This is a genomic window from Acinetobacter sp. SwsAc4 (assembly GCF_013391535.1).
Taxonomy (GTDB): Bacteria; Pseudomonadota; Gammaproteobacteria; order Pseudomonadales; family Moraxellaceae; genus Acinetobacter.
Genome location: NZ_JACAXC010000003.1, coordinates 115344 through 168430 on the forward strand (window position 1 = coordinate 115344; position 53087 = coordinate 168430).

46 protein-coding genes, 3 tRNA genes and 4 pseudogenes (1 of these 53 only partly in view) are annotated in these 53087 nt (G+C 38.7%); 28 read left to right on the forward strand and 25 right to left on the reverse strand.

Annotation, left to right across the window (positions count from 1 at the left end; translation table 11 throughout):
- The 6 genes from HYG88_RS03135 to HYG88_RS03160 all read left to right on the forward strand — a co-directional run.
- Positions 1–2817, forward strand: partial view of a LysM peptidoglycan-binding domain-containing protein gene (locus tag HYG88_RS03135; RefSeq protein ID WP_178882582.1) — the 3' portion only. The gene continues 474 nt to the left of window position 1, outside the view; the window shows 2817 of its 3291 coding nt (coding positions 475–3291); the start codon falls outside the window, past its left edge; it ends in the stop codon at positions 2815–2817.
- 6 nt (positions 2818–2823) lie between these two features.
- A complete protein-coding gene (locus HYG88_RS03140; RefSeq protein WP_178882583.1) occupies positions 2824–4674 on the forward strand; it encodes an extracellular solute-binding protein in 1851 nt (616 codons plus the stop codon).
- A 16-nt stretch (positions 4675–4690) separates the two neighbouring features.
- Entirely contained in the window at positions 4691–5761 is a 1071-nt protein-coding gene (gene yejB / locus HYG88_RS03145; protein ID WP_178882584.1) for a microcin C ABC transporter permease YejB, read from the forward strand.
- Positions 5761–6771 (forward strand): ABC transporter permease, encoded by a 1011-nt coding sequence (locus HYG88_RS03150; RefSeq protein ID WP_178882602.1) that lies wholly within the window; start codon positions 5761–5763, stop codon positions 6769–6771. The genes yejB and HYG88_RS03150 overlap by 1 nt, the downstream gene beginning before the upstream one ends.
- Positions 6749–8344: an ABC transporter ATP-binding protein gene (locus HYG88_RS03155; protein ID WP_178882601.1), complete on the forward strand. Its 1596-nt coding sequence runs from the start codon at positions 6749–6751 to the stop codon at positions 8342–8344. The genes HYG88_RS03150 and HYG88_RS03155 overlap by 23 nt, the downstream gene beginning before the upstream one ends.
- A 111-nt stretch (positions 8345–8455) precedes the next feature.
- On the forward strand, positions 8456–9700 hold the full coding sequence (locus HYG88_RS03160) for an NADH:flavin oxidoreductase/NADH oxidase family protein (RefSeq protein WP_005157766.1): 1245 nt from the start codon (positions 8456–8458) through the stop codon (positions 9698–9700).
- Between the two features lie 5 nt (positions 9701–9705).
- Here HYG88_RS03160 and HYG88_RS03165 read toward each other — a convergent pair whose 3' ends face one another.
- The 4 genes from HYG88_RS03165 to pyrC all read right to left on the reverse strand — a co-directional run bounded on the left by HYG88_RS03165 (position 9706) and on the right by pyrC (position 12332).
- Positions 9706–10389 carry a glutathione S-transferase gene (locus HYG88_RS03165; protein ID WP_178882585.1) on the reverse strand — a complete coding sequence of 228 codons (684 nt, stop codon included), beginning with the start codon at positions 10387–10389 and terminating at the stop codon, positions 9706–9708.
- 163 nt (positions 10390–10552) lie between these two features.
- Positions 10553–10628 (reverse strand) — tRNA-Glu (locus tag HYG88_RS03170).
- 19 nt (positions 10629–10647) lie between these two features.
- Complete coding sequence (gene rnt, locus HYG88_RS03175; protein ID WP_005157739.1) at positions 10648–11313, reverse strand: ribonuclease T; 666 nt, start codon at positions 11311–11313, stop codon at positions 10648–10650.
- Positions 11298–12332, reverse strand: coding sequence for a dihydroorotase (gene pyrC / locus HYG88_RS03180; RefSeq protein ID WP_034602647.1), 1035 nt, complete (start codon positions 12330–12332; stop codon positions 11298–11300). The genes rnt and pyrC overlap by 16 nt, the downstream gene beginning before the upstream one ends.
- Before the next feature lie 163 nt (positions 12333–12495).
- Between pyrC and HYG88_RS03185 the strand changes: the two genes are divergently transcribed.
- Complete coding sequence (locus HYG88_RS03185) at positions 12496–13758, forward strand: GGDEF domain-containing protein (RefSeq protein ID WP_178882586.1); 1263 nt, start codon at positions 12496–12498, stop codon at positions 13756–13758.
- A 54-nt stretch (positions 13759–13812) separates the two neighbouring features.
- On the opposite strand, the gene HYG88_RS03190 is transcribed toward HYG88_RS03185, so the two are convergent.
- Entirely contained in the window at positions 13813–15015 is a 1203-nt protein-coding gene (locus HYG88_RS03190; RefSeq protein WP_178882587.1) for a L,D-transpeptidase, read from the reverse strand.
- Between the two features lie 199 nt (positions 15016–15214).
- Here HYG88_RS03190 and hemE point away from each other — a divergent pair, with 199 nt between their 5' ends.
- The 4 genes from hemE (at position 15215) to HYG88_RS03210 (ending at position 19741) form a co-directional block, all read left to right on the forward strand.
- Positions 15215–16288 (forward strand): uroporphyrinogen decarboxylase, encoded by a 1074-nt coding sequence (gene hemE, locus HYG88_RS03195; RefSeq protein WP_005157715.1) that lies wholly within the window; start codon positions 15215–15217, stop codon positions 16286–16288.
- Between the two features lie 42 nt (positions 16289–16330).
- Positions 16331–17125, forward strand: coding sequence for a DUF817 domain-containing protein (locus tag HYG88_RS03200; RefSeq protein ID WP_178882588.1), 795 nt, complete (start codon positions 16331–16333; stop codon positions 17123–17125).
- A 186-nt stretch (positions 17126–17311) separates the two neighbouring features.
- Positions 17312–17782 (forward strand): DUF3015 family protein, encoded by a 471-nt coding sequence (locus HYG88_RS03205; protein ID WP_004663119.1) that lies wholly within the window; start codon positions 17312–17314, stop codon positions 17780–17782.
- Positions 17783–17860: 78 nt separating this feature from the next.
- A complete protein-coding gene (locus HYG88_RS03210) occupies positions 17861–19741 on the forward strand; it encodes a DUF4105 domain-containing protein (RefSeq protein ID WP_178882589.1) in 1881 nt (626 codons plus the stop codon).
- Between the two features lie 36 nt (positions 19742–19777).
- On the opposite strand, the gene HYG88_RS03215 is transcribed toward HYG88_RS03210, so the two are convergent.
- The 7 genes from HYG88_RS03215 to HYG88_RS03245 form a co-directional block, all read right to left on the reverse strand.
- Positions 19778–20140, reverse strand: a complete 363-nt coding sequence (locus tag HYG88_RS03215) for a cupin domain-containing protein (RefSeq protein WP_178882590.1) — start codon at positions 20138–20140, stop codon at positions 19778–19780.
- A gap of 15 nt (positions 20141–20155) precedes the next feature.
- Positions 20156–20704 carry a GTP cyclohydrolase I FolE gene (gene folE, locus HYG88_RS03220; protein WP_017397502.1) on the reverse strand — a complete coding sequence of 183 codons (549 nt, stop codon included), beginning with the start codon at positions 20702–20704 and terminating at the stop codon, positions 20156–20158.
- A 90-nt stretch (positions 20705–20794) separates the two neighbouring features.
- Positions 20795–21484 (reverse strand): Smr/MutS family protein, encoded by a 690-nt coding sequence (locus HYG88_RS03225; protein WP_178882591.1) that lies wholly within the window; start codon positions 21482–21484, stop codon positions 20795–20797.
- A gap of 194 nt (positions 21485–21678) precedes the next feature.
- The gene (locus HYG88_RS03230) at positions 21679–22098 is read right to left on the reverse strand and encodes a hypothetical protein (protein WP_005157701.1); all 420 of its coding nucleotides are present in this window, start codon (positions 22096–22098) and stop codon (positions 21679–21681) included.
- A 140-nt stretch (positions 22099–22238) separates the two neighbouring features.
- On the reverse strand, positions 22239–23045 hold the full coding sequence (gene trpC / locus HYG88_RS03235) for an indole-3-glycerol phosphate synthase TrpC (RefSeq protein ID WP_005157699.1): 807 nt from the start codon (positions 23043–23045) through the stop codon (positions 22239–22241).
- A 9-nt stretch (positions 23046–23054) separates the two neighbouring features.
- Positions 23055–24104, reverse strand: a complete 1050-nt coding sequence (gene trpD / locus HYG88_RS03240) for an anthranilate phosphoribosyltransferase (protein WP_005157688.1) — start codon at positions 24102–24104, stop codon at positions 23055–23057.
- Complete coding sequence (locus HYG88_RS03245) at positions 24105–24689, reverse strand: aminodeoxychorismate/anthranilate synthase component II (protein ID WP_087543859.1); 585 nt, start codon at positions 24687–24689, stop codon at positions 24105–24107.
- 623 nt (positions 24690–25312) lie between these two features.
- Here HYG88_RS03245 and glnA point away from each other — a divergent pair.
- The 5 genes and pseudogenes from glnA to HYG88_RS03270 all read left to right on the forward strand — a co-directional run bounded on the left by glnA (position 25313) and on the right by HYG88_RS03270 (position 29315).
- Complete coding sequence (glnA, locus tag HYG88_RS03250) at positions 25313–26728, forward strand: type I glutamate--ammonia ligase (protein ID WP_171294983.1); 1416 nt, start codon at positions 25313–25315, stop codon at positions 26726–26728.
- A gap of 125 nt (positions 26729–26853) precedes the next feature.
- The gene (locus tag HYG88_RS03255; protein ID WP_004663105.1) at positions 26854–27345 is read left to right on the forward strand and encodes a chorismate lyase; all 492 of its coding nucleotides are present in this window, start codon (positions 26854–26856) and stop codon (positions 27343–27345) included.
- Positions 27346–27360: 15 nt separating this feature from the next.
- Positions 27361–28242: a 4-hydroxybenzoate octaprenyltransferase gene (ubiA, locus tag HYG88_RS03260; RefSeq protein WP_005157678.1), complete on the forward strand. Its 882-nt coding sequence runs from the start codon at positions 27361–27363 to the stop codon at positions 28240–28242.
- A 184-nt stretch (positions 28243–28426) separates the two neighbouring features.
- Positions 28427–29002 (forward strand): annotated as a pseudogene (locus HYG88_RS03265) (alpha/beta hydrolase); the annotation flags it as partial.
- 106 nt (positions 29003–29108) lie between these two features.
- A complete protein-coding gene (locus HYG88_RS03270; RefSeq protein WP_178882592.1) occupies positions 29109–29315 on the forward strand; it encodes a hypothetical protein in 207 nt (68 codons plus the stop codon).
- A gap of 21 nt (positions 29316–29336) precedes the next feature.
- Here HYG88_RS03270 and HYG88_RS03275 read toward each other — a convergent pair whose 3' ends face one another.
- The 3 genes from HYG88_RS03275 to HYG88_RS03285 form a co-directional block, all read right to left on the reverse strand.
- Positions 29337–29777 carry a DUF2726 domain-containing protein gene (locus HYG88_RS03275; protein WP_005157671.1) on the reverse strand — a complete coding sequence of 147 codons (441 nt, stop codon included), beginning with the start codon at positions 29775–29777 and terminating at the stop codon, positions 29337–29339.
- 58 nt (positions 29778–29835) lie between these two features.
- Positions 29836–29911 (reverse strand) — tRNA-Asn (locus HYG88_RS03280).
- A 200-nt stretch (positions 29912–30111) separates the two neighbouring features.
- Positions 30112–30187 (reverse strand) — tRNA-Asn (locus HYG88_RS03285).
- Positions 30188–30422: 235 nt separating this feature from the next.
- Between HYG88_RS03285 and HYG88_RS03290 the strand changes: the two genes are divergently transcribed.
- The gene (locus HYG88_RS03290; RefSeq protein ID WP_005157669.1) at positions 30423–30854 is read left to right on the forward strand and encodes a hypothetical protein; all 432 of its coding nucleotides are present in this window, start codon (positions 30423–30425) and stop codon (positions 30852–30854) included.
- A 255-nt stretch (positions 30855–31109) separates the two neighbouring features.
- Positions 31110–31374, forward strand: a pseudogene (locus tag HYG88_RS03295) (GFA family protein); the annotation flags it as partial.
- 91 nt (positions 31375–31465) lie between these two features.
- On the opposite strand, the gene HYG88_RS03300 reads toward HYG88_RS03295, so the two are convergent.
- Positions 31466–32701 (reverse strand): pyridoxal phosphate-dependent aminotransferase, encoded by a 1236-nt coding sequence (locus HYG88_RS03300; RefSeq protein ID WP_005157664.1) that lies wholly within the window; start codon positions 32699–32701, stop codon positions 31466–31468.
- A 213-nt stretch (positions 32702–32914) separates the two neighbouring features.
- On the opposite strand from HYG88_RS03300, the gene HYG88_RS03305 reads away from it, so the two are divergent.
- Positions 32915–33094 (forward strand): hypothetical protein, encoded by a 180-nt coding sequence (locus tag HYG88_RS03305; protein WP_005157661.1) that lies wholly within the window; start codon positions 32915–32917, stop codon positions 33092–33094.
- Between the two features lie 109 nt (positions 33095–33203).
- Here HYG88_RS03305 and HYG88_RS03310 read toward each other — a convergent pair whose 3' ends face one another.
- The gene (locus tag HYG88_RS03310; protein WP_005157658.1) at positions 33204–34577 is read right to left on the reverse strand and encodes a CmpA/NrtA family ABC transporter substrate-binding protein; all 1374 of its coding nucleotides are present in this window, start codon (positions 34575–34577) and stop codon (positions 33204–33206) included.
- A 276-nt stretch (positions 34578–34853) separates the two neighbouring features.
- On the reverse strand, positions 34854–35660 hold the full coding sequence (locus HYG88_RS03315; protein WP_034602628.1) for a hypothetical protein: 807 nt from the start codon (positions 35658–35660) through the stop codon (positions 34854–34856).
- 123 nt (positions 35661–35783) lie between these two features.
- Between HYG88_RS03315 and HYG88_RS03320 the strand changes: the two genes are divergently transcribed.
- The 5 genes from HYG88_RS03320 to HYG88_RS03340 all read left to right on the forward strand — a co-directional run bounded on the left by HYG88_RS03320 (position 35784) and on the right by HYG88_RS03340 (position 42752).
- Entirely contained in the window at positions 35784–36785 is a 1002-nt protein-coding gene (locus HYG88_RS03320; RefSeq protein ID WP_228127619.1) for a tetratricopeptide repeat protein, read from the forward strand.
- Between the two features lie 56 nt (positions 36786–36841).
- On the forward strand, positions 36842–38866 hold the full coding sequence (gene uvrB, locus HYG88_RS03325; protein WP_005157651.1) for an excinuclease ABC subunit UvrB: 2025 nt from the start codon (positions 36842–36844) through the stop codon (positions 38864–38866).
- Positions 38867–38986: 120 nt separating this feature from the next.
- The gene (locus HYG88_RS03330; protein WP_005157649.1) at positions 38987–39571 is read left to right on the forward strand and encodes a lipocalin family protein; all 585 of its coding nucleotides are present in this window, start codon (positions 38987–38989) and stop codon (positions 39569–39571) included.
- Positions 39572–39674: 103 nt separating this feature from the next.
- Positions 39675–40613, forward strand: coding sequence for an EamA family transporter RarD (rarD, locus tag HYG88_RS03335; RefSeq protein ID WP_178882593.1), 939 nt, complete (start codon positions 39675–39677; stop codon positions 40611–40613).
- Positions 40614–41294: 681 nt separating this feature from the next.
- The gene (locus HYG88_RS03340; RefSeq protein ID WP_005157636.1) at positions 41295–42752 is read left to right on the forward strand and encodes a glyceraldehyde-3-phosphate dehydrogenase; all 1458 of its coding nucleotides are present in this window, start codon (positions 41295–41297) and stop codon (positions 42750–42752) included.
- 87 nt (positions 42753–42839) lie between these two features.
- Here the strand turns inward: HYG88_RS03340 and HYG88_RS03345 are convergent.
- A pseudogene (locus HYG88_RS03345) lies at positions 42840–43157 on the reverse strand (transposase); the annotation flags it as partial.
- 255 nt (positions 43158–43412) lie between these two features.
- Between HYG88_RS03345 and cgtA the strand changes: the two are divergent.
- Positions 43413–44636 carry an Obg family GTPase CgtA gene (gene cgtA, locus HYG88_RS03350; protein WP_178882594.1) on the forward strand — a complete coding sequence of 408 codons (1224 nt, stop codon included), beginning with the start codon at positions 43413–43415 and terminating at the stop codon, positions 44634–44636.
- Positions 44637–44648: 12 nt separating this feature from the next.
- Positions 44649–45782: a glutamate 5-kinase gene (gene proB, locus HYG88_RS03355; protein WP_178882595.1), complete on the forward strand. Its 1134-nt coding sequence runs from the start codon at positions 44649–44651 to the stop codon at positions 45780–45782.
- A gap of 37 nt (positions 45783–45819) precedes the next feature.
- On the opposite strand, the gene HYG88_RS03360 is transcribed toward proB, so the two are convergent.
- Both HYG88_RS03360 and HYG88_RS03365 read right to left on the reverse strand, forming a co-directional pair.
- On the reverse strand, positions 45820–46494 hold the full coding sequence (locus HYG88_RS03360) for an HAD-IB family hydrolase (protein WP_178882596.1): 675 nt from the start codon (positions 46492–46494) through the stop codon (positions 45820–45822).
- The gene (locus HYG88_RS03365) at positions 46461–47669 is read right to left on the reverse strand and encodes a DUF1615 domain-containing protein (protein ID WP_178882597.1); all 1209 of its coding nucleotides are present in this window, start codon (positions 47667–47669) and stop codon (positions 46461–46463) included. The genes HYG88_RS03360 and HYG88_RS03365 overlap by 34 nt, the downstream gene beginning before the upstream one ends.
- A gap of 82 nt (positions 47670–47751) precedes the next feature.
- Between HYG88_RS03365 and dusB the strand changes: the two genes are divergently transcribed.
- Positions 47752–48777, forward strand: coding sequence for a tRNA dihydrouridine synthase DusB (dusB, locus tag HYG88_RS03370; RefSeq protein WP_005157599.1), 1026 nt, complete (start codon positions 47752–47754; stop codon positions 48775–48777).
- 63 nt (positions 48778–48840) lie between these two features.
- Here the strand turns inward: dusB and oxyR are convergent, their stop codons facing one another.
- The 4 genes from oxyR to rubA all read right to left on the reverse strand — a co-directional run bounded on the left by oxyR (position 48841) and on the right by rubA (position 52208).
- Entirely contained in the window at positions 48841–49746 is a 906-nt protein-coding gene (gene oxyR / locus HYG88_RS03375) for a LysR family transcriptional regulator OxyR (protein ID WP_005157596.1), read from the reverse strand.
- A gap of 6 nt (positions 49747–49752) precedes the next feature.
- Positions 49753–50697 carry an esterase EstB gene (gene estB, locus HYG88_RS03380; RefSeq protein ID WP_005157595.1) on the reverse strand — a complete coding sequence of 315 codons (945 nt, stop codon included), beginning with the start codon at positions 50695–50697 and terminating at the stop codon, positions 49753–49755.
- An 81-nt stretch (positions 50698–50778) separates the two neighbouring features.
- The gene (rubB, locus tag HYG88_RS03385) at positions 50779–51960 is read right to left on the reverse strand and encodes a rubredoxin reductase RubB (RefSeq protein ID WP_005157594.1); all 1182 of its coding nucleotides are present in this window, start codon (positions 51958–51960) and stop codon (positions 50779–50781) included.
- An 83-nt stretch (positions 51961–52043) separates the two neighbouring features.
- Entirely contained in the window at positions 52044–52208 is a 165-nt protein-coding gene (gene rubA / locus HYG88_RS03390; protein WP_004663059.1) for a rubredoxin RubA, read from the reverse strand.
- A gap of 349 nt (positions 52209–52557) precedes the next feature.
- On the opposite strand from rubA, the pseudogene HYG88_RS03395 reads away from it, so the two are divergent.
- Positions 52558–52984 (forward strand): annotated as a pseudogene (locus tag HYG88_RS03395) (SRPBCC domain-containing protein).
- Positions 52985–53087: the final 103 nt, after the last annotated feature.

The window sequence follows — 53087 nt, forward strand, 5'->3', positions numbered from 1 at the left end:
GATCCAGCTGCAACCAGTAGTGCGGCAGCAGCGGGTTTATGGCAATTTATCCCAAGCACGGGGCGTATTTATGGTTTGCAGCAAACCAGTCTATATGATGGTCGCCGTGATGTGGTTGAGTCGACACGCGCTGCTTATGAGTTTTTAGGTAGTTTATATAATCAATTCGGTTCATGGGAATTGGCTTTGGCTGCTTATAACGCAGGACCGGGTCGTATTCAACAGGCGATTAACCGTAACCGTGCAGCAGGATTACCAACAGATTACTGGTCATTAAAACTTCCGCAAGAAACCATGAACTATGTTCCACGCTTCTTGGCGGTTGCTCAAATTATTAAAAATCCAAGTGCCTATGGCGTAAGTTTGCCGCCTATCGCAAACCGTCCACACTTCCGTGAAGTTGGTTTAGCTGCACCTTTAGATATGAATCAAATTGCTTCAATTACAGGCTTAAGCCGTGCGGAATTGTATGCTTTGAACCCTGCTCATCGCGGTGAAACCGTTGATCCAATGAGCCCAATGCGTATTTTAATTCCTGCAGATTTAAGTCCGTCAGTCGATGCGAAATTACGTTCTGGAAAAGTAAGTTCAGGTGGTTTCTGGGCAAGCAATAGCCAGCCACCTGCAATGAATAACAATACATCTAATGTCGCTACTACCACAGTTCGAACCAATATCAACTCAGGTCAGACGATTACACCGTCAACTAAGACACCACCGCCTTTAACGGCAAGTCATACAGTAGTAACGCGCCCAACAACATCAACGCTGACTAAAACCAATACACCACGAGGTTCTGATGCATTAGCTTCATTTGCTGCTGCTGCCGATGTACCTAGTGCCCCGCGTATTCCCGTTGCGATTACACCAGCGGAAAATGTAAAGCCAGTTAAGATTGAGCCACCGATTTCGGTTAAAGAGCGTGAACAAATTATTGCCGCTGTAAAAGAAACGGGCGAGAAGAAAACAGTTACTCAAGTATTAGAACCACAAGCGACACAAGCAGAAAAAGACCAAGTCGTTGCTGAAATTAAAGCAATTGCACCTCAAGGTACAGAAATTGTCGATCCATTTGATGGCAAGATTAAATTAACAGCAATTCAAACTAGCCAATCTGTTGCTGATCAGAAAGGCGTTGAGGTCAGCAAGGGCTTTGCTTATCCAAAGAACTTAGTTGAAGATGCAGCGACAGCAAATAGTGAAGATGCCAAACGCAATCAAGGAAAGCCGTATATTAAAACGGATACTGATGTTGTGGTGGTTGCACCGAAAGGAAAACGTAGCACTTATGTCGTGTTACCAGGCGATACCTTGGCTTTGATTGCACAAAAAAATGGTGTCAATTGGCGTGATATCGCAACGTGGAACCAGATTGATCCGACTGGAACCTTATTTGTAGGTGCAAGCCTGTATTTATATGACGCAAAACCACAGGTTGTTGAGGCTGCAAAAGTCGTTGAACGTAAACCTGAGAGTTATGTCGTACAATCAGGGGATAATCTTACCAATTTAGCAACCCGTTTTGATTTAACTTTAAAACAGTTAGCAGACTATAATAATTTATCAGTGACAGATAATTTATTTGTTGGCCAAAAACTAACGCTCAAAGAACCAAAAAACAATCCACGGAACACTCAATTAAACGCACCACAACAGTCAGCTCGCACTGTCGAAAATAAAGCAACGACGATGCAAAAGGTAGCCACGAAATCTTATACAGTGAAGCGTGGGGAATATTTAAAACTGATTGCTGATCGTTATGCTTTATCTAATCAAGAATTGGCTGATTTAACTTCTGGTTTGACTGCAAGCAGCAATTTATTTGTTGGGCAAAAAATTAACGTACCGCTGCATGAGGTTTCAAAAACAGAAGAAACTGTCGAACCTAAAAGTGCGGTTAAATATGAAAATGTAACAGCATCAAGTAACTATAAGACAGAGTCCTATATTGTACAGCGTGGTGATACTTTATCGAGTATCGCAACAAAATCTAAAATTACATTGAGTGAATTGGCTGAACTGAATAACTTCAAAGCCAACAAAAGTGTTCGTTTAGGGCAAGTTTTAAAAGTGCCAGCAGGTTCAACGATTCCTGAGCAATATGTCGTGCAATCTGGTGATAGTCTTAATGCGATCGCAAATAAATATGAGCTGACAGTAAATTATATTGCTGATTTAAATGGTTTAGAACGTACCGCAGGTGTTCGTGTTGGTCAAAAGCTCAAGCTAACAGGTGATGTGCCGAGCAAAAATAATCTCAGTGCAAATAGCAAGTTAAAAGAGAAAGAGCGTGAAGAAACGGCACCAGATGTTTATACCGTAAAATCAGGTGATACTTTAAGCAACATCGCGAGTCGTTATTATTTACAACTAGATTATGTAACTGCTTTAAATGGTCTATCTCGTGGTAGTAGTGTTCGTGTTGGGCAAAAGCTAAAACTTACGGGTGATGTACCAAAAGCTGAATCAGCAAAATCTGAAAATAGTAAAAACAGTGCTAAGTCTACGCCAAGCAAGAATACTGAAAAATATACGGTGAAGGCGGGTGAGTCTCTAAATAGTATTGCGAACCGTTTTGGACTGTCTGGTCGTGAATTGGCTGAGTTAAATGATTTGAAAGCGAATGCAAGTTTGCAACGTGGTCAGAGTATTTTAGTACCTAAAACAGTGACTGAATACAAAGTAAAACGTGGTGATACTTTGATTGGTCTAGCAAGTAAATATGGTATGGATACTAGTGCACTTGCTGAAATGAATGATTTCACTCCAAGTACACAACTACGTATTGGTGATGTGATTAAAGTTCCAAATCTGTAATTAGGAATGAATCAATTTGTTTTAGTTAGAAGGCTTAGTCTATTCTATGGACTAAGCCTTTTTGCTCAGTTCGTATGCGCCACCATGCAGACGACACCTTATTTAGCCATGCATGTTCAACCTAAATATGCAAAGTTAAATGCGATGCCTTATGCCAATCCGAATGCACCTAAAGGGGGAATGCTCAGTCAATCTAGTTTAGGCACATTCGATAATTTAAATAGCATGAATGGCAAAGGGAGTTCTACGGAAGGTGTAAATTATCTTTTTGATAGTTTAATGGATCGTGCTTTAGATGAGCCTCGGGTCATGTACCCATTATTAGCTGAAAAAGTGAGTTACGATCCTGATCATCTTAAAGATGTGATCTTTCATTTAAACTCTCAAGCCCGTTTTAACAATGGTCAGCCCTTGACCGCAGAAGATGTTAAATTCACCTTTGACACTTACCAAACCAAAGCCAATTTAGGCTTTCAAATGTATTTGTCTGATTTAGCAAAAACAGAAGTGATTTCTAAGTATCAGGTCAAATTTATTTTTAAGTCTAAGAACAATGTGGAAATGCCACTGATTTTGGCGAGTCTACCGATCTACTCAAAATTGGATTGGAAAAATAAAGATTTTACGCGTGTGACATTGCAACCGATTGTAGGTTCAGGGCCTTATATTGTTGAGCGAATTGATGCAGGGCGGAGTATCACTTATAAACGCAGTCCAAACTATTGGGCCAAGGATTTGCCAGTCAATAAAGGGCGTTATAATTTTGATCGACTCAAATATGTGTATTATCGAAATTTAGATGTTAGTTTTGAGGGTTTTAAATCTCGCCAATTTAATTTATATGAAGAAAAAAATATTCGTAATTGGATGACAGCTTATCATTTTCCCGCCGTGCAAGCAGGTCAGATCAAAAAATACAAAGCACGTTTGGGGACACCGCTCGATATTCAAAGCTTGGTATTTAATATTCGTCGTTCACCACTGAATGATATTCATCTTCGTAAAGCACTTACGTATGCTTATGATTTTGAATGGCAAAATAAAGCTTTATTCTTTAATCAAAATCAGCGTTTACAAAGCTATTTCGATAATACTGATCTGGCTGCAACAGGTCGACCCAGCGCCGCAGAATTAAAAGTCTTGAAACCTTTCTTCGCTCAACTAAATCCAGTCATACGACAAGGTGTGTTAGCAGATTGGCATTATCCTGTTTCTGATGGTAGTGGTTTCAATCGGCAGAATTTATTGGTTGCACAACAGATTTTAAAAGATGCTGGCTATTTGATTCGTCGTAATCAATTATATGATCGGCAGGGTAAAGCGGTTCGTATTGAATTATTAATGCAGCAAGAAAATCCACAACGTGAGTTGATGCCTTTTGTGCGTAATTTGAATCGTTTGGGAATCCAAGTTAACCTCAGACAGGTGGATGTTCCGCAATATGTGGAGCGAATCCGTCATCAGGATTTCGATATGATGATGTTGAAATTGCCACAGACTTTGACACCCGGTAAAGAGCAAGCCCAGTTTTGGGGGAGTGCTGCTGCGGATGAAGCAGGAAATTATAACTATTCAGGGATAAAGAACCCTGCAATTGATCAAATGATTAACAAAATTGTCGCCGCAAAAACCCGAGAAGAAGTCGTCTTGTATACTCATGTCCTCGATCGTTTATTGCGTGCAGGGTATTATCAAATTCTGACCTATGGTAAACCTGAGCGATGGTTTGCTTATTGGGATATGTATCAGCAACCGAAAATAAAACCGAAACTTTCTGTAGGATGGGAATATTGGTGGGTGGATCGTGTAAAAGCTAATAAACTCGATCAACCAATACGAAAATCTGACTTAAAATAATGAAGGATCTTATGAGATGGTTCACTATATTCTGAAAAGAATGTTATTGATGATCCCGACATTATTTTTCATTGTGTGGATTAACTTTATTATTGTCCAAATTGCGCCAGGTGGACCTGTCGAACAAGCCATCCAACAGATACAAAATGCACAGGGTTTAGGTACAGGAGCAAGCGCTTCATCTAGCCTAAGTAACTTGGCGCAATATCAGGGCGCACGTGGGCTCAGTCCTGAAATGATTGATAAAATTAAAGCACAATATGGTTTTGATCGTCCTGCACATGAGCGTTTCTGGTTGATGATCAAAGGCTATTTAACATTTGATTTTGGTATAAGCTTTTTTAAAGATAAACCTGTTACGCAATTGCTTTATGAAAAACTGCCTGTCACTTTGTCTCTAGGCTTGTGGAGTACCTTTCTGATTTACCTGATTGCGATTCCATTGGGCATCAAGAAAGCCAAAAATAATGGTTTGCTGTTTGATCAATCGACTTCGTTGTTGCTGGCGGTGAGTTATGCCATTCCATCTTTTGTTTTTGCGATTCTGCTCATCGTTTTTTTTGCAGGTGGGAGTTACCTACAGTGGTTTCCATTACAAGGACTAGTTTCTGAAAACTTTAATCAGTTAAGTTTTTTCGCCAAAATAAAAGACTATCTATGGCACATGACTTTACCCATTTTAAGTATGGTATTGGGGAGTTTTGCTGCACGAACCTATTTGACCAAATATTCTTTTGTAGAAGAATTAAAGAAACCGTATGTTCTGACAGCACGATCAAAAGGTTTAAATGACAATCAGGTACTTTATGGGCATGTTTTTCGTAATGCCATTTTAGTGGTGGTTGCAGCTTTGCCCGAAGCATTGGTGGGTATTTTCTTCGTCGGTAACTTATTTATCGAGATCATTTTTAATCTCGATGGGATTGGTTTATTGGGCTTTGAAGCAATCACCCAACGTGATTATCCTGTAATTTTTGGAACTTTGTTCTTATTTACCTTATTTGGAATGATTTTACGTTTAATTGGTGATTTGCTTTACCAAATGATTGATCCTCGGATTGATTTTGAAGCGAGGGGTGGAAAATGATGTCACCTCTGATGCGCGCACGATTTCACCGTTTTGGACAAAATAAATTGGGCGTTCGTTGTCTCATTCTATTTTTAATCATTTTTATTTTGTCATTATTTGCTGAGATTATTGCTAACGACAAACCTTTGTTGGTTCGTTATCAGCAGTCTTTTTATTTTCCTATTTTTAAAGACTATCCAGAAACCACGTTTGGTGGTGTCTTTGAAACGGCGACAGATTATCAAGACCCTGCGGTAAAACAACTAATTCAAAATCAAGGCTGGATGATTTCTCCACCCGTTGCATTTTCTTATCAGTCACCAAATCTTTCGCTTACTGTACCAGTTCCCTCCAAACCGAGTTCACAAAACTGGCTTGGAACGGATGATCAGGGACGAGATGTATTTGCTCGTATTCTCTACGGTTTACGTGTTTCTCTCCTATTTGGCTTTGCTCTGACACTTTGTTCCGGCGTGATTGGTGTTATTGTCGGTGCAATTCAGGGCTTTTACGGTGGTTGGATCGATTTAATTGGGCAACGTGTCTTAGAAGTATGGGGTGGTTTACCTATGCTTTTTATCGTCATGATTTTGGTCAGTATGTTTAGCCCTAGTGTCTATTGGTTGTTTTTGATCATGTTGTTGTTTGGTTGGACAGAATTAGTGGGTTTAGTCAGAGCAGAGTTTTTGCGTGCCCGAAATTTTGATTATGTTCGTGCGGCTCAAGCCTTGGGTGTTCGTGATCATCAAATTATTTTTAAGCATATTTTACCCAATGCCATGAGTTCTAGCTTGTCGCAAATACCTTTTATGTTGACCGCCAATATTATCGCTTTAACTGCATTAGATTTTTTGGGTTATGGTTTACCACCAGATGCTGCTTCACTTGGGGAGCTATTATTACAGGGTAAAAATAACCTAGATTCACCTTGGTTGGTACTTTCAGGATTCTTTACTTTAGCAATTGTACTTTCTTTACTGATTTATATTGGGGAGGCTGCGCGTGATGCATTCGACCCAAGACGATAATACGGTTTCAAATCCAGCTTTATTAAGGGTTAAGCAACTCAGCATTCACAATGAAACAGGACATCGTCTTGTGAAAGATTTGAGTTTTGATGTTTACCCTGCACAGACTGTTGCGATTGTGGGAGAAAGTGGGTCTGGTAAATCAATCAGTGCTTTGGCTTTATTGGGGTTGTTACCTAATAATCTAACAGTACAAGGACAAGTTGAGTTTGCAGGTCAAGCGCTGTTGTCTTTAAGTCCAATTCAGTTACAGCAGATTCGAGGCAAGCGGATTGCCATTATTTTCCAAGAACCAATGACTGCATTAAATCCTTTGCATCGCGTAGAAAAAATGATGGCTGAAAGCTTGATTTTGCAAGGTATTTCTACAGCGGATATTCGACAACAGACGCTTTCTTTATTGCAGGATGTTGGGATTGCTGAAGCAGCGCAAATTCTTAAATGCTATCCACATGAGTTGTCGGGTGGGCAACGACAGCGTGTGATGTTGGCGATGGCTTTGGCTTTAGAGCCAGAGATTTTGATTGCGGATGAACCAACAACAGCATTGGATGTGGTTTTACAGACGCAAATTTTAGCTTTATTAAAAAAACTACAACAGCAACGAAACATGGCGATGATTTTGATTAGCCATGACTTAAATCTGGTTAAGCAATATACAGATCATGTGGTCGTGCTGAATCAAGGTCAGGTAGAAGAGCAGGGTAGTACGACTGAAATTTTTACACACTCCAAAACTGCATATACACGAAATTTACTCAATCACGATTTTGGACAAGCTCTATCGCTAACGCCGAGCGAGACATTACTTGAACTAAAAAATGTCACGGTCAAATATCCTATCAAACGTGGTTTATTGAACCAAATTAAAGCGTATAAGGTCGCAGCGGACTCAATACATTTCAATTTGTCCAAAGGCGAGTCTTTGGGTATTGTTGGTGAGAGTGGTTCGGGAAAATCATCATTGGCTTTAGCGATTGCACGTTTGATTTCAAGTGAAGGCGAAATTTGCTTGCAGTTTCAAAACTTAAATCAACTCAATCAAAAACAACTTCGCCTCCTACGCCGTGATTTTCAAATTGTATTTCAAGATCCATTTAGTAGCCTAAATCCTCGGATGTCTGTTGAACAAATTATTGCGGAAGGGCTTCACCTTCAAAATATTACTAAGCAACGATCTGATGAGGAAATTGATGACGTTTTAACGAAAGTTGAACTCTCTTTGGAGGATAAAAACAAATATCCGCATCAACTTTCAGGTGGTCAACGACAAAGGGTCGCACTGGCACGTGCTTTAGTTTTAAAACCGAAGCTGATTATTCTAGATGAACCAACTTCTGCCTTGGATCGAGTAACACAACGTTCAATCATTGCGTTGTTGCGTCGTTTACAGCAACAGGAGCAGATTAGTTATTTATTTATCAGTCATGACTTGCAAGTCATTAAAGCCTTGTGCCAAAAAGTCATGGTGATGCATCATGCGAAAGTATTGGAATATCAAGCAACAGCACTTTTATTTAGTCAGCCTCAAACAGCGTATACCCGTCAATTGATTGCCGCGAGCGAATATTAGCATTGAAATTAAATTGACATATGATATTGTCAGTTTGTCGGAAGAACGCTTGATAGTTACAACAATCAGATTAAATTAGAGTAAGTACTCTAATTGAGACAGAGGATGACCATGAGTCAGATTGCAGACAGTATTCAAATTCGTAATACCACATTTAAAAACCGTATTATAAAAGGGGCAATGAGTGAAGCACTTGCTAATCACGAAGGGCAGCCAAATGAATTGCACATAGGCTTGTATGAGGCATGGGCAAAAGGTGGTTTAGGTTGTGCGATTACAGGCAATGTGATGGTCAATATTGCTGCCAAAAATGAGCCTGGCGTGGTTGCGATTGAAACTGAACGTGACTTAGCAAAATTAAAGCAATGGGCTGATGTTGGTAAAAAATATGGCATGGTGCAATTGATTCAATTGTCTCACCCTGGTCGCCAATGTCCAAAAGGTTTGAATAAAGAAACTGTTGCGCCATCGGCAGTTCCTTTTAGTCCAATGCTTGCAGCAATGTTTGGAACTCCTCGAGAACTTAAACATGAAGAAATCTTAGATATTATTCAACGTTTTGCAACAGCCGCAGCAGTGTGTGAAAAAGCAGGATTTGAAGGTGTGCAGCTTCATGGGGCTCATGGTTATCTGATTAGCCAGTTCCTATCTCCATTAACCAATAAACGTACCGATCAATGGGGTGGTTCGATTGAGAATCGTATGCGTTTCTTGGTTGAAATTTATAAGGCTGTCCGTGCTGCAACATCAGAAAACTTTATTATTTCTGTGAAACTTAATTCAGCTGATTTCCAACGTGGTGGAATCACAGAAGAAGATGTCATTACTGTATTCAAAACCATTGATGAAGCTGGTATTGATATTATCGAAATCTCAGGTGGTACCTATGAAGCACCTGCAATGGCAGGTGCTAAAGCTGAATCACGTAAAGCCAGTACCATTGCACGAGAAGCGTATTTCTTAGAATTTGCTGAAAAAATTCGTCAGCATGTGGCGTGCAAATTGATGGTAACGGGTGGTTTCCGTACAGTAGCAGGAATGAATGCAGCACTTCAAAGTGGTGCATGTGATTTTATTGGTATTGCTCGACCACTTGCAGTGGAAACGGATCTTACTGATCGTTTAATTGCAGGCAATGATGTACGTTATGCCGTGAATAAAATTAAAACAGGGATTCCTTTTGTTGATAAAATGGCAATCATGGAAATTATTTGGTATGCGGCACAATTTAAAGCGATTGGGCAGGGTAAAAAACCAAATCCTAAATTGTCACCTTTAATTGTGTTTTTGAATTATGCAAAAGGCAATATCAAGGCTGTTGTTAAAGGTCGGGTGAATTCGCGTAAATCGGCATAACTGAATTACCACGCCATCGTACAATAAGATTGAAACGTAGAAGCAGACCATTGTCCTTTGATTAAAGATTTTTTAAAGGCTGGTCTGTTTTCTATTTGAGCTAAATAACGCTGTATATGTTTACATTCATGGTTGTTTTGTGCGCAAGCGAATAATGGAAACCACATCAAAATATCTGCAACCGCAAATTGATCCCCAACAAACCATAAATGATCTTTTAAATACTTATCAATCATGGTCATTTGTTGCCGTAACGATGGATTTAAATAGCCTTGATCAAATCCATATTTTAAAAATTTTGAAACGAAGCGAACAGGAAATGGTGTACGTTGTACAATTTGGTGAAAAATTTGTTTGAGTAGCAGATCGGGGATAAAGGTCGCCTCAGAATAATTCTTCCAATAATAAAAATCTGGAAGCTGATGAATGAATAAATGTTGTTGTCCCCATTGAGGGTATAAATGAGAGAAGTAATCAAGAATGGCTGAAGTTTCCGCTAGAATGGAAATTTTTCCTTGATCAATCATTTCAATAACGGGAAATTTGGATAATGGATGCGGTGAATTTTTCTTTTGATCTGTGTTTGAATGGTGGTTGATGACTAACTCGTAGGGAAGTCCTAATTCTTCTAAAAACCAAACGATGCGCTGAGAGCGTGAATTTTGTAAGTGGAATAAACGGATTTGCATATTAGGTTTAAATTTATGGTTTTGATCTATTTTTAGTATAGGGTAGAAAATATGCTAAGAATAATAAAATAGATTTTTCAAAATAATTATTTTGTAGCAGCTCTATTTATAAAGAGCCAATAAAAAAGCCACTGTCTTAAAGATGCAGTGGCTTTTTTGAATTTGGCGTCCCTACGGGGATTCGAACCCCGGTTACCGCCGTGAAAGGGCGATGTCCTAGGCCTCTAGACGATAGGGACTTCTTGAGGTGGGTGTATATTAGGGCTCTGTCACTAAACTGTCAAGAAGATGAGGAGACAGTTTGTTCAAAATATAGCAAAACAGTTCAGCCGTCTTTTGAGTATCGTACAATGCAGAATGAGCCTCTTTGCCATCAAACTCGATGCCAGCTTGAATACAAGCACGTGCTAGTACTGTTTGACCAAACATGACTGCACTCAAAGTTACGGTATCAAATACCGAAAAGCTGTGAAAAGGATTCTGATTTTTTGTACCAGATCGAGCAATTGCAGCTTGTAAAAAACCTAAGTCAAAGTGAGCATTATGTCCTACCAATACTGCATGGGTACAATGCTGTTCTTTTCGGACTTCCGTGAGTGATTTAAAAATACGACGTAAAGCTGTCCGCTCATCTTCGGCCATCGCAACACGCATCGGATTAAAAGGATCAATTCCAATGAAGTCTAATGAGCGACGATCTAAGTTTGCACCTTCAAAAGGATTGATGTGTGCATGGAATGATGGGCCAGGTATGAACTGACCTTGCTCATCATAGATAATCGGGATACAAGCAATTTCAAGTAATGCGTCAGTCTGGGAATTAAAACCTGCTGTTTCAACATCAACAACAACAGGTAAGAATCCACGAAAACGCTGACCAATCACAGGAGCTTTGTTTTCTTCTTGTGTCACACTTTTCTCCATTGCAGTGTTTTACCTGCATGAAGTGGAATGATTTTTTGATCTTCTAGATAATCAAAAGATTCAGCAACCGTATTTTCTTCTTTCACTAAAGTGATAGTTGAAGTATTACGCGGTAAGCCATAGAAGTCAGCACCGAACATACTTGCGAAACCTTCTAAACGTTCTAACTTACCCACTTGATCAAAGGCTTGTGCATAAAGTTCAATTGCATTTGGTGCACTATAGCAACCCGCACATCCACATGCATTCTCTTTAGCATTCTGAGCATGTGGTGCACTGTCAGTACCCAAGAAGAATTTTGGATTACCGCTAGTTGCAACTTCTAATAATGTGGTTTGATGCGTTTGACGCTTTAAAATTGGCAAACAATAGAAGTGAGGTTTCACACCACCGACCAACATGTCATTACGGTTAAAGAGCAAGTGTTGCGGTGTAATCGTTGCAGCAACATTACGATCTTGTTCAAGTACAAAATTTGCAGCATCACTTGTCGTAATATGTTCTAACACAACTTTTAATTTTGGGAATTGCTTTAATAATGGCGATAAAATTTCGTCAAGGAAGCGTTTTTCACGATCAAAAATATCGACATGATTGTGAGTAACTTCGCCATGTAACAACAACGGAACTTGGTGTTCTTCAAGTTGTTCAATCACGGCATAGACTTTACGAATATCGCTAACGCCATTATCCGAATTTGTCGTTGCGCCAGCGGGGTAGAGTTTGATCGCATTTACATATTCGGATTCTTTGATTTTAAGAACTTCTTGAGGTGAAGTGAAATCTGTAAAATAAAGAACCATACGCGGATCAAAATGTAGTCCTTCTGGAACATGAGCGAGAATACGATCTCGATATGCCAAAGCTTCTTCTACAGTTTTGACTGGTGGAACTAAGTTCGGCATACAGATCGCGCGTGCAAATTGTTTCGCAAGATCTGGAACAGTACGTTTTAAAGCTAATCCATCACGCAAGTGAGCGTGCCAATCATCTGGCTGTAAAAGTGTAATCGTATTCAAGGTGTACTTCAGGCTTAAAAAATAATATAAATAATAATGCATATAGTGCGAAAATGGTAACTACAATTATGGATAAGTAGTTACGCAAAGCGCATGAAAATATGAGAAATTGTGTTATTTTTATGCTGGATAAGAATACAGCATTATAAGAAGAGTGAGAAGGATGGAAAGTCAATATGATATTAAGCAGTTATGTAAAGAAAAAGAAGATCTAGAACAGTTAGTCATTGCACATTCTAGAACCAAGAAAACACAAAAAAATTTGCCTACCCAACTCGAAAATGAGTTTTGGCAATTTAATATTGATCGAACTAGAATCAATGCGATTCAGTTCTTTGGTCAAGGGGTAATTACATATGCGATTTTTGTACTTTTGATTTTACCGTCGAATTTGTTGGTCATTCGAGCAAGCACCCATTTCATTTTAGATTTTGTATATAGCATTTTAAGCTTGGTTGTTGTCGCGGCAGCACTATTTTTATTTTGGGCATTTTCTCGTTTTAGACGGCTTAACCCATTATTTTATCCTGCAACCTGTGTGATTGTATTTTGTACAATTGTCATTCCCTCATTGTTAATGATGAGTATTTCTAATCTGGTGCTACAAAACCAGTCGATGGTGTTGATTGCATTCTTATATATGCTGGGTTTTATTTTGAGTGGGCTTAAACCCAAACATATGTTATGGATTGGTTCTTCAGCAGCAATTGTGATCTTATTGTCTTTATACTTTCTCAAAGTACCCTGTGATTTTTTAATGCTAGGGCGTACGTTTATAGGAAGTCTATTGTTGGGTTTTTCGATTAGTGTAATGCTCACCTCTAAGGACAGAAAATTATTTCTAAAAACTAAAATATCTGAAATTGATGAGAGAATTCTACGCTTACAAGCATCTGAACTTTTACATTTAAGCCAACATGACGAGTTAACAAAAGTTTCGAATAGACGTACATTTGAAGAAATGTTTAGTTATTACTATGAACTCGCATGTAAAGAAAGTAAGGCCATGTCCGTATTATTTATAGATATTGATTATTTTAAAAATTATAACGATTTTTATGGTCATCAGATGGGGGATCAAGTTATTTCCGCGATTGCGAAAATGATTAAAAGCTCAATTCGGCACATGGATTTCATTGCACGTTATGGGGGCGAGGAATTTGTGGTGCTTTTACCAGAAACATCTGCTCAAGGTGCATATGCTGTAGCAACCAATATTTATCGAGCGATTGATCGGCAGATGATTCAACATGAAAAATCACTAGTTTCTAATCATGTGACCATTAGTTTGGGTATTACGGTGTTTAATGGAAACCCTAAAATTAGTCAAGATTCGGTGATTCATACTGCGGATAAAGCGCTATATAGAGCGAAACAACTTGGACGTAATCAGATTTACTATCAACCACTTCCCAGTGTTGAGTAAAGAATAAAAAACCGAATACCACAAGTATCCGGTTTTTTTATTGAACAATCTAAATTATTCGAGGAATTTAACGGTAACGCCAGAGCGTACTTTTCCACCGAGGTCATTCGCATCCCAGTTGGTTAAGCGAATACAACCATGTGATGCAGTCTTAGAGATCAAAGATGGATTAGGCGTTCCATGAATCCCAAAAGATCGTTTACTTAAACCGATCCAAATATTACCGACTGGTGCATTTGGACCTGGTGGTAGCATTAAAGGTTTTAAGTTATTGCCTTGAACGAAATTTGAAGGTGAATAACTGTATGGTGGATTTTTAGACACCCCTACAACCTTATACGTACCTGTTGGAGATGGTGTATCAGAACTGCCAATTGTCGCAGGAAATGACGCGATCATTTGATTGCGACTATTGAATAAATAAAGTTGACGGGCGCCTTTATGTGCCACAATTAAATGAATATCTTCTGGCAAATCATTGCGAACATTCGCAACAATGATTTTTTCACCTGCTTTTTTAAAGGTTGCAGTTGGATTTAATTTTTTGAGGAAACCTTCATCCATATGAAACTTTTCGCCCAACATCTCTGTTACACGCGTGTAGTACAAACCTTTCATTTTTGCTTGTAATGCATAGTCAGAAGGGATTGAATTTGCGTAAGGACCTTTTAAATCTGCATCCGTAATCGTGTATTCAACATAAGTTGGTTTAGTTTGTTGAGCGACTAAAGCATCCCAAGTTTCTTTAGTCAATTGACCTGTTGGTGTAAGGCCATTCATTTGTTGAAATGAAGCAATTGCTTTTAGTGTATTTTTACCATTTGAGCCATCAATTGCGCCTGGTGAGGCGTGAGCATTATTCAACATCACATGCGCACGTGCATATACAGGAAATTGACCTTTACCAATATTTTCATACCAGTCAGCTGTATTCAAACTGTCTAAAGTCCATGAAACTTTGACAGCTGGTGCTGTTGTAGTCGTGGTATCGGGTGCATTTTCTAGTTTTTGAGACACTGCCGAAGCAGCTCCCGTATTGACTTGTGGCTCAGAAGCAGCTTGAACAGCAACACTTGATGCGGATTGAGCCATTACACTCGATGCAGCAGAACGCTCGATAGATAATGGATCAATAGGATCTTGAACTGGAGCTGAAATTTTTTTTGGATTTAATGGTTGCTCAGTTGTTGGGGCAGCAAAAGCAACATTAGCAAGAATACAACTTAAACTCATAGCGAGTAATGAGCGAACAAACATGTAATTCAACCTTAAGAATTATTCATATTGAGATATAAGATATTGCAAGTATTACAGAAAATAGAACAGCTTGCAGTAGCAGTTTTGTGTCCAAGTAAAAAAATAGTTGAAGTCTGATTTGTTGTATGGGTTTTCAATTATAAATTCGAGGTTAACTTTGTTATGATGCACTCAACATGAAAAAATTTAGAGATTGGTAATGACAACGTTGAAAAATGATCGTTTTTTACGAGCTTTATTACGTGAACCTGTAGACACCACACCCGTTTGGATGATGCGTCAAGCAGGGCGTTATTTACCAGAATATCGTGAAACTCGTGCTCAGGCAGGCGATTTTTTATCTCTATGTAAAAATACTGAATTTGCCTGCGAGGTAACATTACAACCGTTACGCCGCTATGAGCTTGATGCTGCGATTTTATTTTCTGATATTTTGACTATACCTGATGCTTTAGGTTTAGGTTTGTATTTTGAAACAGGTGAAGGACCAAAGTTTCATAAAACAGTGCGCACTGAACAAGATGTGGCGAATTTACCTAAACTAAATTCTAAATCAGATCTCGCTTATGTCATGAATGCAGTTTCAACGATTCGATCTGCTTTAAATGGACAAGTGCCGCTGATTGGTTTTTCGGGCAGCCCTTGGACCTTAGCAACCTATATGGTTGAAGGTGGTTCAAGTAAAGAATTCCGCTTCATTAAGAATATGATGTATGCACAGCCAGAAATACTACATGCTTTACTTGATCATCTTGCTGATTCAGTGATTGATTATCTGAATGCTCAAATTGATGCAGGCGCTCAAGCGATTCAAATTTTTGATAGCTGGGGTGGTGCGCTAGCGCATAGAGAATATATTGAATTCTCACTGAACTATATGACCAAGATTATTGCAGGATTACAACGTGAAAAGGATGGTCAACGTATTCCGATTATTGTGTTCACCAAAGGTGGCGGTCAGTGGTTGGAGACAATGTTGACCACAGGCGCTGATGCGTTTGGCCTAGATTGGACTACACCGCTTTATACTGCACGTGATGTGGTCGCAGGGCGTGCTGCTTTACAAGGGAATTTAGATCCTGCTGTGCTTTATGGTTCAGCTGCTTCAATTGAAAAATCTGTGAAAGCGATGTTGGATGATGCGTATGCCAATGGTGAAAAAACAGGGTATATCGCAAACTTAGGTCATGGTATTACCCAATGGGTCGATCCAGCACAGCCTAAGATTTTTGTAGATACTGTTCATGAATACAGTACTAAATATTTAGGTTGATATTTTTAATCATTTCAAAGTAAACGCGCTAGGATCAGTTTTGTGCAGTTGATTGTATTACCGCTCAACTTTATCTTTAAGGCAGCTTCGGCTGCCTTATTTGGGTTGTTGCTTTTGATTGCATTTGCAGTCACCGCACCGATGGGAAGTCATGAACATTGGGGATTTTTTCGTTACGATTATTTGTTGTTTTATGCACTGATTATTCAAGCCTGTCTGATTTATTTAAAGCTCGAATCGTGCGCAGAAGCGAAAGTGATTGCTTTATTCCATCTCATGGCGATGGGAATGGAAATATTTTTGACCCATCCAGCGATTGCCTCATGGCAATATCCTCAACCAGCCATATTTAAATTACTGACTGTGCCATTGTTTGCAGGGTTTATGTATTCAGCAGTGGGTAGTTTTTTTGCTCGGTCTTTGCGACTCTATAATGTTTCATTCGAGAATTTGCCGAATTTTGGCAATATGCTGTGTTTAGCAGTGTTGTCTTACCTTAATTTTATGACCAAGTTTTTTATTCCTGACTATCGAATGGTTTTATTTGTTTGGAGTGTTGTGATTTTCTGGAAGACCAAACTTTATTTTCAATTACAACAGCATCAGTTTAAAGTTCCGATGTTACCTGTACTATTGGTGCTTGCATTCTTGATTTGGATTGCAGAAAACATTAGTACATTTTATAAAATCTGGTTATATCCGAGTCAAGTTGATGCTTGGCATATGGTGGGTTGGGGCAAGTTAGGTTCTTGGTATCTATTGTTATTGTTGAGTTTGGTGCTGGTGTTAAAAATACTGGGTGAGCGGGATAAAAATGGATCTTGGCGATTGCGTTAAAAGATTTTAGTCGTGCAAAAGGAGCTTTTATTGAGCTCCTTTTTGTTATGAATATTTCATATATATTTCAAAATTTATTTGCTAAAAAAGTTTAACCTCGTTATGTTAATCCTTGTGTAAGAACAATTACACAGCACAATAGTGATAACAAATAGTTAAAAATAATTGAGACTGGAGACATTTCTTATGTTAAAAAAAATTGCATTAGCAGCTTTGCTAGCAGCTGGCTCAAGTGTTGCAATGGCTGATAATGATGTTGGTTGCGGTGCTGGTACACAAATTTGGGCAGGTCAAAAAGGTATTGCACCTAAAATCCTTGCAGCAACAACCAATGGAATTTTTACTAACCAATTATTAGGGATCACATTCGGTACTTTAGGATGCCGTCAAGGTGGTACAGTAACGGCTCAAGTTGTGACATTTACCAATGAAAATGCAGAGTCTTTAGCGCGTGATATGGCGGTTGGTCAAGGCGAAAGCTTAAATGTACTTGCTGAATTAATGCAAATCAAAGCCAACGACAAAGCACGCTTCTTTGCTGTGTCTAAAGCAAACTTTGCTGAAATTTATTCAAGCAAAAATACAAACTCACTTCAAGTTTTAGATGCTTTACAAAGCGTGATGGCAAAAGACGCTGTGCTTAAAGCATACGTTTAATACGTTTGAACATAAAACCCTGTCTTAATGGCAGGGTTTTCTTATACCTACTCTGATTATTTAAAAAATTGCGATTGAATGAAATTAGCTACTTTTGTATTTACGTCTTTGATATGTCATTTTACATATGCCTCGGTTGAATCTAATTTACAAAAGTATTTAGACCTTGCTCAACAAAAACAATTAGATCAGAAAACCACATGGCAACGCTTGATGTATGCCGATCAAAAACAAAACAGTGAAGTCACTTATGCTGGTTATTTTTATGCCACAGATGGAAAAACAAATTTAAATAGTGAATTACAAGCAGATATTGAAGCCTTGTTTCGTGAAGCCCCAGATAACCAATCCATTCGTTGTAAGTTTCCTGCACGTAGTCGTTGGTTGATGCAGCAACTCAATATTGATGTACAACAACTTCCAAAAGTGAATTGCGTTGAATTTAATGATTGGATCAATCAAATCAAGCCGCATAAAGCCACTTTGATTTATGCCACTGACTTTATGGGCAATCCGAGTTCGATGTTTGGGCATACTTTGCTACGTTTAGACCCTAAAGATCAGAAACAACTCAATTTGGTTTCCTATGCAGTAAATTATGCGGCCACAGTGAAAGGTGATGATAACTGGTCTTATGCATGGAAAGGTCTAACAGGACAGTATCCTGGTGAATATTCAATAATGCCGTATTATCGTAAAGTAAAAGAGTATGGTGATTTTGAAAGCCGTGATCTATGGGAATATGAGCTAAATTTAACACCTGAAGAAACTCGTTTTTTGGTTGAACATATTTGGGAAATGCAGCATGTGAGTTTTCCCTATTATTTCGTCAGTGATAATTGTGCTTATCGTTTATTAGGCCTAATTGATTTAGTACGTCCCGATTTAAACCTAAAACAGCAGTTTAGTTACGCTGCAATTCCAATCGAAACCTTAAAGGCTGTTGATCAGCAAGCTTTAGTTAAAGAAGTGGTCTATCGTCCTGCATTAGAAACTCAACTACTTTCGCAAGCCAAACAACATGGTACAGATTTGGCTAAAGTTGCCCATCAAATTGCTTTTACCGAGACTGACCAAGTTCAATCCATGCTAAAAAAATATAGTCAGCAAGATCAGGCCAAGATTTTAGAAATGGCTTACGATGATTTATATCTACAATATATCAGCCGTCAAGTTGATGCCAATATTGCTCAGCCAAAATTAAGACAGCTTCTTGCTGAAAGAAGTCAAATTCAAGTTGAAAAGCAACGTCAACAACCAGAGCGTCCAAAAATGCAGCCTGTAGAAGGGCATCATGCACGTAATTTGTCAGTGAATGTGGGTGATGTGCAAGGACAAAAGTTTGTGGAGCTGGGTCATCGTCAGGCCTATCACGATTTGATTGATCCACAAGGGGGGTATCGCACAGGCACACAATTACTGTTTTTAGATGGTAGCCTGCAATATCGTGATGACAAGCTCAAGCTCGAACATTTAGATCTATTATCGGTGAATTCTTATAATCCAGTTCAACCTTTTAAATCGCCGTTAACTTGGGGATTTAATCTAGGTTGGAAACAGGAAGCGATTGAAAATGGGACGTTTAGTGAAGATGCGCAACATGGTGTGATGAATCTAAACATGCAAGTTGGTTATAGCGTGGCAGATTATGATCGTCGACATCTGTGTTATGCCCAACTACAAAGCCATATTCAAGGTGGAAAAAAATTAGATAAAGGTTGGCGCGTTGGAGCTGGGCCGACTGTAGGGTGTATGAACGTATGGTCTGATAATATTAATAGTGTGGTACAAGTTGAACTGCCGTATTGGCAAGATCAGAACCAGTGGAATTTAAGAGTCGGTACACAGCTACAATATAGTCTGAATACAAATCATGCTCTGCGTCTGAATTGGGATTTTGAACAACAAGATCATAAAGACTGGAATAAAGTAGGTTTAGGCTATGTTCTGTTTTTTTAGATAAGATATCACTAGGATCATGCCAATTTCCAGTATCTAGACTTCAACGATGACGTAGTATTTTTTAACCGCTTCAATGACTTCAAATGTACCGACAAATGCGGGTGGGATAATCCCTGCATTTCCAGCAGTCACTTCAATAAAAGAATGAGTTTTTGCATCATGGATACGGACAATTCCTTCAATCACTTGAAAGAACTCTTGTTTATTTTCAGCGAATTGAATATTCCAAGCACCAATTTCACATTGCCAAATACCGCAGTCCATATGCGGATGTTCGTATAAACTATAAGTTAAACGTTCAGGATTACCTCGCACCAAACGATCAGGACGAGGGTAATCAATAGTTGCTTCATTTACGATTAAATCGCCGAAACCTGCTAAATGAACTGATGACATTCTGGATTGCTCAGCTTAATAGCTTTCAGGAACAGCGCTTAAGAACTCACGACGTGCATCTTTGTCAGTTTTAAAATCACCAACAAAAGAAACCGTACGTGTCGTTGATTCTTGCTTGCCAACACCACGCATCATCATACACATATGAGCAGAATCGATTACTACAGCCACACCACGTGCTTGTGTCACTTCCGCAACCGCTTCTGCAATTTGTTGTGTTAAGTTTTCTTGAATTTGCAAACGACGCGCAAACATTTCTGTAATACGTGCAAATTTAGATAAACCTAAAACTTGACCTTCAGGTAAATAAGCAATGTGAACACGACCATAGAATGGGAGGAGATGGTGCTCACAAAGCGAATAAAACTCGATATTTTTGACCAATACCATTTCATGGTTATCGGATGGGAAAACCGCACTATTTGTAACTTCTTCAAGGGTTTTGCTATAACCAGAAGTTAAAAAAGAAAAAGCTTTAGCCGCACGCATAGGCGTATCTTTTAAGCCTGGGCGATTTAGATCTTCACCAACGGCAGTTAAAATATTTGCGTACGATTGCTGCATAGACATAACAATGTTCACTTAGGTGGGTTGAACAAAACGGGAATTGTATCAGAAAACGACTCAAAAACTTCATTTTGAACCAAATGCCGATTATTGTTTGTGCTTTGGGTTCTTTTCTGCACGTTTTAAGAGCACTAAAACAGCACCCGTACCCCCTTGATTTTCAGGTGCGCTGACAAATGCAAGTACATCACGATGTTGTCTAAGCCAGCCATTGACATATGTTTTTAAAATGCCCTCAGGTCCTTTACCGTGAACAATTTTGATGACATTTTGATTTTCATCTTTTGCCATTTGAATGATTTGTAGAACGGCTGCTCGGGCTTGTTCAACGGTACAACCATGTAAATCGACTGCTTCAAACCAACGAGTTTTACCTGCTTTTAAGTCTTCAAATACTTTGTGCTGCAAAGTTGCAATTCGATAGCTTAAAGTCGCTTGGCTTGCCACTGGATTTAAGATCGCTTGAGTATCCGAAATTTCTGTAAACTCTTGCTCTGCACCACCTTCTGCCGCAGCACGTTTTGCCAAGGTTTGGGCATCAACTTTTTTGCGACGTGTGACTTTGGTGTCGGCAATATTTTGATTGTCGATTGGTTTTACCCCAAGCAGGGCTTTTTTAAAAAGCTCAGTATCTTCCAACTCTTCTGCAATGGCTGGAGCTTTTTGTGACTCTGCTTGTTTTGCAATAGCACTTGCTTGAGGATTAGAGATTTGCTTTTTAAAGGCTTTCAGTAAGTTAAACTGATCTTTAGAAAGCGATGAATCATGTTTACTCATAAGTTTAGAAAAATAGGCAAGATACGAGAGATGTAAAATTATAGTCTGAAACCGTGATGATTTGAACTAAATTGCATTCATGGAGCGATATGAGCTTTAAAATTATGATAAATGCTTCAAAGTATAGAAGGGATAAATTGATTTAGTTTGTTTATCCATTATCTACGGAAGCTACGTTTGTAATTTTTCATTTATTAAGAGGGAGTTAGAATCCTTATAATTCGTGATTGGTTTAAGCCTTTATTTTTAAAACGGTCGTACAGTTCAAAGCAAATATGCTGGTTAACTTGAACACGGGGTAAAGTATCATCGAAGTCAAAATAACGAATATAACCAGATTGATCCATCACAATTGCAAGGCGCTCGAAGTGACCTCTCCGTTTCTGAAAAGTTTTATATTGTTCTACTACACCGCATTCTTCAGATTTAATAAATGTATCTACAGGGGAAAAGTACATTCCACTGCTAATAAAGATGACTCCAGGAATTAAACTAAAGAAATAAAATACTCTTGGATCTTTGAACTTCTGAATTTTTTGATAGCAATAGAGATGACTATAAATTGGAAAGCCAACTAAAAAAATCAGCCCTAGAATTAATAAAAAATTACTCATGTTTTTTCATTAGTCTTTAATCGTTGATTAATCTATTGGTATTGTCTAACTCTAATTTTTATTCTTTATTAAGAGCTTATATTTGGTTCTAGCATCATTTAAAAGGTTCAAGGCAGAATTTTACCTTGAACCTAATTCGCTTAGATCTGCTCAGGCTTTCCAAATAATTCTGCAAATGCTTGATCTGGACGAGGCTGTTTCATAAAGCTTTCACCAACAAGGAAAGTATGAATATCATTGGCTTGCATCATTTCTACATCAGCAGGTGTGGCAATACCACTTTCTGTGACTAAAACACGAGAAGCAGGCAATAATTTCTTTAAACGTAATGAAGTATTTAAATCAACATCAAAGGTTTTAAGATTACGGTTGTTGACACCCAAAATACATTGCTCAGAAAGCTTTAACGCACGTTCCAATTCATATTCATCATGCACTTCAACCAATACATCAAGTTGATGCTCAAATGCAGTTTTCGACATTTCTTCAAGCTGTTGATCTGATAAACATGCCACGATTAATAAAATACAATCTGCATGTAAGGCACGTGCTTCAACCACGTTATAAGGATCAACCAAGAAGTCCTTACGCAAAGCTGGTAGGGCACAGTGATTACGAGCAATCGCAATATTTTCATCCGCACCTTGGAAGAAATCCACATCTGTCAATACAGACAAGCAAGCAGCACCTGCTTGTTCATATTGCTGTGCAATTTCCGCAGGATTAAAGTCTGCACGAATCACGCCTTTAGAAGGTGACGCTTTTTTAATCTCAGCAATAACGGCTGGACGTTTATGTTGTAAAGCATTCGCAAAACCACGCACTGGTGTTGCTTCTTTTGCCCACTGTTCTACATCATACAAGCTACGTTGTTTTAAACGTGTTGCAAGCTCCTCATGTTTGCGGTCAACAATTTTACCTAAAATGGTATTTTGAATATCGATCATGAGAAGTCCTTAGTCTGCCTGATATTGTTTCAATGTCTTGGTAAATTCAGCCAAGATACTCATTTTTTCTAAGGCTTGTCCGCCGTACAGAATATCTTGAGCGAACTCAACTGCTTGCTTGTAAGTCTTGGTGATACCAGCAACATAAATACCTGCACCTGCATTGAGTGCAATCATGTTTGCTGCTTTTTCACCAATATCTGATTTATCTCGGCTTAAAGCATCTTTGATTAGCTTTAAGCTTTCTTCTGAACTATTCACCACTAAACCAGTGAGGGTTTGAGATGGAATACCTACATCATCTGGTGTCAAAGTCCATTCAGTAATTTCGCCATCTTTCAGTTCAGCAACTGTGGTTGGTGCTGCAAGACTGATCTCATCTAAACCGTCTTTAGAGTGTACAACCAGTACATGCACTGCACCCAACTGCTTTAATACTTCAGCGATAGGGCGGCATAACTCATCTGAAAATACCCCAATCACAAAACGATTCACACCAGCAGGATTGGTTAATGGGCCAAGTAGATTGAAAATACTACGAATACCTAGCTCACGACGAGGTGCAACTGCATAACGCATGGCTTTATGATGATTTGGTGCAAATAGGAAACCTACACCCATTTCACGGATGCAGCGTTCGGTTTGTTGCATATCTAAATCAAGCTGAATTCCCATTTGTTCGAGTACATCGGATGAACCTGACTTACTCGACACGCCACGGTTACCATGTTTGGCAATCGTTGCACCAGCAGCAGCGATAACGAAACTTGAAGCTGTAGAGACGTTAAATAAATTCTGACCATCTCCACCTGTGCCGACAATATCGACCAAGTGAGGAATATCACTCACATCAATTTTAATTGCAAACTCACGCATAATGCGTGCTGCTGCAGTGATTTCATCAATACTTTCACCTTTCATGCGCAAGCCCATCATCAGCGCACCGATTTGTGCATCAGTTGCTTCGCCCTGCATAATGCTACGCATGACATCTTCCATTTGTGGCTGGGTAAGATGAATGTTTTTGGTAATGTGATTAAGAGCCTGTTGGATGTTCATTTATGCATAAATCTCTAAAAAATTCTTAAAAATTTGATGACCATGTTCGCTCAAAATAGATTCGGGATGGAACTGAACGCCTTCAACAGGAAGTGTTTTATGTTTCACACCCATAATTTCTTCAATTGTGCCATCTGTTTGGTTCGTCCAGCACGTCACCTCTAGACATTCTGGCAACGTTTCTTGCTCAATTACCAATGAGTGGTAACGTGTAGCAGCAAACGGGGAAGGTAAGTGACTAAAAATTCCTTTGTCACTGTGATGCATATCAGATAAACGACCATGCATAACCGTTTTAGCACGGATAATCTTGCCACCAAATGCCTGTCCAATCGCTTGATGCCCAAGACAGACACCCAATAAAGGAATTTTACCCGCAAAATGGTTAATTGCAGGAATAGAAATTCCAGCTTCACTTGGTGAGCATGGGCCAGGACCTATAACCAAGTATTTTGGCTGCCATCGTTCAATGTCCTCTAATGTCACTTGATCATTACGAACGACTTTTACTTCTTGGTTCAACTCGCCAAAATACTGGACAATGTTGTAAGTAAAACTGTCATAGTTATCCACCATTAGAAGCATGACTTTATAACCTTTTGAAAATAAGTGCTTTATCGGGCTGTTTGTGTAGTAACTCTATTCTAAAGTTATATTTCTTTAGGATTTATTGAAGCTTAAAGGAATATGTTGAAAATAGAGAAGAATAATCATAACAAAAACAAATGATCAATGTTGAATATTTCAATTACCCGATGTTTAGTTGGTTTTGATTAATTATGATAGAAATCGTGTTTAAGAATCAGAATAAACTTCATAAATTTAAAGGTTTGAATAAAAATATACAAAGTGAACCAAAAGTCTAAATGAATTGATTGGAATGAAGTTCAAAAGAATGATATAAAAAGCGAATTTATGCTAACTCATGATAGTGTAAATTGCACTACATTAGTTCTCTGTTATATGTTTTGCACCACTTTGGTTCGTTATGTCTATTTTGGGGACGAGCTGAGATCGGAATGTTTAAATATGGTGCATTTGTGAAAGCAAACATTATAGTGGACATAGGACATGGAGCTTAAAGCATTTTTTCTGCAAAGAATTTCAATGTTTTAGGTATGCTTTAAAATTGTTGGTATGATAATTGCTAATTATATATCAACAACTAACACGCACTTAACAAGTGCATAAAAATTTCATTGGAGCAAATGAGCATGGCGAACAAGGTCCTTCAACTCATCAAAGAAAGTGGCGCAAAATGGGTCGATTTTCGCTTTACTGATACTAAGGGTAAAGAGCAACACGTAACTTACCCAGCTGACACAATTGATGAAGATACATTTGAAGACGGTAAAATGTTTGATGGTTCTTCAATCGCTGGTTGGAAAGGCATTGAAGCTTCTGACATGATCTTACGTCCAGATGCTGAAACAGGTTTTCTTGACCCGTTCTTTGCTGAGCCAACAGTTGTTGTAACTTGTGACGTAATCGAGCCATCTACTGGTCAAGGTTACGAGCGTGACCCACGTTCGATTGCTCGTCGTGCTGAAGAATATTTAAAATCTACTGGTATCGGTGATACTGCATTCTTTGGTCCAGAACCAGAATTCTTCGTTTTTGACGAAGTTAAATGGGACATCGATATGTCTGGCGCACGCCACACATTGATCGCTGAAGAAGCTGCATGGTCTACTGGTAAAGCTTACGAAGCTGGTAACTCAGGTCATCGTCCACGCGTTAAAGGTGGTTACTTCCCAGTTCCTCCAGTTGACTCTCATCAAGACATGCGTGCTGAAATGTGCGCACGTATCGAAGACATCATGGGCCCTGGTCGTGTAGAAGTACATCACCACGAAGTTGCTTCTTGCCAATTAGAAATTGGTGTGAGCTTCAACACTATGGTTCGCAAAGCGGACGAAGTTCAGCAGTTCAAATATGCAGTTTGGAACGTTGCTCATCAATATGGCAAAACAGCGACATTTATGCCTAAGCCAATGGTGGGTGATAACGGTTCTGGTATGCACGTTCATATGTCTATCTCTAAAGATGGCAAGAACTTGTTTGCTGGTGATGAATATGCTGGTTTATCTGAAATGGCATTGTTCTTCATTGGTGGTATCATCAAGCACGCTCGTGCATTGAATGCAATCACGAACCCAGGTACAAACTCTTATAAGCGTTTAGTTCCACACTACGAAGCTCCGATTATGCTTGCTTACTCAGCACGTAACCGTTCTGCTTCTATCCGTATTCCTTACGTTTCTAGCCCTAAAGGCAAGCGTATCGAAGCACGTTTCCCAGATCCATTAATGAACCCATACTTAGGTTTTGCTGCATTGTTAATGGCTGGTCTTGATGGTATCCAAAACAAGATCCATCCAGGTGAAGCTGCTGACAAGAACTTGTATGACCTTCCTCCTGAAGAAGAAGCAAAAATCCCAACAGTTGCTCATAACTTAGAAATGGCAATTGCTGCACTTGAAGCGGATCACGAGTTCTTGTTGAAAGGTGGTGTATTCACTAAAGAAATGCTTGATGCATATATCGAACTTAAAACTGAAGATGTACGTCGTCTTAATACGACTACTCACCCAGTTGAATTTGATATGTACTACAGCCTGTAATACATCTAGTTTAAAAAAGCTCGCTTCGGCGAGCTTTTTTTTATGTTTTTGATTCAATTGAAAGTCATACGCTTTTTCCAAAGAAATTCATGTAAACTAGTTGCGATGTTTTTAGTGAGCCAAGCATGCGAAATTTACGACCAAACAGAATTAAGGGGCGAGAGATCCCGGCTGAATTGAAAAAATGGTTGTATGCATCTGGTTCTCTCACTCAGCAATTGACTGATTTGGGTGAGGGGGCATTTCATGTCGAGCGTCTCAACGAACAGTTTCAACGACTCACTTTTAACGATAGCCAATGGATGCAAATGCCAGCACACCATATTGCATGGGTACGTGAAACGAATCTATATGGTAATCAGGCACAGGCTTGGGTTAAAGCAAAAAGTATTTTCCCAATTTTAAGCCTACACAAGAAAGCTCGATTATTTCGGCATATCCGTAATAAGCCAATCGGTTGGTTTTTATTTCAACGAACTAATCCAGCTTGTGAAAGAAGGGTTATTTATCTAGAAGAAGGTTGGACTAGACAAAGTTGTTATACTTGGCATGGTTGTAAATTCATCGTGCAAGAGACTTTTCTCCCAGCATTTGAGCAGTTTATTCAACAGCATTGACTCTAAGGATTCATCATGGAAACAGTGCAACATACGACTTGGCGACAACGTTTAGAAGCCTATTATTATTTATGCCGCTTTGATAAGCCAATCGGTACAGAATTGGTTTTTTGGCCGACGATGTGGGCTTTGTGGATTGCTGCAAAAGGGACACCAGATCTTAAAATATTATTGCTTATGATTTTGGGTGTTATTTTTATGCGTGCAGCAGGCTGTGCGATCAATGATTTTGCTGACCGTAAAGTTGATGCGCATGTTGAACGTACAAAAACACGCCCTTTAGCTACAGGTATAATTCGTGCTCGCGAGGCTATTTTTGTATTTTTAGCTTTAGTTGCTGCAAGTGCTATGTTGCTATTTTTCTTGCCGATCGAAACCTTTTATTGGTCATTTGGTGCATTATTTTTAGCGTTTATTTATCCTTTTATGAAACGCTTTACCAATTTGCCACAAGTGTTTTTAGGTGCTGCTTTTTCATGGTCAATCCCGATGGCATACACTGCGGTGGGACAAACGCCAGATTTAACCTGTTGGCTTTTATATTTCGGTAATTTGGCTTGGACAGTCGCTTATGATACACAATATGCAATTACTGATCGTGAATATGATTTGAAAATTGGTGTGAAATCTACCGCAATTTTATTTGGTAATTACGATATACAGATAATTGGTTTATTACAGTTTATTAGCTTGTTATTAATTGGCTCGGCTTTGTATCTGCAACATATTTTTATACCATTTGGAATGGTTGCATTACTTGTTGTTGCAGGGGATTTTGTTTATCAGGCATATAAAACTAAAGATCGAGAACCTCAGATTTGTTTCTGGGCATTCCGTCACAATCGTTGGGTAGGAATGATAATTTTTCTGGGAATCTTTTTGGAATTAATGTCTTAAAATGATTCATTGGTTGAAAAACGTCCTATGTAGGGTATTTTTTGTGCATTAATAAAGCAGCATGTAGTTTCGTGTGCAAGAAACAAAGACAAAAGGATATTTTATAAAACGGTCAAAAGTTGCTTTAGCAATGACATTCTCTGTTTCAGCCTTATTTTTAACTGCATGTAATGATAATAATGATGATTGTAAACAAATCTTTACGTCTGGTGCGGCTGATATCGCAGATTTAGCATATGGTCGTACTGCGATGTTGGTACCTGCTTGAGTTATCCAGCTCCAGATAGTGCTAATGGCTTACAGGGGAAACTTAAAGCGGGAATTTTGGCTTTCATAGCATACCCTACACATCAAATCACACAGTTTGGTATTGATCTAACTAAATTTAAAGAAGATGTTGTGGTGCAAAATTTCTTAGCGGCGACTCAGCCTGCAACCAATGCGACTAAAGAAAAAGTAATTAAGACATCTGTCTTACTTATTCAGAGAGAAAAAGATCAAGCACTATTGCCAGCAGTTACGCAGCTGTTAGTTAAGAATATGAAAGAGAATGCTTTAAAATTCTTTCCATAAGCAGCTTATGATGAAAATTATTTATTAGATATCGTACCAAATGCAACGCATACGCAGGCGATCATTTGTAGAAACGCAAAAGCAAGTGGAGTTTATTCAAAAATATATGTTAGCAGGTTCGAGTATTGTGCTGACTGATGCTCAAAAAGATACGAGTCAAAACGCTCAGTGTGCAGGTAAGTTTTAAGCTTTTATTTAGATCATAACTTTCAAAAAAGAGTCTCTTCATAGAGGCTCTTTTTTGTTATATTGTTACATTAAGATGAGTTGTGTTATTGGGATCTGGATCATTTATGAGTGAACAATCTACTGAAAAGAAGTCAGTACCTTGGTTATTAATGGGTTTGGGCTTGCTCATCCCGATCTTTATTATAGGAATGGCTTTCCTAGCTGCAAAAAGTGATGCGGAAACCAAGAAAAAATATGATCAACAACATGCAGAAATTGCAAAGAAATTTGAAAAACAGAAAAATGCTGAATCAGCAATTCAGTCTGAATAATCCTTAATTAGAAAATTTGATTTATCGAATGTCCATCTGTAATTGTTTTACAGATGGAATTTGTGTGTAGCGATGCACTTTGTACCCTGCCTCTAAAAGCATTTGATCGCGTTTTTTGTCTTCTAATTCTTTTCCAATATGACTTGGATCATCAAGTTCGATGATTGCCAATACATTCATTTCTTGGTCTAAAATCACGAAATCGGCCACTTTGCGATTGAATTGATTACGAATTTTATAATGATCGCTGGTAATTAAAGCACTGAAAGCGACTTGTGTCAGGATGTGATTGTTAGGGAATGCCTGTTGTAGCTTCGTGAACATCTTTGATTCAAATGTGGTAATAACAGGTCGAGCAAAAAACTTCTGCTGGGGTAGAAAAGAACGTAGGCAACTAATTAAAAGTAATACTGTGCTAATCAAGCCAATAAGCAAGAAGATAATCTGATTAGATGCAAACATATTTATTATCAATACATGAATAAAAAACCCACTCAATAAGAGTGGGTTTTTAGAATCTTGGCTCTCCCACCTGGGCTCGAACCAGGGACCTGCGGATTAACAGTCCGTCGCTCTACCGACTGAGCTATGGGAGAATCTGGATAGGCATTCTATGCATGAATAGGGATGTGGTCAAGAGCTGAATACTAAAAAAATTAAATATTGATTTGATTGTACTTTTTATCAGCATTTTTATAAATTTAATGGATAGGATACTTTGTTTTTATTAGGAGCTAGGGTGAGTTTCGATCAATAAAAAAGCCCATATCATATTGGATATAGGCTTCTTTGAATTTGGCTCTCCCACCTGGGCTCGAACCAGGGACCTGCGGATTAACAGTCCGTCGCTCTACCGACTGAGCTATGGGAGAATCTGAATGCCATTATAGGCAGCTTTTAAAATCGGTCAAGCTAAAAGTGTCATGTTTCTTTCATTTTTTCACTGTATGCTTTTTATTTGCACAATTAGGGCGAAATCGGAAAAATAACTTGAACTTTGATCAGGCTATTGTTAGATTCGAAACAGTAAAGTGTTTAGATTTTTATCTAGACAGTGTGGATTTAACCCAACTTGCCAGCACTAAAATGGCTAAATCGGAGGTCAAAATGACTATTCTTAGTATTCAATCTATTTTTTCAAATTTATCTTTTTATCAAGATCATTATCTTGAAATCATTGAAGATCCTCAGCAGTATTACACATCAGTTGAAAACTGCTTTTTGAATACATTTCCATTTAAGCAACAAGCTTTATTTCTAGGCGATTTATTGCAACTTTGGTTTGGTGATAAATGGAAAATTCAAAACGCTAAAAATTTATTGACGCAGAAAAATGTATTAATGGTGAATGAGCATTTTCCTTTGTATTTGTTTCAGCTCGGTGGTGAGCTTATTTTGGGTGCAAATACTGCATTAGCTTGGTCAGTTGCAGAAAATAAAATTGTAGCTGTACAAGTGAAGAGTATTTGGCAATATGCTGTTTTCAGTCACTTATGCTCACGACCAAAAAACTATCATGAAAATAAAGCGATTGCATGAAGTCATAGTAAGCATAAATCTACAGCATAAAATTAAAGGGCGTATATGTATGTCACTGTATAATTTTTAATATTATCGCCCTTATTTTCGTATCAATCTAAATCAAGCTGATGTGTATGAAGTAAAAGAAGTAGATTATTTTTTGAAGTATCTTATGAATATAAAATTATGTTGCAGAAATTATTAAATTCAATATTTTTTTTATTTTCTTCTAAAATTAATTGATAATAATTTTGAATAAAAGGTAAATTTATAATGAAAGGGCAATGTGTTTGTGGTGAAACCACATTTGAAGTTGAATTAAGCAATCATGACGTACATGCTTGTCATTGCTCAATTTGTCGTCGACAGACCAGTGGTGTGATTATGACGATTGATATGAAACAGGGCAGCTTAAATTTTTTTAAAACCAGACCATCTGTCTATCTATAATTCATCGGCTTGGGGCGAGCGTGGGTTCTGTAATGCTTGTGGCACAAATTTATTTTGGCGCACTAAAGATCAGAATTATTGCTTTATTTAATGCAGAAGCAAAAGAATAAATTTTTAGCTGTTTCATAAAAACAAAAAAAGAAGCTTCATTAAGAAGCTTCTTTTTATCGCAACTCAGATTATTGAGCGGCTTTTTCTGCTGCAATCGAAGCAATTGCGGCATCGACACCATCAATTGAGTCTGCTGCTTTTTTAATACGCGCTAAAGCATCAACTAATACATCATCAGCAGTTGCATAAGAAATACGCATAAAACCACCTAAACCAAAAGCATCACCAGGTACAACAGCTACACCAGTTTCTTCAAGCAACCATTCAGAGAATTCTGTGCAAGATTTTAAACCTTTGGCACGGATTAGTGGGCGGATATTGGCATAGGCATAGAATGCGCCATCAGCAGGCAGACAAGAAATACCATTGATTTCATTTAAGCCATTTACCACAAGGTCATGACGGCGTTTAAATGCTTCAATCATTGGTTTTAATACATCTTGCGGACCGTTCAATGCCGCTTCTGCTGCAACTTGAGAAATTGAAGTTGGGTTAGATGTCGATTGAGATTGAATATTTTTCATCGCACCAATGAGTTTTGCTGGACCAGCAGCGTAACCAATACGCCAACCTGTCATTGCATACGCTTTTGATACGCCGTTAAGGACAATTGTACGATCATATAAGTCAGGTGCAATTGTTGCGATGTTATAGAACTCATCTTCCCAACGAATTGGTTCGTACATGTCATCAGAAGCAATTAATACTTGTGGATGACGACGAAGTACCTCAGCCAAAGCTTCTAATTCAGCTTTGGTATAAATCATACCTGTTGGATTAGACGGGCTGTTTAATACAAGTAAACGTGTATTTGGTGTAATCGCAGCTTCCAATTGTTCTGGTGTGATTTTGAAGCGTTGTTCTTCACCACATTTCACAATAACAGGCGTACCTTCAGCAATAATGACCATATCTGGATAGCTTACCCAGAATGGCGCAGGAATGATTACTTCATCACCTTTGTTTAACAAAGCAAGTGCCAAGTTAAAGAAACTTTGTTTACCACCACAAGATACTAAAATCTGATTAGGTTGGTAGTCTAAGTTATTATCACGTTTTAATTTTGCGATAATTGCTTTTTTTAAACTTGGAGTACCGTCTACAGCTGTATATTTTGTAAAGCCTTTATTAATCGCTTCAATAGCAGCATCTTTGATATGTTGAGGTGTATCAAAGTCTGGTTCGCCTGCACCTAAACCAATTACGTTTTTACCAGCAGCTTTAAGCTCAGCGGCTTTGTTGGTTACTGCAAGTGTAGGGGACGGTTTGATGGCATTGACACGATCAGAGAGACGTACGTCCACGGCATTATTCCTTCTTATGGGATTAGAAAATAAAAAAGCAGCTCATTTTAGCTTAAATCGGTTTCTTTGTGGCTGAAACTTACCTTTATTGAATAAAAAGTTACTAAATTATAGGTTTAGATCGTACAGTACTTTTTACATATTTTAATTTTAGCAAAATAATAAAAATCTATTACAATGGGCGCTAGAAATTTAAATTTCGAGATAATTTCAATGACTGCGCAACAACCTAAAGCCAAGAAAGCTTTAGTCAAATTACCTTTCCCTATGCCATCTACTCAGGATAACTCTGAGGATGCTACGCATAATCAGGTGCGACCAAAACCTGAGCAATATGCAGATCGTACTTGGATGCCACCGCGTGGTACACGTCGTTCGATGGGGAAACGATAATTTTTGATGGAGGATACTTTCTCAGTAGCTTCCTAAAAGATGAGTCGATAAAAAAGCCAATGAGATGTTTATATAAACGTATCATTGGCTTTTTTTATTTGATTAATTTTTATTTATTACCAATCTTAAATGCTGCTAAAAATGCGGTTGGTTTATTGGCATCAAACACAACTCCATCTAAACGACTGGTTTGTGGTGGTTTTATGAATGTTGCTGTTGCAAGGTTTGGAAATTGTTCTTTTTTCATTTTGCCTTCAGTGATTAAACTATTTGCAGCCTTTGTGTAGATGTCTGGGCGATAGGCTTTTTGAGCGGTTTCAAGGTACCAATTATTCGGTTTAGTCTCCGCAATTTGTCCCCAGCGACGCATTTGAGTTAACCACCAGATTGCATCTGAATAGTAAGGAATACCATATTGTCCTGTAAAGAACGTATTAAATGATTTTAACGGGCGAATATCACCTTTTTCATATTCAAAAACACCCGTCAAGCTATTGGTAATAATATCTTCATCGACACCAATATAATTTGTTTGAGCCATGAGTTTAGCTGCTTCTTTACGATGTGCATAATCATTTTCATCTAACCAGCTTGATGCACGAATGAGTGCTTTTACAACTTTTACTGTGGTATTTGGATTTTTTTCTGCAAACGATGTGGTAACTCCAAATACTTTATCAGCACCATTATCCCATAACACATCTGATGTAATGACGGGAACACCAAAGCCTTTTTTCACTGCTTTTTGATTCCAAGGTTCACCGACTGAGTATCCTAAGGTTGTTCCTGTTACCATTTTTGCCATCATTTCTGGTGGTGGTACAACGGAAAGGGTTACGTCGGCACCGATATTGCCACTCAAATCATTTTTATTTGGATCATACATACCTGGGTTGATACCACCAGCAGCTAACCAATAGCGCAACATATAATTATGTGTGCCTGTTGGAAAAGTTATGCCTAAATTAAAAGGCTTATGCTTTTGTTTGTATTGATCCACAATCGGTTTAAGCGCTGATGCACTAATCGGATGCTGCGGTTTACCGTCTTCTAGTGGAATGTTATTTTTCATTTCCGACCATATCTCATTTGAAACGGTGATCCCTGCACCATTGTAAGACATGGTAAATGGCGTGATAATTTCTGTACCACTTGGTTTTTCCGTCATGGACGCAAGTGGCATTGCGGCAAGCATTTGTGCACCGTCTAATTCACCTTTTTGTACACGTGTATATAACAGCTTCCAGTTGGGTTGTACTTCGAGTTGGACTGATAGCCCTTCGTCTTTAAAAAAACCTTTCTCAACAGCAACGGCTAAAGGTGCCATATCTGTTAATTTAACAAAACCAATTTTTAGCGCCGTTTTTTCTGTGGTTGATTCAGCTGCATTACTATCAGGGGATGGCTGGCAGCCAGTGACGAATAAAAGAAGGCTCGCCATATAAGATATGATGAATGCCTTATTAAAAAATACTTTTCTCATGTAATTCCCCGTCAGTAATAAACATCAATAGATAAAAAGCAAAAAACATGCCATTATTTTAATTTTATGTAAGTCATTGAGATTGCTTTGATTTTATACACTTGTATGGATTTTAGTGTTTGCGAATTTTGTGATGATTTTTTATTTATTTTTTATTAAATATCATTATCTTATAATTTATTTTTTGTGGATTTTGGATGTTGTAACCAAATTGTAATTATGGGAAGAATCAAGTTTTATGCTTGAAAGATAAAACCTGATTCATCATCGAGTGAGTTAATGTTTTTTTAAGGTGCGATGAACAGGATGCTTAATAATACTTTTGCCCTGCCATAAAGCAATAAAGTCTTGCTCATCGAAATCATAGAGCTCCATTAATGCAATAATTGCACTAACAAAGATCATTGGACCTTCAGAATTATCATGAAAATCAAATATTTTGCCATTCAATTTGGCTAATATATCGTTAATTTCATATTCACGGCCTCTTCCATAACGATCACGCGGATAAAGTTCTTCATTAAGTACTATTAACGCGATGGCTTTTTCTGAAGGGCTTAGTTTTGTTTGTTCTAAAGCTTCTTCAAAAGATTCATACCCATGATTAAAATAAAAAATGACTTCATCACAGATAAAGCTATGCACCATTTTGGCAGTCAGATCTGGAAATTGTGAAACAGCATCGTCCTCGATGTAAGGTCGAAAAGATTCTGGAAAAATCACATTCGAATGAATTCCTTTGAATAAAGGGGCAATTTCAGAAACTTTATAACCCGCAATGCCACAACCGAGTGCCGTTAAAAAATATTTCACTTTAGGATGATTTTTAGCATAAATTTTAAAATCATCGACATAGTGCTCAATTTGAGAAAGTGGCATTTGTTGGATATGTTCATTTAAAGTTGGAATAGCAAAACTTTGCCCAGCCCAACCTCGTCCGACACCGTTAACTGCGGCAAAATGTTGGGCTGCAACCCGTGCAGCCCCACTGTCGTGTATGCCAGCTAAGTTACTGCCAAATACAAAAACAGTATCTTCGGGCAGTTCGGTGACAATGCTTTCATCATGGTATTGGTAAGACATATTGTTATCATTGAAATAGCGTAATGAGTTCATGTTGCAGTTGATTAGGTTGATGGTCAAGTGCTAAATGTAAAAGTTTTATGTTATTCTTGAAAGATAACAAAAACAGTGTGATAGATGAAAATGAATCAATCCAAAGCAGGGAATCTACTTTATACCAATGGGCGTATTGTACAAAAAGGGGATTTTGCCTTAATAAGTTATCGGGGTTTAGATGCCTATTCACCTTTACATTTTAAATATGGTTTTATTCCTATTCAAATTGCTGATTTGGAATATGACAAAACAGGTAAAAAAATAAAAAGAATCCCTGTTATTTCTGAACAGGGTGAAGAAAGGTCTTATGGATATGCCATAGATGATTTCAAGGCAAAAGGAACAAAGACTTTACATTATATTGATCATAGCACAAACAATATGCAGGATTATGTGGTTTATTATCTTGCTGAATTGGAAAAATGGCTGGAAAATGAGGGGGATATGGACGCTGCATTGGCTTTGGCAATGTATTATTCAAACCATGAACCAAAAGGTCGGGATGAACAATATGTTTTACAGATCAAAAAGAAAGCGAGACAATATTTTGAATTGGCTAGCCAAAATGGTCATGCCATTGCCAGTGAATATCTAGCTCGTGAACATGGTTACTATATTCTCTTTCAGCCGAGAGATCGTATTGAAAATAAGGTGTATTTAGAATCTGAAAAAAATTTATTTTTTGATTATCTGATTAAAAGTGGTGAACAAGGATTTGCTGAGGCACAATTTCAACTTGGCATTAATTATGAATATGGAAGAGAGGGTTTTCCTCAGGATTATAAGAAAGCAGTCTATTGGTATCATGAGGCTGCCCGACAAGGCTACCCGAGGGCGACTAATAATTTGGCTGATAAATATGAGCATGGGTTGGGTGTTGCACAGAATTATAAAAAAGCGATTGAACTTTATTCATATGCTGCACAATATAGGATTCCTGAAGCCATGTTTAGTTTGGGAAATCTTTATTTGCAAGGTAAAGGGGTATTGTGTGATGTCATTCAGGCTCAATTATATTTTGAACAATCAGCACGTTTGGGCTATGCACCAGCAAAAAGAAGTCTTAAAGCACTAGATATTGAACGTTGAAAATTGTGAATTCGACCTTATTAATAAAAGTCACCTGATCAGAAAAGAGTAAGCCTGTGAGCGAAAACCAACCTTTTGAGTTAGTCACCAACTACCAGCCAGCAGGTGATCAACCTCAGGCGATTGAGAAGCTTGTAAGTGGGATTGAACAGGGTTTTCGTAATCAATTGCTACTTGGGGTGACGGGTTCTGGTAAAACCTATACGATGGCGAATGTGATTGCACAAACACAGCGTCCAACGATTGTCATGGCGCACAACAAAACGCTTGCGGCACAGCTCTATGGTGAGTTCAAGGCATTTTTTCCAAACAATGCGGTCGAGTATTTCGTTAGTTACTACGATTACTATCAGCCAGAAGCCTATGTACCCTCATCAGATACGTTTATCGAAAAAGATTCCGCCATCAATGACCACATTGACCAAATGCGGCTCTCCGCAACCCGTACTTTGCTGGAACGCCGTGATGCCATCATTGTGGCATCGGTGTCTGCCATTTATGGTTTGGGTGATCCAAACGCCTACATGCAGATGCTGTTGCATATTGTGCAGGGCGATCGGGTCAGCCGTGATGACATTATTCGCCGTCTGGTGGAAATGCAATACACTCGTAACGAGCTTGAGTTCTTGCGTGGTACATACCGTATCCGTGGTGAAATCCTTGATATTTTCCCTGCCGAATCGGATCAGGATGCCATTCGGGTAGAACTGTTCGATGATGAGGTGGACTCAATCCGCTGGTTTGATCCATTGACTGGGAAACTGGTACGTAAAGTGCCGCGTGTGACCATTTATCCAAAAAGCCACTATGTTACGCCGAAAGACCATTTAACTCGTGCCATTGATACCATCAAGGATGAGTTAAAAGACCAACTTAAATTCTTCAAGGATCATGACAAGTTACTGGAAGCGCAACGTATTGAGCAGCGTACCCGTTATGATCTGGAAATGATGCAGCAGTTGGGCTACACCAATGGGATTGAAAACTACTCACGCCATCTTTCAGGTCGTGCGGCAGGCGAAGCACCACCCACCTTGTTTGATTATATCCCTGAAAATGCGTTGCTGATCATTGATGAATCGCATGTGACTGTTCCTCAGATTGGTGCGATGTATAAAGGCGACCGTTCCCGTAAAGAAAACTTGGTGAATTATGGTTTCCGTTTACCAAGTGCCTTGGATAACCGTCCAATGCGCTTTGAGGAATGGGAGCGGATTGTGCCAACCACAGTTTTTGTCAGTGCAACGCCAGCACATTATGAACTGGAGAAATCAGAACAGATCGTTGAGCAGGTTGTACGTCCAACGGGGCTGATTGATCCTGAGATCGAGGTTCGTCCCGTATTGACGCAGGTGGATGATGTCTTGTCTGAAATCAACATTCGTAAACAGTTGAATGAGCGTGTGCTTGTTACCACATTAACCAAACGTATGGCAGAGGACTTAACTTCATATTTGAAAGAATATGGTATCAAGGTGGCATATCTACATTCAGATATTGATACCGTTGAACGGGTTAAGATTATCCATGAATTGCGTACAGGTGTGCATGACGTACTGGTCGGCATTAACCTGTTGCGTGAAGGTCTGGATATGCCAGAAGTATCTTTGGTTGCAATCTTAGATGCAGATAAAGAAGGTTTCTTACGTTCAGAACGATCCTTGATCCAGACCATTGGTCGTGCAGCACGTAATGTGAAAGGTAAAGCGATTTTATATGCAGATCGTATTACTGATTCGATGCGTAAAGCGATGGATGAAACAGATCGTCGTCGTAACAAACAAATTGAATTTAATGAATTACATGGTATTACCCCACGTAGTGCGGTGCGCCAAGCAATTAAAGAAATAGATACGGGTGAAGTACTCAGTGATGATGAAATTGATGAAAAAGTGTTAGAGCAAGCGCAGAGTATCAGTGCCGACGAACAGCATCTTTTATCGGATCCAAAACTGTTTGCCAAGCATATTACCAAGCTTGAAAAAGAGATGTTAAAAGCTTCAAAAGAGCTTCAGTTTGAGCAAGCAGCTAGATTGCGAGATGAGATTGTTCGTCTCAAAGCCCATATGTTGCAATCGTAATCTAGTAGAGAAATCCTCAAGAGGGATACATATCGCAACAATCTTTGTTTATAAAATAGGCTATGTTGAAAAGCTAAATATATGACTATTGATAACAAATTTCTGTTTTGAGGATTTCCCATGCCGCTGATTAAGAATTTCCCTAAAGCAAGTTGGCGTTTAACAAAAATTGCAATTGGTGGAGTGGTCTTAACTGGACTGGCTGTAGGAACGATTGCTTATGCACAATCAAAGTCTTTACCTACAGTTGAAAAAGTAGAACTCGATAAGTATTTAGGTGTTTGGTATGAGGTTGCTCGTAAGCCAATGTTCTTTGAACGTAAATGCGCTTATAACGTGACAGCAACTTATACGTTAAACGAAAATGGCAATATTGTTGTTGATAACAAATGTTATGATGGTGAGGGTGCTTTACAACGCAGTTTAGGTGAGGCGTTTGTTGCGAATGCGCCTTTTAACACCAAATTAAGAGTGAGCTTTTTACCAGAAGCTGTGCGTTGGATTCCTGTTGCACGCGGAGATTACTGGGTTTTAAAGCTTGATGAAGATTATCAAACCGTGCTTGTGGGTGAACCACGCCGTAAATATATATGGGTGTTGTCACGTACACCTCAGCCGAAAAAAGAAATTATTCATGAATATCTAAATTATGCCAAATCATTAGGTTATGATATTCATGATGTGATTTACACTGAACATCGCTAAATCGGTTATACTTAGTTAAAACCATGCTTGCATGGTTTTTTTATTTTTATATAGTGGATAATTCACGTTTTTAAGATACGTCCCAAATGCTTCTGAGGTCAAAATGTTAAAAGGCATCGCTTATTCAGTTTTGGCTTCTGTCACCTTTGGGGTTCTGTATTTTTACACTCAATTACTAGGTGCGTTAGATAGTGAACAAACTTTTGGGTGGCGAATTATTGCCACAATTCCTTTTTTGACTTTATTTATGTGGTTTAGTGGTGACTTGACACATATCAAAACCATATTTAATCGAATCATAGCAAAGCCTAGTTTATTAGTGTTTCTAATGATCACTTCCGTACTGACCTCAGCACAATTATGGTTGTTTTTATGGGGACCTATGCATGGTCGTGGGTTACAAGTTTCTTTGGGGTATTTCTTGTTGCCTTTGGTTCTTGTGCTTGCTGGAAGCTTTTTATATGGCGAGAAATTGTCTAAGTTACAGTATCTCGCAGTATTTCTGGCAGTATTTGGTGTTGGGCATGAGATTTGGCGCTTAGGTACAATAGCTTGGGAAACTGCTTTTGTTGCTTTAGGTTATGCAGCTTACTTTATTCTTCGTAAAAAAATTCAAACGGACAACTTAGGTGGTTTTTGGTGGGATTTATTCTTGATCCTGCCAATTGCGATTTTCTTTACTCAGACAGGTGAAACTCCATATTTAAAGTTTTTAGAGCATCCTAGTTTGGGAGTTGTCGTTCTGGGTTTAGGTTTGTTGAGTGCGATTGGCCTAGGAAGTTATATTTTAGCAAGTCGCTATTTGCCGCTGATTATTTTTGGTTTACTGGGCTATTTAGAACCTGTTTTATTGGCATTGGCATCGTTGGTGCTTGGTGAAAAAATTGGTCAAGGTGAATGGTTGACCTATATTCCTATTTGGTTGGCCGTATGGGTATTGGTAATTGAAGGGGCGTTACATCTTTATCAGCAAAGGCGTCGCAAGCAGCATTTGGAATTGAATTTAAAACAGTATTCGCAACGTTTAGGCGATGATGAATAACAAGAAATATAAAAATCCAATTTTTAATGAGTTCCTTTAAATTTTGCATTTATGTAATCAGTCAGGTTGATGGTGAGGAACATTAAATCGCATGAATATTCTTTAGGGATACAACCAACTGCGCGATTGTGGTTGAAAAGGGTTCACCAATCCAAGAGATTGGAACGTAAACGATATTTGTGAATATAAGCTCGATCACACCAATGAAGCCCATTGATATTTCACAAGCATGGGGAATGCCAATAAGTAATAGTCATAATTTAAAATTCATTTTAGTTGTTTATGTGCTGTAGATAATTAGAGATCATTTTAAATACTTTATTCTTTTTATTTCATGTTTTTACATTAGTTTATACGATTTTTCTCGTTAAATGATTTGTCATGTATCACTTCCGTTTTTGCTTATTTTTAGCATACTGTTTGAGTCAAACAACGATAGCGTTAAGTTATCAGTAAAACTGTTATTAAAGTTAGACAAACAGCATGTATTTAGATGATTGAAAAAGACTTTTACCTAAAATCACAAAAATAATTATAGGTATTTTATGAATTTATAGTGAATTAGGACAAAATCTTAGCTCAATTAACAGCTTTTGATTCAATCTTGATGATAATTCCATTACAATTATGGCGTTTTAAAAATTCACGCCCAGTATAGATATTAAATTTGAGGACGTAACTGTGAGCAAAGACACTATCGTTGCCCTACACGCAGAACATCAAGGTCGTTGGAAAAACCGTGAAGAAATCGCGGAACGCATGATTGCTTTGATTGGTCAATTATACCGTGAGAAAAATATTGTTGTTTCTGTTTACGGTCGTTCTTTAATAAACCGTTCAGTGATTCAAATTTTAAAATCACATCGCCGTACACGTATGCTTGATGTAGAACTTTCAGTTGTTCATACCTTCCCAATTTTGGAAGCGTTAATGAAAATTGAAAACATTGGTTCTGCTGAAGTAGACATCGGTAAACTTGCTGTTGAATATAAAAATCAAGGTGGCGATGTAGATGTATTTGTTGCAAATGCCGTTGCTTCGATTGAAGGTAAAGCAAAATCTGAACAACCTAAAGATGTCGTTCTTTACGGTTTCGGTCGTATTGGTCGTATCTTAGCGCGTTTAATCATTAGCCAATCTGGTTTAGGTCGTGGTTTAAGCCTTAAAGCGATTGTAGTTCGTAAATCATCTGACGGTGACTTGGCGAAACGTGCTTCATTATTACGTCGTGACTCTATTCACGGTACTTTTGACGGTACAATTTCTGTTGATGAAGAAAACGAAGCAATCATTGCAAACGGTCAATTCATTAAAGTGATCTATGCTTCAAGCCCAAGCGAAGTGGATTACACCGCTTATGGTATTGAAAATGCGCTTTTGATCGACAATACAGGTAAATGGCGTGATGCTGAAGGTCTAAGCCAACACTTGAAATGTGCAGGTATTGCACGTGTAGTCTTGACTGCACCAAGTAAAGGTGAGATGAAGAACGTTGTATACGGCGTAAACAATACAGATATTTTAGATGAAGACAAAATCATCTCTGCTGCAAGCTGTACTACGAACGCAATTACACCTGTATTAAAAGTTTTAGATGACAAATACAAAGTATTAAATGGTCATGTTGAAACAGTTCACTCATTCACAAACGATCAAAACTTAATTGATAACTACCACAAGGCTGACCGTCGTGGTCGTGCTGCGACATTAAATATGGTGATCACTGAAACAGGTGCTGCAAAAGCGGTTGCGAAAGCATTACCAGGTCTTAAAGGCAAGTTAACAGGTAACTCTGTACGTGTTCCTACACCAAACGTTTCACTTGCGATCTTGAACTTAAACCTAGAGAAAGAAGTTGATCGTGAAGAAGTGAACGAATACATTCGTCAAATCTCGATTAATTCTAGCCTACAAGGTCAAATTGGTTATACAAACTCGACCGAAGTTGTATCAAGTGACTTTATTGGCTCACGTACTGCAGGTGTGTTTGATGCGCAAGCAACAATCACTTCTGGTACACGTTTAACAGCGTATGTTTGGTACGATAACGAAGTGGGTTATAGCTGCCAAGTATTGCGTATCGCTGAACAAATGTGTGGCGTAAGCTATACAAAAATTCCAGCTGAAACAAATGCATAATTTGTGAAAGTATAAAAAAAGGAGCTGATTTAAAGCTCCTTTTTTTATACTTAGGTATATCTAAAATATTGTATTTTAATTTACCGTTTTTCTAGGTGGAATCACCACATGCGCTTGCCGATCTGCAATGACCTCACGGCATTGCTTGGTATTATAAGCTGCATTGGTATAAACAGAGTCAATCTGCTCATCTTGTGGAATCTGATTAAGTAAATCACTAGGCACCTGTGAATCACTGACATTATTGGTTGTAAGCTGGACTGCTCGTATTTGTAGGATTTTAGCGTCTATGCCCATATGCAGTTTACGCCATTGACGACGATATTCAGGTCCATGTTTCTTGCGTTTCCATTCGCCCTTAGCTAGAAACTTCATGCCTGTAGAGTCTATCAGTAGACGCAGGCCAATTGGTTGTGCGGTAGATTTTGTGTGTAGGCTTCTTCATTTGAAAATTATATCGATGAAAAAGCCTGTACAGATAGGTTTGTGCAACAAAGCCGAAATTATGTGAAAAATAATTAAAAAGCAGATTTATTTGAGTTTTTTAAAGAAGTTGATTGATTGCTTAATAAAATTCATGCAGAGCTGAGTAAATCTATTCGAGAAATTTATTAAAATGTGGCAAAATAGTCCGCTTTTAAGAATTTAGAGGATTGGCACATGCGCTTTGTTGATGAAGCAGTCATAACCGTAGAGGCTGGCGACGGTGGCAATGGCGTAGCCAGTTTTCGCCGTGAAAAATTTATCCCTTTTGGTGGTCCAGATGGTGGAGACGGGGGGCGTGGAGGAAGTGTTTATATCCAAGCCGATGATGACACAGGTACGCTCGTAGATTATCGTTATACGCGTCGATTCCGCGCTGAACGTGGTAAAAATGGTCGTGGTGCAAACTGTTCAGGTCGCGGTGGTGAAGATGTTGTTTTAAAAGTACCTGTGGGTACAACCATTGTTGATATTGAATCTGGTGACATTATTGGTGACTTGGTTGCCGATGGTCAACGTGTCAAAGTAGCCAATGGCGGTGATGGTGGTTTAGGTAACACGCACTTTAAGTCTTCAACGAATCGTTCTCCACGTAAATGCACTCATGGTATCAAAGGTGAATACCGCGAAGTACGTTTAGAGTTGAAAGTACTTGCAGATGTTGGCTTGTTGGGTATGCCAAATGCAGGTAAATCAACGTTTATTCGTGCAGTCAGTGCAGCAAAACCAAAAGTTGCGGATTATCCATTTACCACTATGATTCCTAACCTTGGGGTGGTTGATGCAGACCGTCATCGTTCATTCGTCATGGCCGATATTCCAGGTCTGATTGAAGGTGCAGCAGAAGGTGCGGGTCTTGGGATTCGTTTCCTTAAGCATTTGGCACGTACTCGTATCCTGTTGCATATTGTTGATGTTCAACCGATTGATGGTTCAGATCCAGCGCATAACGCCAAAGCAATTTTGGGTGAGTTAGTGAAATTCTCGCCAACTTTGGCAAAACTCCCTGTGGTTCTTGTATTGAATAAACTTGACCAACTTCCTGAAGAATCAAGAGAAGAGTGGTGTCAGCATATTCTTGATGAATTGCAATGGAAAGGTCCTGTATTTAAAACTTCTGGTTTGATGTCAGAAGGGACGAAAGAAGTTGTTTATTACTTAATGGATCAGATCGAGCAACAGCGTGAGCGTGAAGTTGAAGATCCTGAGTATGCAGCAGAAATGAAAGCATTCCGTGAGCAGCTTGAGGCTGAGACACGTGAACAAACCATCGCAGCAAAAGAAGCTTATCGTGCTATGCGTAAGGCTCAGCGTGAAGCTGGCTTAGAATACGATGAAGATGATTTTGATGACGATGAGGATGAAGGCGGCGTAGAAAGCATTTACGTTCGTGATTATTGAACCGAGGAAAAAATGATAGAAGTGGTCGATGGGCAACGTCAGCTCAATGCGTGTAAACGAATCGTTGTTAAAATCGGATCATCTTTACTCACTGCAAATGGGCAAGGTCTAGATTTAAATGCAATTTCGCATTGGGCGAAACAAATTGCGGATCTACACAATGCTGGGCACGAAATTATTTTAGTGTCTTCAGGTGCGGTTGCGGAAGGGATGGTACGCATGAAACTTGCGAGTCGACCCACTGATTTACCCAGTTTGCAAGCTTGTGCTGCTATTGGCCAAATGGGTTTAATCCATACGTGGTCAAGCGTATTGGATCAACATGGGATTCAAACAGCACAAGTCTTACTCACGCATGATGATCTTGCTGATCGTCGTCGTTACCTCAACTCTTGTGATGCTTTGCAAAACTTGATCGATTGGCGTGTGATTCCTGTCATTAATGAAAATGATACCGTATCTACCGATGAGATTCGTTTTGGTGATAACGATACTTTAGCCGCAATGGTGGCGGGGCAGGTTCAGGCTGAGCTGTTGATTATTTTGACAGATCAGCAAGGTATGTTCGATTCTGATCCGCGTAATAATCCAAATGCCAAGTTATTTTCTTCGGTTCGTGCATTAGACGATACTTTATTTGAAATGGCGGGTGGTGGTGGTGTTTTAGGTCGCGGTGGTATGGTGACTAAAGTTCGTGCAGCACGTCTTGCAGCGAAGTCTGGTTGTCCTACTTTAATTGCTAGTGGTGAAAGTGACCATGTATTGGCTCGTTTAATGGCGGGTGAGATGCTTGGAACATTATTTACAACTGATAATGACCGTGTGACCGCTCATCAACAATGGCTTGCAGCTCATTTGCAAACCGCAGGTCGTTTAGTGATAGATGATGGTGCTGTTGAAGCGATTAAACTGAAGCATCGTAGTTTATTGCCTGTTGGTGTGAAAGCGATTGAAGGTCATTTTGATCGCGGTGATGTGGTTGAATGTGTTGATAAGAATGGTGCTCGTATTGCTGTTGGTCGTGTGAATTTTAGTTCTCGTTCAGCAGAAATGGTGAAGGGTTTACCTTCTGAGAAAGTCTATCAAGTTTTAGGTGAGGCTCGTTCTTTAGAAATGATTCATCGAGACCACATGGCAATTTACTAAATACAAATATAAAAACAGCTCGCTTAGGCGAGCTTTTTTACGTTCGTTCTATATTGGGACTAACTCTTAGTGCCTCAAATTTTAATTCTGGAAGTGATTTATTTTCTCCCATCATGTACGGGTGGTCAGCCAATGACAACATATCTAGATCTTCTTCGCTATTTCCATAAGCGTAGATATATTGGTAGTCTTCTAAATTATATCGTTGCAAAATCCGTAATTTTTTCTGTTCACGGCTACAATCTTGAGAGCGATAACGACCTGTTAAAGTACCATTCTTAATTTCTGTTTGAGTACAAATCAACTCAATATTAAGCAATTCACAGATTGGTGCTAAATATAAATCGACTGACGCAGAAACAAGAACAATATGATCACCATGCTGTTGATGGAGATAAAGCTGCTTTAGTAAAGCTGGATCTAATTGTTTTATTAATTTTTGCGCATATTCATCAACCAAATTTTCTACAAATGTGGCGGAGACACCTTCAAACATCGTTTGAAATAGTCGAGGTCTCATCGCATGTGCAGGATATATGCGTAAATAATAGGCTTGAATCCAAGGGAGTATCGTTAAGCCTTTTTTTACAATGTGACGCTTTGATAGGGTAAAGAAAATAAACCCCGTAAAACTATCTTTAGGATAGAGCGTGCCATCAAAGTCAAATAAAGCAAGATTTATAGTTTTATGCGTTTGGCTCTTTGCATGCATGTCTCATATCGTCCATTTACACGGCTTGCAAACCAGTTTGTATTGTAATCACGACTCAGTTTTGGTCCTGAAATAACGACTTGTGGCATGGTTGCATAAATTGGTTCTTTTTTGGTTTTATTTTGATATAGCTTTTGTACAGCTAAATAAGTTTGAGTATCTTCAAATTTTTTCTCTTTCTCTTTTTTCAAGTCATCACGAATTTGGCGTGGTGTCACTAAAATATTATTTTGAGCGAAAACAGCGATGAGCTCTTTTTCACTTTGGCTTTGGTTTGATTTCACATCGCCATCTTTATTGTAAAGTAATAGATCACCATCGAGACTGATTTCAGTCTTGGTGAGTGCATTTAACATGCTTTGAAACGCTGCATTTCGACTTGAGTAAACACCAGAATTGTAGTCTGCAAAGCGATAGATTGCTTTGTCATAATCAGCAGGATATTCCATTAATCGATGAATACCATAGTATAAACCCCCATATTGGGTATATAGATCATTACGCAATTCGGCAATACTACCACTTTGGCGTTTATGTTCTTTGGCGTAATTAATATGGACCTGCATTGAACCCAATGTCGTAATCGGATTCATTTTTTCTCCGATATCTTGTCCAACGAGTTTCGCTGCACCCGTTAATGCACTGACATGATAATGTTTTGACATGTAGTCGAAAATCTCACGGTAGAGCAAATCTAGCTCGCGCTCCGTTTTAACTTTACGCATTTGACTCATGTAATTATTTTCTGGAGAAGGTTGATTTTTGAGTACGTCCTCAAAATAGCCTGCAATTGTTCCGCCGATGGTTTCACCCAACTTTGCTTCAAATTTTTCTTTAAGTCGAGTATTAATTTCTTGTACTGCTTTTTCTCCAAGTCCTGGGACGGCTGGATCAGCAACAAAGTTGGATTCTTGATCTACAACAGCAACAATACTGCACACATTTTCCTTGGATTTAGGAATACTGAGTTGTTGCATGATATCAAAAATATCTTGCGCCCATGACTGGCGATCATTTACACGAGGGGGAAGCACTTTCTTAATTTGTTCTGCTTCCATTTCTGGTTCTTTACCATTAGACCACCATGCTTTATCTCCACAAGCTGTCAAGCTGAGACATGCAGTGAGGATGCCCATAATTTTTAATAAAGGACGAGTAGGGAATGATTTATTCATAATCAGAACAACACCACATAAAAAGATGAGTCAAATGGGCGAATGAAGTATACTATGTTGCTCAGAATTTGTAAGAATATATATGTATATCGGTTCATATCAACTGTCAAATAATTTGATTGTTGCACCTATGGCAGGCGTAACAGATAGACCCTTTCGGACACTATGTAAATATTTTGGTGCAGGTCATGCCGTAAGTGAAATGATGACGGCTGATAAAACCTTACGTATGAGTAAGAAAAGTTTATATCGGGCAAATTTTGATGGCGAACTTGCGCCAATTTCAGCACAAATTGCGGGTTCTGACCCAGAGCAACTTGCGGAAGCTGCTCGTTACCAAGTCGCTAACGGTGCACAAATCGTTGATATCAATATGGGTTGTCCAGCCAAAAAGGTTTGTAACAAGTTGGCAGGTTCAGCATTATTACAAGATGAAGATTTAGTAGCCCGAATTCTAGATGCGGTGGTTGCGGCCGTGGATGTGCCAGTGACTTTAAAAACCCGACTAGGATTTTTAAATGGTCATGAAAATATTTTGCGTGTGGCAAAACGTGCTGAAGAATCAGGAATTTCAGCTTTAGCCTTACATGGTCGTACGCGTGAAGATATGTATTTGAACACAGCCCGTTATGAGCTGATTAAGCAGGTAAAAGAACTGATTGATATTCCATTGATTGCCAATGGTGATATTGATAGTCCTGAGAAAGCTAAATATGTCCTAGACTATACTGGCGCAGACGCGATTATGATTGGACGTGCTGCACAAGGTCGACCATGGATATTTCGGGAAATAGCACATTACTTAAAAACAGGTAAACACTTGGCAGCGCCTGATATTGCTGAAGTCAAAGCTGTGCTATTAGGGCATTTATCAGAATTATATCAATTCTATGGCGAATATTCTGGTTGTCGTATTGCGCGCAAGCATATTGCTTGGTACACCAAAGGCTTGCGTTCGAGTAATGAATTTCGCCAAAGTATGTATAAAGTAGAGAGTACTGCTGATCAGGCCAAGGTTGTAGAAGCATATTTTGATCAATTGCTTGATCTAGGGCAGCGTATGAGTGATGTGGAAGTTGAACAACTCAATTTACTAGACATTAAATAGTGATGCTATTTTTATTTGTTTAAAAGCCTGTAATGATGGATGAGTTTCATTACAGGCTTCCGATTACTCTAAATGTGCAGTGATTTTTTGCAGAATTTGAAAGATCACATCAAATTCACTTTGTAATGGTGTGCTTTTTCGTGTCACCAATGCCAATGTGCGGTTCGGGGCATCTTCAATTGATTTTACTGCAATTTCTTCATTGAAATGAATCATGCTGTTTTTCAAGGCAATTTCGGGTAGCAGTGTAAAGCCAAGATTTGACGACACCATTTCCACTAAAGTTGGAAGAGAGCTTGCCTTTAAACGATGATCATTTTTGCGCTCACCCACAGGGCAGGCACTTAAGGTGTGATCTCGTAAACAATGACCTTCTTCGAGTAGCATGAGACGCGATAAGTCCAAATCATCTAGTGAGTTTGCATTCTCAGCATTCTTGTCATTTTTATTGTAGACAACAAATAAATTTTCTTTTGCAATTTCTGCAACTTTTAATCCACGAGTGTCAAAAGGAAGCGCCAGAACAATCATATCTAAATTGCCGTGTTCTAGCTTTTCTACGATTTTCTCACTTTGAGCTTCATGTAAATGAAGCTGAATCTTCGGCAGTTGTCGATGCACTTCATCAAGTAGTTGAGTCAAAATAAATGGTGCAATCGTAGGAATAATACCGAGATGTAGATCACCTGTTAATGGTTCACTCATTTCTCTACTTAGGCGCATTAAATCTTGTGCATCGGCAAGTAATACTCGTGCACGTGCAACGACTTGTTCGCCTAATGGGGTTAAACGAACGTTTTGACGATCACGCTCAACTAGGACGCCACCTAAGAGGCGCTCTAGTTCCATGATACCACCCGACAAAGTAGACTGAGTGACAAATGAACGGCGCGCAGCTTCAGTAAAATGTAAAGTTTCTGACAACGTAACTAAATACGATAGCTGTCTTAATGAGGGTAATGCAGCCATAGAGTCCTAGTGTGATGATCTAAAGTGATGAGCAAACAAACCGCTAAGTTGTGGAATGAAGTGAGCAGGAATATCATGCCCCATTCCTTGAATTAATTCAAATTTAGCACCAGAAATCGCCTTTGCAACAGCTTTCCCGTGACTTGGTGGTAATAAACGATCTTTTGAACCATGTACAACCAAAGTCGGTTGAGTAATATTTTTGTTCAATGCTAACAAAGAACCTGTACATAATATTGCTAAAAACTGTTGAAGTACACCCGCTGGGTAAAAACTACGGCGATATAGTTTACGAATGGTTTGAATTGCTTCAACTTGATTCACATAACCTGGTGATCCAATAATATGAAATACTTTCAAACTATGATTCACAATCGCATCTTCGTCATGTGCTTCAGGTTTGCCTAATAAACTGAAAAGTTGTTTTGGAAACGGCGGTGGCAGGAAGGGTTGATTATTACTGGTAAATAATAATCCTACTTTCTCAACTTTTTCTGGATATTTCGCTGCTACGATTTGAGAGATCATGCCACCCATTGAAGCGCCTATGAGATATGTTTTTTCAAGCCCCAATTGGTCGATTAACATCGAAACATCATCAGCCATATCATATAAAGTGTAAGGTGCACCTTCGTTACCAAGCCCAATGATGAAGCGACTCATGAGTTTCATGGTATTGAGGCGTTTTCTTTTTTCACGAATTTTTGAAGATAAACCAATATCACGATTATCGAAACGGATAACGCGGAAGCCTTGATCAATCAATGATTTACAAAAGAAGTCAGGCCAAAACAGCATTTGAGCACCTAAACCCATAATCAACAGAATTGTTGGGTGTTCTGGATTGCCGCCCATTTCAACATGCAGTTCAATACCATTACCTAAAGTGACTTTGGTTTCTTGCATAAATGGAGCATAAGGTGACACATTAAATTGTAAAGCACTGTTCATGGCATTCATTCCGAATTGAATTCTTTTTATAGAATTAGAGTCTGCTAGAAATTTCTTTCTTAACAGACTCTAATTTAAACCTTAAACTTGTGCTGGAATCAAGTCTGGAACAAGTTTGGTTAAAGTTAAACGTTGTTTGCTTGCAGTCGCACCTAAAAGCACAAAACCTCTCAATGTACCTTCATCATCTGCTGCTCTAGCAAGCATACCATCTTCAAACTCTTCAGTTTCCCAATTCACGTCCACACCAATTGGTGCAGGTAATACAGTCAATGGTGCAGCAGGTGTTTTTACCGCAACAGGCATTGCAGGGTAGTGTACAGCAGTACTTTGCCCGCTCAGTGTTTTTGCTAATGCACGTGCTTGTTGCATGATTGGCATGACATATGGCAGTAATGTTCCATTCACTTCTGCACAGTCACCCACCGCATAGATGTCAGGCTGGTTGGTTTCCAATAGGGTATTGGTAATGATGCCGCGACTTGTTTGAATATCTGCAGCTTTTGCTAAAGATATATTTGGCTGTAAACCAATCGCTGAAAGAACGATATCTGCAATTAAAGTCTGACCTGTTGCCAAAGTCACTTCGTAATCTTCACCATCATTGATTTTCGTTACTTTTTCAACAGTGGTCGACAATGCGAATTTAATACCCGCTTGTTCTAAGTTTGTTTTAAATGCTTCAGCAACGTGATTTGGTAGCAAGCGACCAAGTGGTTGTGGTGCAAGATCAATTACTGTGACATCGTAGTTGCTATGTAATAAATCATTGGCAAATTCACAGCCAATTAACCCAGCGCCTAGAATCACAACGCGTTTATCTTTACGCTTTGCTAAATTTTCACGGAACGTACGGTAGTCGATCAAGGAGTTCACGACATGAATATCATCACTACCATCACCAGCAATTGCTAAACGAATTGGGTTTGCACCTACTGCAAGGACCAGTTTTGAATAAGGTTGAGTGAAAATTTCACCATTTTTTTCTAAAGTGATTTCATGTTGTTCAGCATTAATTTCTTTCACCAAGGTTTCAGCTTCAATGCGCATATTCAGTTGCGTTGCCATTTTAGCTGCATCACCTAGGGCAATTTGTTCAGGTGCTTTATTCCCTGCAAAGGCATTAGATAATGTTGGTTTTGCATAATTTACCGCATCATCTGCGCAGATCATAACGAGTTCTTGTTCTGGGCTGAGTTTGCGAAACTCACGTGCAACAGTATAGCCTGCCATGCCCGATCCGATGATGACGATAGGATGCATTATATTCTCCAGTATTTCTTTCAATAAAAACAAACGATAGGAAAAAAAAGACCATGATCATGATCACGGTCTTTTAGATCTATTTAGATTTCAATCATTTCAAAATCAGCTTTTGAAACGCCGCAATCTGGGCAAGTCCAATCATCAGGGATGTCTTCCCATTTGGTACCTGCTGCAATGCCGTCTTGTGGCCAACCATCTGCTTCGTCGTAAATCCACCCACAAACGATACATTGATATTTTTTCATGTGACTCTCCAAACTGATAGGTATGCTCAAATTGCCTTTCAGTAAAACTATTCCATAATGTCGCTACGATCGCTGTAATACAACAAACTTGTGTTAATCAGGAGTTAGATTTTTACGCAGAACGCCATTTAAGTAAAGCAAATGCAAGAGTTTAATCATTTATGTAGAAAGTGGAATGGCAATTTGTTCTGAAAGTCTTGTTATTTGAGCAATTACTCTAATTTTTTATGGATCTGTATATCTCTATCGCATTTTAAAAACAGTAAAAGTATAAATATAGAGTGGGTGAAAAATAACCATTTAAAATTAAAAGATCAAAAATAACACCAAAATTATGGAGAAAACAAAAATGCAGACTTTATCTTACGATATTGAAATTAAGGCTTCGAAGCAAAAAGTGTGGGAAATATTATGGCAAAAAGAAAGTTACCAAGCTTGAACCCATTTTTTTCTTGCAACTCGACCATACGATCAGACTAGAAAGTAGGCGGTAAAACCTATTTCTATGATGATAAGGGGGTGGCATGATTTCAACAATCGAACGTTTATATGAGCCGAATGTGATTATTTTTAAACATATCGGGATGATTCAAGATGGAGAGGAAGATACTGAAAGTGACGATGTAAAATCTTGGGCAGGTGCATTAGAAAAGTACATGTTATTTGATTCGGATGACTTTACTCAACTCTATGTAGAAGTGGATATTCAACCCCAATATATTGAAATGATGAATCAAGGATTTGAAAAAGGGCTCTGTACACGACAAATTTCATAGAGCCCTTGTCCTATCAGGCTTTTTCTTTCTTAAAATTGCGAGCACTTTCTTAAATTCTTCTTTTTTTCCAAAACCAATCAAACGTAGAATAGCCATCTGAACA

Bases quoted from the DNA above. Each gene is read 5' to 3' on its own strand.
- HYG88_RS03140 (WP_178882583.1), top strand. From the start codon at position 2,824: ATGAATCAATTTGTTTTAGTTAGAAGGCTTAGTCTATTCTATGGACTA.
- yejB (WP_178882584.1), top strand. From the start codon at position 4,691: ATGGTTCACTATATTCTGAAAAGAATGTTATTGATGATCCCGACATTA.
- HYG88_RS03150 (WP_178882602.1), top strand. From the start codon at position 5,761: ATGTCACCTCTGATGCGCGCACGATTTCACCGTTTTGGACAAAATAAA.
- HYG88_RS03155 (WP_178882601.1), top strand. From the start codon at position 6,749: ATGCATTCGACCCAAGACGATAATACGGTTTCAAATCCAGCTTTATTA.
- HYG88_RS03160 (WP_005157766.1), top strand. From the start codon at position 8,456: ATGAGTCAGATTGCAGACAGTATTCAAATTCGTAATACCACATTTAAA.
- HYG88_RS03165 (WP_178882585.1), bottom strand. From the start codon at position 10,389: ATGCAAATCCGTTTATTCCACTTACAAAATTCACGCTCTCAGCGCATC.
- rnt (WP_005157739.1), bottom strand. From the start codon at position 11,313: ATGGAGAAAAGTGTGACACAAGAAGAAAACAAAGCTCCTGTGATTGGT.
- HYG88_RS03185 (WP_178882586.1), top strand. From the start codon at position 12,496: ATGGAAAGTCAATATGATATTAAGCAGTTATGTAAAGAAAAAGAAGAT.
- HYG88_RS03190 (WP_178882587.1), bottom strand. From the start codon at position 15,015: ATGTTTGTTCGCTCATTACTCGCTATGAGTTTAAGTTGTATTCTTGCT.
- hemE (WP_005157715.1), top strand. From the start codon at position 15,215: ATGACAACGTTGAAAAATGATCGTTTTTTACGAGCTTTATTACGTGAA.
- HYG88_RS03205 (WP_004663119.1), top strand. From the start codon at position 17,312: ATGTTAAAAAAAATTGCATTAGCAGCTTTGCTAGCAGCTGGCTCAAGT.
- HYG88_RS03210 (WP_178882589.1), top strand. From the start codon at position 17,861: ATGAAATTAGCTACTTTTGTATTTACGTCTTTGATATGTCATTTTACA.
- HYG88_RS03215 (WP_178882590.1), bottom strand. From the start codon at position 20,140: ATGTCATCAGTTCATTTAGCAGGTTTCGGCGATTTAATCGTAAATGAA.
- folE (WP_017397502.1), bottom strand. From the start codon at position 20,704: ATGCAGCAATCGTACGCAAATATTTTAACTGCCGTTGGTGAAGATCTA.
- HYG88_RS03225 (WP_178882591.1), bottom strand. From the start codon at position 21,484: ATGAGTAAACATGATTCATCGCTTTCTAAAGATCAGTTTAACTTACTG.
- HYG88_RS03230 (WP_005157701.1), bottom strand. From the start codon at position 22,098: ATGAGTAATTTTTTATTAATTCTAGGGCTGATTTTTTTAGTTGGCTTT.
- trpC (WP_005157699.1), bottom strand. From the start codon at position 23,045: ATGATCGATATTCAAAATACCATTTTAGGTAAAATTGTTGACCGCAAA.
- trpD (WP_005157688.1), bottom strand. From the start codon at position 24,104: ATGAACATCCAACAGGCTCTTAATCACATTACCAAAAACATTCATCTT.
- HYG88_RS03245 (WP_087543859.1), bottom strand. From the start codon at position 24,689: ATGCTTCTAATGGTGGATAACTATGACAGTTTTACTTACAACATTGTC.
- glnA (WP_171294983.1), top strand. From the start codon at position 25,313: ATGAGCATGGCGAACAAGGTCCTTCAACTCATCAAAGAAAGTGGCGCA.
- HYG88_RS03255 (WP_004663105.1), top strand. From the start codon at position 26,854: ATGCGAAATTTACGACCAAACAGAATTAAGGGGCGAGAGATCCCGGCT.
- ubiA (WP_005157678.1), top strand. From the start codon at position 27,361: ATGGAAACAGTGCAACATACGACTTGGCGACAACGTTTAGAAGCCTAT.
- HYG88_RS03270 (WP_178882592.1), top strand. From the start codon at position 29,109: ATGAGTGAACAATCTACTGAAAAGAAGTCAGTACCTTGGTTATTAATG.
- HYG88_RS03275 (WP_005157671.1), bottom strand. From the start codon at position 29,777: ATGTTTGCATCTAATCAGATTATCTTCTTGCTTATTGGCTTGATTAGC.
- HYG88_RS03290 (WP_005157669.1), top strand. From the start codon at position 30,423: ATGACTATTCTTAGTATTCAATCTATTTTTTCAAATTTATCTTTTTAT.
- HYG88_RS03305 (WP_005157661.1), top strand. From the start codon at position 32,915: ATGACTGCGCAACAACCTAAAGCCAAGAAAGCTTTAGTCAAATTACCT.
- HYG88_RS03310 (WP_005157658.1), bottom strand. From the start codon at position 34,577: ATGAGAAAAGTATTTTTTAATAAGGCATTCATCATATCTTATATGGCG.
- HYG88_RS03315 (WP_034602628.1), bottom strand. From the start codon at position 35,660: ATGTCTTACCAATACCATGATGAAAGCATTGTCACCGAACTGCCCGAA.
- HYG88_RS03320 (WP_228127619.1), top strand. From the start codon at position 35,784: ATGAATCAATCCAAAGCAGGGAATCTACTTTATACCAATGGGCGTATT.
- HYG88_RS03330 (WP_005157649.1), top strand. From the start codon at position 38,987: ATGCCGCTGATTAAGAATTTCCCTAAAGCAAGTTGGCGTTTAACAAAA.
- rarD (WP_178882593.1), top strand. From the start codon at position 39,675: ATGTTAAAAGGCATCGCTTATTCAGTTTTGGCTTCTGTCACCTTTGGG.
- cgtA (WP_178882594.1), top strand. From the start codon at position 43,413: ATGCGCTTTGTTGATGAAGCAGTCATAACCGTAGAGGCTGGCGACGGT.
- proB (WP_178882595.1), top strand. From the start codon at position 44,649: ATGATAGAAGTGGTCGATGGGCAACGTCAGCTCAATGCGTGTAAACGA.
- HYG88_RS03360 (WP_178882596.1), bottom strand. From the start codon at position 46,494: ATGCATGCAAAGAGCCAAACGCATAAAACTATAAATCTTGCTTTATTT.
- HYG88_RS03365 (WP_178882597.1), bottom strand. From the start codon at position 47,669: ATGAATAAATCATTCCCTACTCGTCCTTTATTAAAAATTATGGGCATC.
- dusB (WP_005157599.1), top strand. From the start codon at position 47,752: ATGTATATCGGTTCATATCAACTGTCAAATAATTTGATTGTTGCACCT.
- oxyR (WP_005157596.1), bottom strand. From the start codon at position 49,746: ATGGCTGCATTACCCTCATTAAGACAGCTATCGTATTTAGTTACGTTG.
- estB (WP_005157595.1), bottom strand. From the start codon at position 50,697: ATGAACAGTGCTTTACAATTTAATGTGTCACCTTATGCTCCATTTATG.
- rubB (WP_005157594.1), bottom strand. From the start codon at position 51,960: ATGCATCCTATCGTCATCATCGGATCGGGCATGGCAGGCTATACTGTT.
- rubA (WP_004663059.1), bottom strand. From the start codon at position 52,208: ATGAAAAAATATCAATGTATCGTTTGTGGGTGGATTTACGACGAAGCA.